We start from the raw sequence: 57,671 nt of genomic DNA, 5'->3' as shown, positions 1-57,671 counted from the left end.
AACGATAGTTTATAGAAGTATCTACACATTAATGTCATGAAACTTTACAAAAAGACGGGCTCTTAAACCAGATTAATCGTTACAAAGTATTAAGTTACATTGACTGCTTACCCATTGTCTATTGTATAATTATCTGAACTGTATAAAAAAATAACTATAAGTAGTGATGCATTATCACTCCAATAAAATAAGAGAAGTACTCAGTGAACAGAATACTAACGTCATCAATCGTAGCGTTTACGATTTTGTCAGGTGTGGCACTTCCAGCCTACGCCTCAGCAATAAAGCAGTCTAAAGGCGATTTTGAAGATAAATTTCGTCAATTAGATGCGGATCTACCCACACCGAATGTTTACCGAAATGCCGCTGGGGAACCTGGACATCAGTATTGGCAACAGCAAGTTGACTATCATATTAAAGCGTCTCTTTTAGAAGATAAAAGACGCTTAGAAGCCACACAAACGGTGACCTATACAAATAATTCTCCCGATACACTAAAATATTTATGGTTACAACTGGACCAGAATTATTACAAGGCAGACTCTATCGCGAGTCGTACTCGTACATTTTCTAGCCCTTCAGAGCTGGCAAAAAGTGTCGATGGAAAACCAACAAAAATAAGCTTAAAAACCCTACGCGGACAACAATTTTTAGCGGATAACGACGTCGGCTACGAAATAGGTAAAGTGACCATCAATGGCAAACCGTTAACAGCGACTATCGTTGGCACCAATATGCGTATCGATTTGCTGAAACCATTGAAGCCAGGTAAGACAACAGAATTTGAGCTCGATTATGCTTTTAACATAACGGATCAAAAAGCGATGGGCGGTCGCTCTGGTTATGAACATTTCCCTAAAGATAAACGTGACGGTGGCAATGATATTTTCCAATTAGCTCAATGGTTTCCACGCCTCCACGCCTATACTGATTACGAAGCTTGGACCAATAAAGCCTTTCTGGGGAGTGGTGAATTTACCTTAGAGTTTGGCGATTATGATGTTGAAATCACGGTACCAGCAGACCATATTGTTGCTGCTACTGGTGAATTAGTAAACGCCAGTTCTGTGCTAAATAAAAAACAGCGTAAGCGTTTTGAAAAAGCAAAAAGTAGTCAAAAACCCGTCTTTATTGTGACTGAAGTAGAAGCTTTAGAAAATGAGGCGAACGCCACCAGTAAAACAAAAACATGGCACTTTGAAGCTGAAAATGTAAGAGATTTCGCCTGGGCTTCATCAAGAAAATTCATGTGGGATGCTAAAGGTTATGAGCAAAAATCATCAGAGCGGCCACTGGTTATGGCGATGTCTTTCTATCCAAAGGAAGGTGGCGATCTCTGGAAAAAATATTCAACAGAATCGGTCATCCATACCATGGAAGTTTATTCAAAGTATTCTTTTGATTACCCATATCCGACAGCCCAATCAATAAATGGACCTGTTGGTGGCATGGAATACCCAATGATAACCTTCAATGGGCCACGTACAGAATTGCAAGATGATGGTAGTCGTACCTATACATTGTCTGAAAAACGTTTCCTAATTGGTGTAGTGATCCATGAAATCGGCCATATATATTTTCCTATGATCGTTAATTCTGATGAACGTCAATGGACTTGGATGGACGAAGGGCTTAACAGTTTTTTAGAATCTTTAGCAGTGAGAGAGTGGGAAACAGACGCCCATTGGGCTAGAGAACCGAGAGATATAATTGAGTACATGAAGTCAACGGTACAAGTGCCGGTGATGACACAATCTGACAGTATTTTAAAGTTTGGACCTAACGCCTATACCAAACCTGCAATCGCCTTGAACATTCTTCGGGAAATCGTACTGGGTCGTGAATTGTTCGATTTTGCTTTTAAAGAGTATGCCACTCGGTGGAAGTATAAACGCCCTACTCCGTCCGATTTTTTTAGAACAATGGAAGAAGCATCCGGTATCGATTTAGATTGGTTTTGGCGAGGCTGGTTTTACACTACAGATCATGTTGATATCTCAATAGACAAAATCTATAAGTTACAAATGAATACCAAAAATCCAGATATTGATTTTGCTCGTGAACGTCAAATGGAACAAGACAAGCCAGTGCCAATGGCGATAATAAAAGATCAGCAACAAGGTATAAAAACTTGGGTTGAGCTAAATCAAGATGTTACTGATTTTTATGATAAAAATGATGAGTATACAGTTACGAATAAAGAACGTAATAAGTATAACAAGTTAGTAAAAGACCTTAAGCCTTGGGAGCTTGCCGTAATAGAAAGAGCAGTGAAGGAAGACAAAAACTATTATGTACTCGAGTTTTCCAATATTGGCGGCCTAGTAATGCCGATCCTTCTGCAGCTCACTTATGAAGATGGTTCGATTGAATCTATTAATATTCCGGCAGAGATCTGGCGTAGAAGTCCTACTTCAGTCAATAAACTCATTGTTACTGACAAAGTACTTAAAGAAGTTGAAATTGACCCGAGCTGGCAAACGGCAGATGTGGACCTAAACAACAACTATTTTCCTCGTCGTATCATTGAGTCTAGGATTGAAGCCTACAAGAAAGAGAAAAGTAAGCAAAAACTTAAGCGCGATATTATGCAGGACATTAAGACAGAGCTTAAAAGTGAAGACGATGACAATACTTTAAAAACAGATAAGGCTGCTTAAGAAATGAAGATCCGTGTATTAATCGCTAGTTTATTTTTCTTTATGATCGGCAATGTGAATGCTCATCAACAAAAAACGGCGGTAACAACGATTAGTTTTAACCATAGGGTTAACACTATTGAAGTCATGCATAAGTTCTATCTACATGATGCCGAACACGCAGTAAGAGATCTTTTTGACCCTAGTGCAGATATCTTAAGCAGCAAAGCCACTCAAAATACTTTTGCAGACTATGTTCAACATCAGTTTGCAATTGAATCTAACGATGGTAAACCGTTACCTTTAACCTTTGTCGGCTTAGAGTTAGACGGCAAATACTTGTGGATCTACCAGGAAACAAACATACCCGAAAAAATATCAGGTATGTCTATTTCAAATGGAGCATTACAGGATCTTTGGCCCTCGCAGGTTAACTTAGTTAATATTGAGGGACAAGGTAAGTTACAGTCACTCCTTTTTGAACACAGTGACCGTTGGTTAACAGTTTCACTACCAGAATAGAAAAGCATAAAGGCTAAGGCACATCAGTGACTTAGCCTTTTTATTATTGAAAATTCATTCGCACTGCACTATTTTATTCCGCCGTTAGATAAAATTCCAAATCACCACCCTATCGTCGATGCTTGTTTATCAGTATCTTCTTTAGCACCTCAAACAATGAGGGTGCCTTTAGCTGCACTATCAATGACAGCAAGACTAGAATATGTTACATAGTGAAATAATTCAGGATATTGATGTCGATGGAAAATACCATATTCTTGATTCGCCACGGCTATATCAACATTCATATTTTCGATAATATTAACTGAAACAAACTGTTAAAATGTCCTTTATTGAGTTCAAAAAAGAGTGGCAGGCCTTAACTTATATAAGCTATGTCTGCACGCCTACAAAAGGACTCGTTATTTAGATTATGGTGCATTGACGCCACTTAGGTTCAAAACATTGAAAAATAATGAGCACGAGTTTAACCAACTATTGTCAGCGATAATTAAAACAACTCACTTCGTTAAAACGGAAGTGATTCAGACGCTCTGGTCTGGTTATGGTGAAATCGCACGTTTTGAAACAGTAGAACCAGATTTAGACAAGTTCAGCAATGGTCCCGATATGACTTTTGTCGTTAAACATATTAATCCCCCTGTTATTCAGCAGCACCCGAGAGGTTGGAGTGGCACCATATCACATCAACGAAAGCTGGCATCTTATGATGTTGAAGCAGAGTTTTATCAACATTGGGCCAATAAAACAAAACCCTTTTGTGCATTACCTCAGTTTATCGGCCAAGCAAGTTTAAGTCAGTCTTGTCTCTCTTCAAAAATGATCGTTATGTCCGATTTAGATCGCGAAGGGTTTCCGACTCGATTAACCACTGTCTCTGCGGAAAACTCAAAAATCTGCTTACGTTGGCTAGCACGTTTTCATGCACTCAATATGCAACATGATCCGCTAGACAATTGGCCCAACAAACTTTGGCCAATAGGGACGTATTGGCACCTAGCAACAAGAGCGAAAGAATTTGATGCTATGGAAAAAGGACCGTTAAAAGATGCTGCAGTTGAGCTTGATAAACGCCTTAATAATTGCAGATATAAAACGTTAGTCCATGGTGATGCAAAGATCGCTAACTTTTGTTTTTCCAATGACTTAGCCCATGTTGCAGCAGTCGATTTTCAATATATTGGTGGCGGTTGTGGTATTAAAGATGTGGTTTATTTTTTAGGTAGTTGCTTAGATGAAACGACTCTTGAACGTCAGTTTGAGCAACTTATCGACGACTACTTTACTGAACTTCACACGGCTCTGTGTTTATTCCAAAGTGCATTTAGTCGCCGAGAAATAGAAAAGGAGTGGCGCCCACTAGTGAATATAGCGTGGGCTGACTTCGAACGTTTTCTGGCAGGTTGGGCACCTTTACATGCAAAACGCACAACGTTTAGCCACCGCCTAACTGTTGCAGCTATTGCTACACTCAATAAATAATCATGAAAATAGTCTTTATCGGTCAACTAAGTGACCGTTTTCAACCCATCTCAATCAAGTCAATATCATGGTCTTGCTCTTCATTACTGAGTAAATGGTCCATTGCTTGATCAAAGCTATCTAATTGCTTCAACGTCATAAACGCTTTTAGCCGATGTATTAGATCGTTACTCAGTTCAATATGTGATTTCTTTTTCCGTTTTTTTATCTGCGACAATTCTTTTCTTACCATGCGCCAGCCATAATCACTAAAGTAATTGTTTAACGCTAGATTTACCGCATCTAAATCTAATGATAAACCACTGTCGTCTGTAGGAAGGCTTGTCGCGATTACTGTCAGCTGTGTTGATAATGGCATATGCTGGGCTTGTAACTCCATCTTACTTTCAAACGGTAGAAACCAATCTAACCTTTTCGCCGTTTCACGCATGGGTAACAATCTTATTATCAGCGGTAACGCGTACACCAGTTCATCTGGTTGCAGTAGTAATAACTTGCGGCCCTTTGTTGGCTTTTTATCATGATATTGCCATTCATGCTTAGTATGATTCATCATGTAGACCTTTTGCTATTAAAGTATGGTTAAACCATTCTGAGCGATAATACGGCATAATAGTCTGCATTAATAGGGGCTTATTCAATATTCTATTGTTGGCATTTACCGCATTAGAGACAAATCTTAATATTAGCGACAGACCATGTACTGATTGTCTTTGTTGCCGTTGTCATAACTTCCGGATTGATGCTTGCCCCTTATCATGATATTTCCATTGATGCTTAGTTATCACATCATATTGACCCCTTCGATTAAAAGTATGGTTAACTCTTTTTGAATGATAATGTGCCAAAATAATCTGCATTAATAGCGCTTTATTCAGCGTTCTATTGCTAACACTTATGACACTGGTGACCAATTTTATTATTAGCGAATGGGTTATCTTTGTTGTAGTAGCCATAACTTTCGGGAATTTTGTTAGCTTTTTATCAGGACATACCATTCACGATTAGTATCATTCATCATATAGTCCCTTTATATTTAATATATGGTTAAACCATTTTGAGCGGTAATGCAGCACAGTTATCCTTATTTGTAGCGGCTGACTCACCATTATATTGCTAATGCCTTTAGCGTAACTCACCGATTTTAACATTTGATATTTTTCACTGTTTAAAATGATGTTTTATCATCCAATCTAGAACACTAAAGGATTAGTCGTAGTTAATTATATCCCTTTAAAAAGTGTCTAACTTTACTCTATTATCGATAAGCCCAAACAAAACAGCTTACTTATCGAGCACACTGTTGGTCTATCACTCTCTACCAGTGATAATGACGATTATCACTGGTAGAGGTAGCGTTAAATCGTTAAAATAGTGGCCCTATAACGTCTTATAAAAACCCACAACCACAGTGCTAATCGAGGAAATATCATCTAATGAGTGGAAAGCGTATTAGCCCTATTTCTAATAAGGCGTTAAAGACTGTTGCAGACGACGGTTTTTACCAGGAGCAAGAGTTACCTCTTTCTATCCTCAATGATTTTGAAAGCGCAGCTAAAGAAACTCGTTATGAAATTTCTCATAATACCAGACGGGTATATCAGTCTAGTTTTGGGATTTTTGTTACCTATTGCGAATCACATGGTTTAAGTTCATTGCCCGCAGATCCAAGAAGTGTTATTTCGTTTATCGGTCATCAAAAAGATATTTATCAAGCTAACAGCGGCCCCCAGCTTTCAACACAAACCATTAATAGTCGATTAGCTGCTATACGATTTTTTCATATTCAATCTGGATCGCCATCGCCGACGGAACACCCTTTGGTCATTAGAGTAATGCGTGGACTTATGCGCAATCAAAATAGAACGGTTGCGGATTATGATCAACAGCCCATCATGTACGATGAGCTTGAATTACTGATACAAACAATTGATGAACGAAATCAAAATCTCACAAAAAAACGAGATAAGGCGATTCTTCAGTTAGGGTTTCAAGGAGGGTTTCGACGTTCTGAACTCGCGAATATTAAAGTGAACCACTTAAGCTTTTTACGCGATAAACTTAAAGTAAGACTACCCTACTCTAAAAGTAATCAGCAAGGACAAAGAGAATGGAAAGTACTACCGAAAGAAGAACCATTCTCTGCATTTGATGCCGTTAAAGAGTGGCTCTCTGCTGCAGAAATTAAAGAAGGTCACTTATTTAGATCGTTAACAAGAGATGGAAATCAAATTAGAGACTACCAGATTACCGATACTCATTTGGGAAAAGGATTTCTACGTGGTGATGATATTTATCAACTGATTAAACGATATTGTAATAAGGCTGGGTTAGATCCTCAGTACTATGGGGCGCACAGTTTACGTAGTGGATGTGTAACGCAACTACATGAAAATAAAAAAGATCACCTGTACATTATGGGTCGTACAGGACATACGGATCCGCGTTCATTGAATCATTATTTGAAGCCGAATGAATAACAGATCCCAATGACTTGTTAATTGAAATATTTTGTGATCTATAAAAATAGTAACTGAAGTAAACCTATAATAATAAAGGGCATCAATTTAGATGCCCTTCCTAATAAAAATATTTTGACGTTACTTACTATTTATAAATAACAGTCGTCGTTTCAAATGGAAGACTTTTTAATACTACTTTATCTTTGGCATAATCGATAAAAGATAATGCATCAGTATTACAAATATCAACACCACCATCATCACAACTAGGAACATCTCCGGTGTAAACGACACTATATGTATTCTTATCGGCATTGAAAGTTAAATGGTCTACTGGGTAAGCTTTATATCCAGTTGCCGTTTTAACCAGATCAACACGATCAGTTGTAGACAGCTGCGCATTCCCTAACGCATTCCAACCATCATTACCGCTAGCATTATAATTATTAACGATCACTACATATTCAGCATCACCGGTTACAGCAGCCCACTTAGGATCAGTTTCGGTGCCAGTATTAACTTCAATTGCAGTTATGCTACCGCTGACGTTCTTATTATCTTCGGTGAATGTATAACGCATTCCGCCAACATATGGAAACTTACCTGCATGACTGCCTTGTGGAAGCGTATCGATAATTGTCGTTGTTAGAAGATTTTTAAGCGTTGTGCCATTAATAGTCAAAACGGATAGATAGTTTGAGAAAGGCAATAACTCTAAGCTGCGTTTCCCTCTCTGAAATCACCAGATGTGATATCAGTTCTCACACCACCAGCACCCACAAGACCAATTTGAACTTTCTTTCCAATAACTGAATTTACACTTTCTTGATTTGCCCAAAACACCATGCCTTGAGCAATCAATGGTGCGACGTCAGATCCATGCTCGTCAGTACCAGCATCACCAGGTCGACGTTCATGATTAATATCTGTTGGAGAATTAGCAATCACATCGCCATAGGCTTTTTCTAAAGCTGGTTTATAAATAGCATCTATATGCACCCGCATGGCATCATTCTCATCGACGTCATCAATAAGATTATTATTATCAATAAAGGTTTCGACCTTTTCATGCTCAGCGCCAGTTAATAGGTCACTAGGTTCACGCTTGCCATCACGATAAAAGGTTTCATTAGTCAGCAGTGTGTTCTGCCCTACACATGACAAAAGATCACCTTCATTGTTAAATTTAATATCAACTTGACCTATTGCTTGCGCATATTGACCGGCTTGAACAATACAGGTTTTTCCAACTTCATCTTTTTGATTTACTAATTGAGCATAGATCCCATTATCGCCCTGACCTAGTTCTGTAAAGTCACCGAGTAACGTATGGGAATGTCCACCGACAATAACATCAATATCAGTTGTGCCTTCCGCTAGTACGATGTCTCGTGCATTACCAATATGAGATAGAACGACAATCTTATTAACCCCTTGGGCTTTAAGACTATTGACTGTTATTTGAGTTAATACTATCTCGCTTTCAAATTTAACATCGCCTGTACCTGTAGCGATAGTGGGCATATCTTCTAAGACCACGCCAATCACTGCTACGATTTGCTCATTTTCTTTAGCATCAGAAACTTCAGTTATTTTACGTTTCAACACTCCATCAAATGCAAACAGTTGATAAGGTTTTAGATTTGTAGAACCACTAAGGTTAGCGTCAAGACCCGTATCTATATTATTTGCCAGTAGAGGGAAGTTAACACTATCGATAAAACTAGCCAGTTTCGCCGTATCTAAATCGAATTCGTGGTTACCTAGTGCCATGGCATCTAGTCCCATTCGTGATAATAGATCTGCGTTTGCCGTACCTTCATTGAGTTTGAAGTAAGCTGTTCCCTGCCATGCATCACCGCCATGTAAAAAAAGCAGTGGTTGCTTTGCGTCAGTAGCATCTTCTTTAATTTCATTTGCAGCTTCAAGTATTCTTGGATAACCACCAAACTCATTGAATACAATTTCTCCGTCTTTACCCATGGTAAAACTAGACTTAACAGGATCGAAATTTGAATGGGTGTCATTAACATGAGCAATAGTTAAGTTAAAGCCATCGGTAGTTTGGTTATTGTCATCATCATTTGAACAGGCTGATAATGCAGCCAGTAGGGCTACAGCTAATACCGTCTTTTGTAGTTTCATTTTTATTTCTTCTTTGTAAAGGACCCGACGACAAAATAACAGAAGATAATAAAATAAACCACCAGCGTTAACAGCTTGTAAATTGAAAAAATACAACAAGATAGTTACAAAATGGAAGGTTGTTTCGATGCCAAAAATTGAGGGGGTAAATAAAAAAGGTATTGTTACACTGAAGATGATTGAACGGGTACTTGCTAAATACAAAATTCGATTAACATTTTGAATATTAATTTCCCACCCGACTAATGGTTACGTAAGCGTGTTACTTACGCTCCTTGGTGGTTGTAATTTTGTAGCGCTAATAAAAGTGAAAATAGTTTGTTTTGATTGATTTAATGATATTTGAAGTTAAAAAAAGCCAGTACGAAGACTGGCTTTATATTAAATCAACTTAGATTAGTAGCGACTTAAGTAGTCTTCTACACTGGCTTGTTCACGTTTTTTCAGACTAACACAGTTTCGTACACTCTCATCAAGCTTGGCTAACGTTCGAGCATACTCTGGAGTTTGTTCCATTTTAGGTGTGAAAAACTGCACCGTAGTGTCAAGTGCAGCAATATCACAACCGCTACCGGTATAATAAGGAATACTCGCCACCGCAAACGGAGGTAGCTTTTCCTTTATGGTCTCGTAATTGGCATAAACCCAATCTCTGAATCTTTGCTTACGCACGTTAGTATAAGTTTGACCTGATAAAATATATCTCAAGTCTGGCGCATTAATTTTATCTGTTAATGTATAAGCTAACACTTCTGTTTGCAGTTTATCAGTAGGTGCATAACCTAGTGCTGACATTAATCGAGTCCGCTTTTGAGGATCTTTGGTGGTCTCAAACTCACTCTTAACCAGTGACAATAATTTAGCGTCACCGTAATAAACTGCAATAGTGAGATAGTTACCAATCAAGTATGGATCAACGTCATTATTTCCAGCAATGTAAGATTTTGCTTCTTTTGTTGCTGTCGCAATAATCGCATTATCTTTTGCTTCAAATGCTAACAAGTTAATCAATGTTGGACGCAGTTTACTGATTGCTGGACTTTCACCGGATTTGGCTGCAACTCCATACTTTTCTATCGCACTATTAGCACGTTTTGCAATAAACTTGGCCCACTGCTGTTGATTACTCTCATCAATAAAAGTACGTTTCTGGGATTGCAAATAACCGAGGGCAGTCGATACTATTTCTGGATGTGGGTCAGCAATGAACTCGCCCAAAATATTAAGCAATTCACCACCTGAAATAAATCCACCGTCGAGTAAGGCATCAGCAGAAGATATAAGTGCTTTACGTTCACGTGCCGTTAAATGAGCTTGGGCATTCTGTAAAAGTGCTGCCATTTCTGTTTCATCTAACAACCAGCGGTAATAACCCATAGCGTCAGAATCTGGATAGATCCACTCTGGGGTATACGCGAGCTCAACCGTTTGTGTGTCACTGCTTAACAAAATGGTTTGTTGTGAAACCTCGGTACCTTTACCGTATTTAATCGATACCGGCACAGTCCAAGATTGCGGGTCAGCTTTAGTGCCTGCGGAAACAAAGCGACTTTGTTTTAGTGTTAACTTATTACCCACCAGCGACACTTTTACCAACGGGTAAGAAGATTGCTCGATGAAAGTACTGAGTACAGACCCAACATCTTTACCTGATGATTTTGACAGCGCGCTCCATAGATCATCCGCTTGAGTATTTTTAAAGGCATTATCTTTAATATATTGGCGGATCCCAGCCTTAAACTCATCTTCACCAATATAGTTTTCAACCATAGCAAGTACGGCTTCTCCTTTACTGTAGGCTAAGCCTAAACCATCCATGATATCGGCTTCGGTCTTGATCGGCTTTCGAATCGGTTTAGTTGAGACTCTTGCATCCATTGCCATCACATAGTTTTTTGAAAGTGACAGGTCAGATTCAAATTCAGGATGGAGCTGATGAGTGATTTTTGATGCCATCCAACTTGCAAATGCTTCATTTAACCAGAGGTCATTCCACCATTGCATCGTCACTAAGTTACCGTACCATTGGTGTGCTAACTCATGAGCAATGATAGATACGGCGCGCTCTTTACTGTTTTGGCTCGCTGTTTTTTCATCGACTAAAAGAATATCTTCTCTATACGTCACTAACCCAGCATTTTCCATCGCACCAAAAGGAAACTCCGGCACCGCAATGGTATCCAATTTTTCATAAGGATAGTCGACACCAAAATAGGTTTCTAACGCTGAAAGTACTTCAGGCATTTTCTTGGCTGCGTAGTGCGCTAGCTCAATTTTGCCTTTAGTGGTAATGACTCTACCGGGCACTTTCATACCTTTAACTGCTATCTCTTCAAATTGACCGACAGCAAAAGCCACTAAGTATGATGGCAATGGTTTAGTTTGTTTAAAGACATGAGTCGTTGCGCCATTTTTATCCGTCACTGACACTTCTGGAGTATTGCTATACACCTTCTCAGTGCTTGGAGCCGTAATCGTTACTTGAAAAGGGATCTTATATGCAGGTTCATCGAAGCTTGGAAATGCACGGCGAGCATCACTCATTTCAAACTGAGTAAATAGATAGGGTTGGCCAGCATCAATGGTCTTATAGAGGCCGACAGACTGCCTGTTATAAGGCGCAGTAAAGTCCATCGATAACGTATATTGGCCAGGCTCAATGATATGTGGGCAATCAAACAACACCACACCCGTCGATTGCATGGTGGCTTTCATTTCACAATCTTTGCTGCCATCTAATACGATATTGCTGGTACTGTATTCCAAGCCATTGAGTTGTAATTGCTTAGTGGCCTCCGTCACTTCAAGCTTTATTGAAGTACTGCCTGAAAAACTATCCTTTGCTGGATCTAAATTCAGCTTAACGCTTTGCGTTATAGGTTTGGCAACTTTGCTCAGTACATACTCATTGGCGAGTACATTAAAGCTAGTTGCACATGTCAGCGTGACTAAAGAAGCCGTAACTATTCGATACATATGATTCCCTGTTATCCAGTATTCCAATAGATCACCATTTAATGTAATGATCTATTGCTACAATTTAATCGATTAAGGACGGCTGTTTACCTAGCGTCCTTTGCCGCTATAAGATAACAAAACTTTAACGGTAACGGCAGTCGATTGAGAACAGAAAGGCCACCTTGTTGTAACAATTCATTGCCGTTCTAATGATGTTGGTGAGCCCTCTCCAAAATAGTAAAGGTCTCCGTCCGTATCAAACCGCTAATAAATTTAAAGCACAGCAATAAATCACCCTCATGTACCGATAGAAATCGCGGTATAAGTAACAATATAATTTGGCAAACGCGGCTTGAATTTGCGCACTAGAAAGGACAAGGGCTAAAGCCGAGTACGCGCAATCCTGTCACCGGGTGATCAAACTCTAAACGTGTGGCATGTAGCATTAATCTCGGCGCCATCTTATAAGAGTCACTTGTACCATATAGATCACAGCCAATAATAGGATGACCTATTTGCTGACTATGGATCCGCAATTGATGGGTGCGACCGGTCTCGGGTGTTAGTTCGACTCTGGTCACGACGGTTGCAGTGGCGGCCGTCTCAGGGGTGTTTTCTGTAGTGACAGCATTGCCTAAAGGACTCACAACCAAATGTTCTCGAGACAAGACTTTATATATTGAAAGGGCTGGTTTGCCCTCTTTCTCACAAATCTTCATTAATGGAAAGTTTGGCTTATCCTTCGCTATCGGCAGTGCTATCTCACCCTCGTCATTTGGCAAGTCACCCAACAATAATGCGGTGTACCGCTTAAGCACATTGCGCTCACTAAATTGCTTACATAAGGCGGCATTAATCGCTTTGTTTTTCGCGACCACCATAATCCCAGAGGTTCCCAAATCGAGTCGGTGCACTAGCGTACAATCTGGATAATCTTTAACTAGACGGTAATGTACAGAATCCCAGTTTGCGGGGTGTTTACCGGACAAGGATAAAAGGCCGGAGGGTTTATTGATCAATAATAAATTTTCATCCTGATAGATAATTGAAATATCTTCAAAACAAGGAGGTGCAATAAAATCATCAGCCGATGGCGGCATATAACATTCCTGGGGCGTTAAAACGGTTACTGATGCAGGAGTTTACCAGACTTAACTCTATTGGGGATTGAGAAGGTGCCGACCGATAAATAATCTTATTGTGGCGCAACTTACTCTGCTTAAGTAATCGCAATATTTATGGCATAGTGTAGCGCAGAGTCGCTATAGTCATATTATTGAATTTATATCCATTTATTAAAATAGAACCCCGAGGATTTTTTCATTTTGGTGAATAAAAAGTCACATTAACGCTTAACATTTCAGTGGTGATGTCTGTATAGTGCGGCGCTTATACTAAAAATAATAGCCACAATGGTAGAATTTTAGAAAGGAGAGTAGGAAAAGTGAGTAAGACAGTGGTGAAAATTGAGATAGAGAGCGCGCTGCTTTACACGCTCTCTGGGATTAGACATATAAATCGATGTTAGAAATCGATTCTAAAACCAACACTCATAATGGTGTCATCAAAATCAGAATATTGTTTCACATCAAACTGACCCAGCTCGGTATGCACTCGCGTCGACTTTGATAAACGGTACTCGGCACCAATGGCCCATTGTGACACTTCTGGTACGTCAGTGGCCGCGGCGCCGTATTGATCGTAAACTCGGCCGGCAATTTTACCGGTACCCGAGTCGTCCTGACCGTACTGCGCTTTTAACGTGAGTTTATCAATTTGATACTTAGCACTTATGATAAAACCATCGCCATCACGTTGCTGCCAATTATCTAAGTTAGGGTTAACGATTTTGGCACTCTGGTAGATAGAGCCGAGTTTTAAGTTACCATACTTATACTGGGCAACCGCGCGGAAACCTTTGATGTCTTCAACACCATCAGTGTAAGCAGCGGCGAGATAAAAATCACCGCTTTTAAACAGTTTGTCACCGTAAGTCACTGCGACTTGGTAGTTACCGTTATCACGATGAACATCGTCTTCTGCGTAATAGTTATCTTCTAGAATATAGCTGGCGCCAAATTGTAATTTGTTCCATTTAACGGTTTTATATTCTAGAGAATCACCCCAACGCTTATCACCGGCAAACAAACGGTCATGCTTTAGTGAATACATGTCCATTGCATCAGCGGTACCTTTAGCCATTTTAAATACTGGATCCATACGACCTGCAGCAAGTTGACCGACTGTAGAATGCTTTAACCCTAAGAATGTAGGACGCGCCGAAAATGGATTATTTTGCTTACCTTCGCTGGCACCATTTACGCCCACTTCGATTTGATAAAATACCGTAAAATCATCATTTAGCGCTGCATTACCCTTAATGCCTAATCGACTCCAGTTGTTTTCTAGAATGGTGCCACTTTTACCGCTATGAGTCGCACTACCACTGTCAGAGTTTGTAATCGAGTAATCGATACGGCCATAAAATTTGTAGGCGTCAGCCATAACAGTGGGTGAAGCTAGGATTGCCGCGGCAAGTAAAGTCAATTGAACTGTTTTCATCATCATATCTCTTAACATTATTATTGGTTTAAAACGAAGATGACTCCCCTGCTCTAAGGCGGTTAGGAGCCTTTTCAGCGCAAGTTTAGATTTTATTGTGTGCTACGATCACGCCGTCTTGACGCATCTGCCGATACAAAATGTCAGCTTGATGTAAATAGATATCCCAAGAATCTGAGCGCTTGGTAAAGCCCGTTGCGGCATAGCTGCCGGTATCACCGGTTGCTGGTAAATCATTGATTGAGAATAGAGAGCCGCCTTGCTGAAGGTGGACATTTAACGCATCGAACATGACGTTAAAGCCAATACGAGCGGGTTCTACATAGTTAATCGATTCATATTTTGACTGGCGGTAAAATTTCTTTAACGATGCATCTTTTATCTGAGTCTTTTCATCAGCGAAGATTTCGTCATAATGGGCTTTAGTAATTTGCTTGCTGTCGCGATTAACCACTAGGCGTAAAACGGCGGTCACACCGGTCCATTTGCCTTTTGCATCAAGTAACTTTTCTGCGTTCTGGTAAAACAGCTCATTTGTGCCCTCACCATTAATCTGCGCATGGATTTTAGCCGTAAGCGGCACCATAGACTGTTGAACGCTGTTAGAGGCACCCGCAACAATATCGATACCGGCATATTTTAATCGATTCGGCTCTTTTAACTTATTGCCTAAAGCAGGATCAAAATCGGGATTAAGCTCGAAGGTTAACTTGTCCTGCTCTACCATGAGCTTTTCCATGGTCAACGCAGACTGTACCCAAGCAGTCCCTTTCTTTTTACCCATAGAGAAGTTGTATTCAGACATGCGCTTAGGCACATTTTGGTAAAGACGAGTGTAGTAATTTGGGCGACCACTCTCATTAAATTCGGCAAAAATCACATTATCAGCATTATTGCTCTCAGTGACGATAGCAACACTGCCCATATGACCTTGACGAAAGCGGGCTTCTTGGAAGTAATAATCCCCTTTCAATAAACCCAATTGAGGCTGAATAGACCATTTAAGGTTAAAATTATCGTCTGCAGATTCTTCTTTAGAACCGACAGCAACATATTCAGGCTGACTACCGTCCGCTCTCGGAAGGCTGTTAATGGCTTTTAAGATCCCGTTAGAAGAGTAAGTCGCTCCGGAAACGGCATCAATGCCTTCATGGCCGTTATTCGCGACAACTTTCGCTAATAAACGCTCTGCATTGAGATAGAGAGATTCCGTTTCTTTTTGGGATTTTGTTTTAATATCAACAATATTACCGTTCTTAACCTCCACGGTTAAGGTAATAAGACTTTTCTTACCTTTAGCAGATACATCATGAACGCCATCGGCGTATTTGCCGTGATCCACGCTGCCAGCACAACCTGCAAGCGTCATAGTGGCGAGTAGTACAGCGCTGCTTACTAATGTTTTATTAAAGATGTTTAAGCTTTTCATTCTGTCAGCCTTTAGAAGTGTTATTTCATTGTGGCCAGAATATAAGTTTTAAAATTCTACACAATTGCGGAAAACCGCAATGTGATGAGTTGATGTTTATTTATTTGATCGGGTTAACATAAATAAAATAATTTTTTCATTTTTACTTACTTGTTATGATACTTATTAAAGCTAACCAACATGCCTAGGCCATTTTGTGAAAATATCACTTCCTATATTAACGCTATTATTTCTTTCTAGTTATAACTATGCGAATGTCATTACACAACCAGTAGCGCCAGACTTTAATATTATTAAAGTCGACACTAAGGGAGAACCTTATCGGTGTGAAGGGAATGCATTAATCACTAATAATGCTGTTAGCAGTAATCTCACCACCCTTAAATATTTTGGCACATCCATTAGTATTGATATATATGATAATAACGATAAAGATATAAACAGTGCATTCTGCAACGCACTACATGTTATTCAGGAATATCATTACCTAGCATCAAACTACAGTACTTACCCCCATGTCACCAATATTAAAAGCATCAATAATCAACCTGATAAAAAACATAAAATTGACCCAAAGTTGACGGAACTGATCCAGGCGAGTATTGATTGGCATGATAAAACCCATGGTTACTTTAACATCGCCCTATCGCCTGTCATCGATATCTGGCGCGGGTATCGGGCCAAATGTAAAGGTGAACGTAAGCTACAAGACCGTTGCAGCATTCCGACGGAGGCCGAGTTAGCGCAGGCTAAGCTATTGATTAATATTAAAGACATAGACTTAGATCTAACCAACAACACCATACAGATGAAAGCGGGCATGAGTATCGACCTTGGTGGGATCGCGAAAGGCTGGATGGCTGAAATGGTTTATAGGCAGTTAAAAGCAGATGGTGTTGAGAACTTCATGATAAATGCCGGAGGTAATATACGGCATTACGGCGTTCACCCCGAGGGCCGAAATTTTACCACTGCGGTCGAGAATCCCATTTGCAAAAAATACAATAATACACTCGAACAGTGCCAGAGCTTTGAAGGCCAATATCATGAAGTGGTGACAGGTAAAGATTTAGCCATCGTCTCAAGTGGAAATTATTTACGTTACTACCGAGTAAAAGGTAAAGAGTATCATCACATTATCAACCCAAAAACACTGTATCCAAAAAGTACTGGAATATCGACAACGATAGTGGTAAATAACAACCAACTTTTCGCGGATGTTATTTCTACTGCTCTATTCCTAATGCCTTTAAAAGAAGCACTTGCCTATGCTAATAAAAATAAAGATGTAGAAGCCGTTTGGTATTTGAATGTACAAGGAGATAAAGTGGAATCTGAGAAGTTTAATAGATACAAAAAATCATTTTAGACTAACGTTAACCAAATAATAATTTACTACCATCTAACTTTAGGCGGTGACGTTTATTAAAATAAAGGCACACCGCTCATTTATTATAAATGAGATTTTTTAGGAATGCTGTAGTGGTTTTCCGCAATATAGAGGAGACTGTGATTTATTTCTCTTCGTGTCGCTGTTTATAAGTACATTTTATGATAATGGCGTCATAATACTCAGGTGTCTCTTTGTTGAACTAAATAATGATAGCCAAGCTTCGCAAACTCATCATCTTAAGTACTATCGTGCTTTCATATTGTAGCTACGCCGATAATACCGAACCGGTTCGTGTCGGTGTATTGACCTTCACGCATCCTGATAAGGTCAAGCAACGTTGGCAGCCAACGATAGATAAGTTAGAACAAGACCTCAATAAGTCCTTTAAACTGATGGCCTTAACGCCCAGTCAACTTGATCGTAGCGTTGCCGAAGGCAAGTTAGATTTCTTAATCACCAATGCCTTAACAGGGGTGAGCTACAAGAAGGATTTTGGCAGTAGTAGCATACTGACACTCATTCCTTTAGGTAACAAAGATCCAAACTACTCCGTTGGCTCGGCATTAATTACTCGTTCGAACCTAGAGGTCACTAGCTTTAACGATTTAAAACAGCTGAATGCAGTCTCAAGTGATAAACAAGCGTTTGGTGGCTTTCAAATTTTTGCCGGAGAGATGGCCCATAACGGCCTCAACCCTTTCAGTGACTTTAAGCAACTTAAGTTTGTTGGGTTCCCACAGAAAAAATTACTTAAATTAGTTGTTAACGGCGAAGCCGATATCGCCATTTTACCGACCTGCGTCCTTGAGAACGCTATCAGTAACGGTGAGATAGATCCCGATAGCTTACATGTTGTTCTACCTAAGCAAACCTCTGGTTTTAACTGCCAACGCTCAAGCGAGCTGTATCCTTACTACTCTTTTTCAAAATTGGGTAAAACAGATCACCGCTTAGCAACCAATGTCATTCGCTCCTTACTATCGATCCATGCCGAAGACTCCGCGGCAATTCAAGGCCGTTATGATTCATGGTCAGCGACCGTCAATGATAGTGAGGTGTTTAAATTATTAAAACAGTTACAGCGATGGCCATTTGTCACCAACTGGACCTCGATATTTAAAAGCGCACTACCCTGGGCATGTTTTGCAGCCATTTTACTTTTGTTGGGTTATATCCACCATTTGCGGGTAAAACGTCTGGTGGTTTTACGCACCCAAGATCTACAAGCTGAAACTCAGCTGCATACTCAAACCCAAAAAGCGCTATTAGAACAGACAAAACAATTCTACAAGGCTCAGCGAGTACTGTTAACCGGAGAGATGGCATCAGGTATCGCCCATGAGTTAACCCAACCCTTAGCGGGGATCCGCTATTTAACACAGGGCTGTATTTATCGTTTATCCGATGAACAAGTCGATTTAAAAGAAGCGATGACAAAGGCGATACAGCAGGTCGATCGAGCGCAATCGACCATTAAACGATTTAGGCATTTCTGCCAACAGCCCAGTGTCATGAACCATTGCAGTCTCAATCAGATCTTGGATGAAACTTTAAGCTTAATGGCTGCAGAGTTTGGCAGGATGCAGATTGTTCCAGAGTTAAATGCAGAGCAAGTCTCTCTCAATGCCGATCCGAGTCTGCTACAGCAAGTTTTTGTTAATATTATCCGCAATGCATTGGACGCAATGGAAGGTGTCAGTTCACCCCAATTGGTTATTTCACTGACTAAAAACGAGCAGTATGCACAAATTGATTTCAAAGATAAGGGCAGCGGGCTCACAGAGAGCGCCTTAGAACGTTTGTTCTTCCCCTTTGAGACATCAAAAGAAAATGGCTTAGGCCTTGGCATGATAATCTGTAAGCGCATCATTGAAGAGCACCATGGCGAGATTAAAGCACACAATAATACTGATAAAGAGACAGATAATAGAGCGTCTGGTTTAACCATAACGATAATCTTACCCACGAAGGAGGCTTCTAGTGAATAACCTGTACCTTGTCGACGACGATCAGGCTGTATTGGATTCATTAACCTGGATGCTAACCGGGCTGGGTTATCAACCAAAAGGTTTTTTATCAGCAGATAGTTTTCTGCAAACAGTCGATCTGCAACAAAGCGCTATCGCGATTTTAGATGTACAAATGCCAGGAATGGATGGCAGCGCGTTATTGAATCATATGACAAAGGCCGGCAGTCCTATTACCGTTATTATGTTAAGCGGTCACGGCAATATTGCTATGGCAGTACAAGCCATTCAAAAAGGCGCGCTCGATTTTTTAGAAAAACCGGTTGACGGTGACAAGCTGGTGTTACTGCTCGAACAAGCGAGCGCACAGACGGAACAAAACATGCTCCGTAAAGCGACACGGCAAGCGTTAGCTAATAAGCTCGCAACACTAACTCCACGAGAACAAGAAGTGATGGAAAAGGTGTTGGAAGGAAAACTGAATAAAGTCATTGCTGCTGAACTTAACGTTGCCCAACGTACTCTAGAGTTACATCGCCAAAAAGTCATGCAAAAAATGCAGGTCAGCAATGTCGCGGAACTGGCATTTTTAATGGGGAAAAATATTGATTAGAGCCTCAAAAATCAAAGTTAACAGTTATCCTTGCGTGAGAGATCACCCCTTAGCTATGCAATGCGACTCCCTGGACTGCGGACAGAATTTGCCCATGTAGCACAAAACTCCCAACCTTTAACTTGGCAGACTAATCCAGCACTGTAGCGACTTTTAGCCAAGATGGACTCATGGTCACTAGGCGCATTGAGAACGGTGAAAAGTAAACCAAAAATCGACAGCATTAAAGTAAAGCAATAAGCTTTTACGTTATGCCCTTTTAAGCCATAGCTCGGCTGGTAATAAGGTGTATTCATACTGAGTAAGGCCTCCTGTCTATTGGGCTTCATTTAAGGTTAACGGATCTCCATTTAATTGCAACTCGCTTACGGATGAATCCTAGTCACTGTTTTCAGAGTTCTGTTCTTAGTTAAGTTTTTAGTTAAATGTCCAGCTCGCTGTTTACCGTTAGCAACAGCTTCGATCTACTTCTAACACTTTGTCAGCAATATAACCTGCTCTAGCTTGGGCCTACAAAACTGAATCGAGTCACCGCAGCAACTATTCGATTTGTTTCCTAGCCGCTAAATATTCTTGTTTCAATTGACTCAATAGTCCGAGTTCATCACGTTTATTGCGGCTACGGCCATGCAAAGAGGACTCTACAAAATAGCTAAACCAAGTTTCCAATACGCTAGCATTTAGGGGTTCACCTGCTGCGGCAATAGCCAATGAAGCCACTTCGGCAGTGCCCAGTTGAAAGTCGCGGCTACCTTTTCTAAGTGCATAAGATGCTGCTGCTTTTGGAGAGAAAGACAACATAGGTAATCCATGTAAATAGGGACTTTTCCTGAACATTTTAATCGCTTCTCGCCAACTACCATCCAGTACGATCAGCAAGGGTGTTTTACCGTCAGCTAATTCCGTTTGATCCACCTGAGCTACGATCTGCTGATTTTCAACCGCGTACTCTGAAGGGAAAACCACATAGGCTTGGTATTTTGAGTCTGCAATTATCGATAACATCTTACGGTTAGGTTCATTTCTGGACCAGATATAGGCATGAGTATCTGGCACAACATCGGCAATGAGACGGCCACTATTACTGGGCTTAAGGACTTCATCGTCATACATGATCAGCATAAAGGCTAGCTGCGTATTAACCAATTTGCGATAGGCACAGGTGCAATACCTTTTGGCTAATAAACAACGTTCACAGCGGACAACATTTTTGCCGCGGGCCGTAAACGGCTTAGATGATATGGCTTTACGGTATTGGTATAAACGATGAACAGCGTGATCTGGCAAATGCATGCTACGGTTGAGCCTCTATAGGAAATAAAAAAGCCTACTTAATCAGCAGGCTCATTGGTCGTCGGTTGCTCACTATCGTTCAATAACTATAGTATACGGCGTAATAAAAAATCAGCGCGTAAGCGTTTAATCCGCGTCATAATTTTACGAACAGGTTCGGGATAATTATGCAGCGTCTCGATTTGACTATAGTGGTACAGTCGCTCTGTATGCTGCAAAATATGAGTTTGTTCCGCTTCGAACTGCTCTTTCCAGCTTTCGTTATCATCTTGCAGTAACAATCCATTCTCTAAATCAAGTGCCCAGGCGCGAGGATTAAGATTACTGCCAGTGATTAAATGACGTTTGCTATCAGCGCTGATCCCTTTAAGATGAAAACTATTACGACCATCTTTCCATAAGTGAATATTTAACTGACCATTATCGATTGCCCACTGCTGACGCTTAGCAAACTTTCGCAGTGACTGTTCGTACATATACGGCAGTGCACCAATAGTCGAGAATGCCTCTTCTGGTGGAATATAAAAATCGTTAGCTGTTTTATCTCCGACAACAATATCGATTTTCTTGCCTTGTCTTAAATGCTTCGCCAAGGCACGCACTAAGATATAAGGCGGATTAAAGTAGGGAGTACAGATAAACAATGCATCTGCTGATTCTTCCACCATCGCCACAATAACTTTGTTTAAAATGTTCTTTTTACGGCCCAGCCCTACAAGTGGCGTGACACGGTTGCCTATTTTTGTTGAATTGAATGTGTATTCAGCTTTAGACAAACGGTGCTTTAAACTGCTCACTTCCGTTTTAGTCGGCAGATGCTCTAACTCTTTTGGTTGAGTCAAAGAGCTCACCGCAACATCATCAACTAAGTAAGTTTGGATCATGTCTCGCATACTGCGGGCAAGCTCAGCGGATTCGATGACATGGTAGCGATCGAATCGATACTTCTCCTCTTGATGGAGATAGATATTGTTAATGCTAGCGCCACTAAAGATCACCGCATCATCAACAATGAAGCCTTTTAGGTGTAACACACCCATAAATTCTCGAGATTTTACCGGCACACCCAAGATCTCAATCGGATGCTCTGCAGCTTCGATGACCTTGCGGTACATCAAATAATTACCGCTGTCGCCTTTGTGACCAATAAGCCCACGCCTTGCTCGATGAAAATCGACTAAGACTTTGATATCGAGTGCTGGATTATTTTGCTTTGCATCCATTAACGCTTGCAGTACTTCTCTGCCCGCTTCATCATCTTCAAGATAAAGGGCTGCGATATAGACAGAATGTGTCGCATTTTCGATCCGCTTAAGCAGCTCTGTTTTCAACGCTTTTGGTGTTAATAACCATTGCAGTGAATCAGACTGTAGCGGTATACCACCTAGCTTACTCAGCAAGGCTCTCTCCTTAATAATGCGTACCATCTTTATAATAGGTGCTAGGTGTTAACTCTCTAAACATAACAATGGTATGTTTAAGTCCAGGATAGGCACGTATAACGGCTTCACGGATCACCTTTTCTGCACGATGGTGTGTTTCGGGATCTTTAGGGAACCATAGCACTTCGACTTGCGCTGTATCGTTGACGCATTGTCCGCGTCTATAACTCTGACTACTAATACAATCGATAATGAATGATTCTGCATTTGCCTGACAAATTTCAGCTAGAACCTCAATCAGCTGGTCACTTAAGTTAGCAACGACGCTTTCTGGCATTCCATACACTTTAATATGTGGCATCAAGATCCTCCTAGATAAGGGCATAGAAATTACCGATTTAACACGCTCTCGGCAAGTCATTTCTACTGTTTAGCCCTCTTGAGTGCATAAAACAGCACTAAGTGTCACTATTCGGTAAATAATTAGACAAACAACGTCTACATATCAATGTTATCTCTGTGCTTTTATTCGCCAAGCTGTCGGTGATTTACACAATGATCACAGCTTAGCTAAGCGTCGTTTGTTATCATCACTATTCATTTATTTCACAGCAGAGATCGCGATGAATTTTAAATCATTATTAACCTTGATAGGTGTTTTGTTAGGCGCATGGGCTATCTTTCATTTTAAAGCGCAGTTAGGGTTACTGATGTTCCCGCTATTTTTTGGATTGGTGTTGTTTGTCACACTCAAACTGTATCATTTAATGAGCCATGATGACGGCGACAAACCTGAGTAATCCGCTTTGTTTCTTATAAAGGACAGTACATTGATACTTCGGCATATCATTTCTGCAGCGCTCTTGATGACCCTCCCAGGCATAGGAGTCACCGCAGAACTCAAGCTTGTATCCCCACCGCGCACCACACTCACAGCATTAACCGTTATCGCGACTAATCCAAGTGGCGTAACCCAGCGTCAAAATGCGGATAAATTATTTATCCCGGCAAGCACGATGAAACTACTCACAGCAGTGTCCGCTACTGCGGCACTCGGTAAGGACTTTCGGTACCACACTGATCTATACGCCGATAACCCTATCCAAGATGGCCAAATTGAAGGCGATGTCTATCTCTCTTTTACCGGTGATCCCACTCTGACAACTGAAGATATTCAAGCGTTGTTGAACCAACTTAAACAACAAGGTTTAAAGCACATTACCGGTAACCTTTATCTTGTCGGTGAACAATACGAGATCCAACATGCTCCGGGCCGAGTATGGGACGATTTAGGGATCTGTTACGCCGCACCGGTATCAAGTTATGTACTCAATAGAAATTGTATACAAGCTCAGTTTAAGCCAAGACTGGCAGACAATGCTGGTATGGTTGAACTGTTAGAAAGTGAACCTGTAGTAATTGAAAGCCGCGCTACATTTGATAAAAGTGGTCAGCGAGCGATTTGCAATTTAACGCTGGCAAGATTTGAGAAAAACCAATATCGCTTAGACGGTTGCTATCCAGGAAATAAAGCCTTGAAGTTATCTGTCGCCATCACAGACCCTGGTCTATACGCAATAGATAAACTGACTCAAATCATTAAACACAATGGCATGAGTGTTAACGGCAGTATTACCTTAACTCAGCAACGCGCAGGTAATGCTCTGTTAGTCGCTCAGCATCAATCAGAGCCCTTATCTAGTTTAATAACAACCATGCTATTAAAGTCTGATAACTTAATCGCAGACAGCCTCTTAAAACGCATGGGGCTGTATCTATTTGGATCCTCTGGAACATTTGCCAACGGTAGCGCTGCAATGACTCAGATATTATCTGAGCAAGGTGTTGACTTAAGCAGTGCCAATATTGTTGATGGTTCAGGCTTATCTCGCTATAACTTACTCAGCGCCAACCAGTTAGCTCAGGTTTTAGCACTCATACAACAAAACGAACACTACAAATACATCATTGATGCACTTCCTGTTGCAGGTATCACAGGCACGCTTAAATATCGTCATGGCTACGCTCAAGCCCCCCTTAAAGGCCAGATAGTGGCCAAAACAGGTTCTATGCTGGGCGTGGTGAATATTGCAGGGTTTATAAAACAAAATGATGCTTTGCCGTCTATTGTTGTGATTTTGCAAAACGGCGTCAGTCCGATACCTGTTAAGGCCAATGTCCCCACTTATGATGTCTCTATCTTAAAACAGCTTGTTAATAACGCTAAGCACTAGATTCACAGTATTAAAAGATAAAAAAGGCGGATTAAGTTAACTTAATCCGCCTTTTGATTGTTAGCGCTTTTTAGTTAAAAAAGTGATTCATCAATATTCATTATTGAAGCGTCGCCTGTCGCAACTTGAGACAAATGATAATCTGCTTTTGCTAACAATTTATCGAAATAGAAACGGCTTAAATGTTGCTTTTGTACCTTGAAGTTATTGTCTTCATGGTCATTTGCTGCATCTGCCATCGCCAGCCAGAAATAACCATAAAGGCTATAGCCAAACGCATCGAGGTAATCAACTGCACACGCATTAATTAATGCTGGCTGGGTAAGCTTATGCTCATTCACTTCACGACCAATCACTAATAGCTTCTCAAATAAGCCCAATACACTGGCTTTATCGGCGCTGGATACATGCTCAAACTGGTTAATGTTGGCAGTCTGTTCTGCAACAAATTCGGTTAACGCTTTAAGATTATCACCAGTGACTTTACGCCCTAAGAAATCAATAGCTTGAATGCCATTGGTACCTTCATAAATCTGTGCAATACGGGTATCACGTACCAGTTGCTCTATACCCGTTTCACGAATATAACCATGACCGCCAAACACTTGTTGCGCCATAATCGCGGCATCTAATCCACGATCGCTCAAAAATGCTTTTGAAACTGGAGTGAGTAAGCCGACATAGCGACTCGCTTTCGCTTTTTCATCTGCGTTATCAGAAAATTTCGCTAAATCTAATTGCTGCCCGGTATAAACAGATAACGCTCGCCCAGCTTCCGTTAACGTACGGACAGTGAGGAGCATGCGTCTGACATCGCCATGCACTAAGATGGGATCGCACGTCGCGCCCGTAGGTGAACCGCCTGCAGCAACACCTTGAACACGCTCTTTTGCATATTCCGACGCCATTTGGTAAGCCGCTTGTGACGTGCCCAGCCCTTGAATACCAATGGCGAGTCGCTCATAATTCATCATAGTGAACATGCACACTAATCCGCGGTTTGGCTTACCAATCAAATAACCTTCAGCATCGTCAAAATTCATCACACAAGTTGCCGAGCCTTTAAGGCCCATTTTGTGTTCAATAGACCCCACGGTAACACCATTGGCATCACCCAGGTTGTTGTCTGCATCAACCTTTATTTTAGGTACTAAGAACAGCGAAATACCATTGGTGTTAGGCAACTTAGCCAATACTAAGTGAATGACATTGTCAGTGAGATCGTGGTCGCCACCAGTAATAAATATTTTGCTGCCAGTGATGTTATAACTACCCTCTTCGTTGGGAACGGCTTTGGTGCGAATATTACGCAGATCAGAACCCGCCTGAGGCTCTGTCATATCCATCGCCCCAGCCCACTCTCCGCTGTACATCATCGGCAAGTACTGCTCTTTGATCGCTTCAGTGCCATGCGCATGAATCGCCAATGCGGCACCAGCGGTTAACGAACCATAAAGGGTAAAAGCATTACACGCGCTATAAGCCATTTCATCAACAAGCACACCGAGCATTTTAGGCATTCCCATGCCACCAAGCTCTGGGTCGCCACATAAACCCACCCAGCCACCTTCTGCATACTGGTTGTATACCGCTTTATAACCATCAGGTGTGATCACCTTATCACCTTCGTGACGAACACCTTGCTCATCGCCGCTGCGGTTAATAGGATGGATAAGTTCACGGCTGATTTTGTCTGCTTCATCTAAAATCGCTGCCGCCGTGTCCATATCGACAGATTCGGCCATTGCAGGCATAGAAGCCCATGTTTTAGGGGCATTAAATACTTTTTCTAGCAGAAAGCGCATCTCAGCTAATGGGGCGTTATATGGGTTCATACTCAACTCTCAAACGATAGATTAAAACAGTTGTTTCAAATCTACCAGATAACACCAAAAAAGAAAGCCTTTTCTTGCTCTATCTTTAAGCTACAACATCACGAATTCATGTGCCTAATCGGCATTCAAATGATCGTCTCAATGCGCAAAAAAATTGATGTTTAAGTTTTAGAAATGAAACTAATACTGATATTAATAGTACAAAAGTAGATTATGAAAGCAGCCAAAAGGATTTAGTTGGCTAGCAGTATCGCTCAATTAGATGAAATGGAAATGGAGCGAGTTTGGGTTGTCGCGGTGTTTGATGACGTTGCTTTTAATGCCGAGGCTGACGGTATGCAGGGTTGAACACTAAGACTGATAATGACCGACAATCCGAAAGACTAACGGCAATAGTCGTTATAAAAAAGCCGTAATCATGTCGTATTACGGCTTCCACACTTAACTGTAAATAACAGTTTCTTAAGTTACCACATCAGGTCGTCTGGAATAACGTAGTCAGCGTAAGGATCATCCGCCTCTACCGCAGTAACATTATCTTCTTGAGTCCATAAGTAACCAATCCAAGCTGGCACTAATAGATTGACTCGCTCAACAAGCTTGTGCGGCGCCAAATAACTCACATCTTCATGTCTGATAATGCCAAGGCGTCCATTTAATAGCTGCGCTTGGAGCTTATCATCAACATAAAGAGAGAAAATCTTTTTCTCGAAGGTGTAGTTGAATTTAATCTCTGCCGATCTAGATGGCGTGATGGCAAGTTTCTTAAATTCGGTCACTAACCCACGCACAAGCCCTTTTTCAGAAGCTTCAGAAAAACGTTTTTCGTTTAACTGCTTATCTATTTCAATTTGCGCTAGCTTCTTAGCGGCAATCTCTTGTTTGAGCTCATCGCTACCATCATCGACTTTTGCTTTTTTGTCACGACGTTTTTGAGTCTTTGTATCTCTTACTTTTTGCTTGCTAACCAAGCCAGCCTTAAGTAGCTGTTCCTGAAAAGGATTTGCCATATCTTGTTTTCTCTACTTTAACGTTGTTTTTGTTTCGCTAATTGACCGATTTCGGCCATTGCCGCGCCAGCACCACCGAGTGACCAGCCACCATCTACCGGCAATACAGCGCCAGTAATGTAAGACGCCATATCAGAGGCTAGAAACAGTGCTGCGTTGGCGATATCTTCACAGCGACCATTGCGTCTTAAAGGAACACCTTTAGCGACATGATTTTGTAACTCTTCTGTTGGTGCTAATCGATTAAAGCCTTCTGTACCTGCGATGGGGCCTGGCACAATTGAGTTTATTCTAATGCCTTTATTGCCCCATTCAATGGCTAACGTTTTAGTCAGCATGTCTACACCCGCTTTTGCAGCACAAACATGGACTTGCATTGCCATAGGGACAAAAGCTTGCGGCGCTGAGATCTGAATGATGGCGCCACCATGTTCTGCCATCAAAGGTAAGGCTTGCTTTAATACTTGAAAACTACCCAGTAAATCAATATCCATCACTGACTTAAAGCCGTTTTCTGATAACTTTTCGGCCGAAGCTGGGAAATTACCCGCCGCGCCACTCACAAGCACGTCAATAACGCTATAAGAAGCGCGAATATAATCAAAACCTAAGGATAATGCGTCTAAATCACGTACATCGAAGCAAGCTCCAATATGGTGACCTTGAGGATTTGTCGCTGTTAATTTGGCGACTGCGGCATCGACCTTGTCTTTGCTGCGGCTAGCCACCGCGACGTTAGCCCCTGCTTTTGCAAAACTAAGCGCTATACCTAAATTAATGCCACTGGTGCCACCGACGACAACAACGTTTTTTCCTTGGTAATCAAACATAGAGTGCACTCCACTTGCGGTATAAATTACGGTTAATTATCTAACTAACTTGTAACTTATATGACTGCACTCTTTTATTAAAGCATTTAATCGATACTGCTACGCTATTGACTGATGAATATCATGCAATGCTTTTAGCGGATCAGCAGCCTTAGTGATTGGCCGACCTATCACTAAATAATCTGAACCGGCTGCCAGTGCTTGTGGTGGCGTCATGACTCGATGTTGGTCGCCTTTGTCGCTACCGACAGGTCTAATGCCTGGAGTGATGAGTTTAAACTCTTGGCCAAACTTTGTTTTCAATAAGCTCGATTCCTGCGCCGAGCAGACTACTCCGTCGAGCCCTGCGCGTTGAGTTAAGGCAGCCAAGCGCAATACATGTTCAGAAACCGGGACGTTAATGCCTAACAATTTAAGCTCTTCGTCACTCATTGAGGTTAATACGGTGACAGCGATTAACAGCGGAGCTTTATCACCATAAGTCTCAAGTGCACGCTTAGCGGCTTCCATCATGGCAAGGCCACCTGAGGCATGCACGTTTGTCATCCACACACCCAGTTCAGCTGCCGCTGTAACGGCTTTTGCTACCGTGTTAGGGATATCGTGAAACTTCAGATCTAGAAAGAGATCGAAGCCGCGGCTATGAATATCATTAACGATTTGTGGGCCGAACAAGGTAAACATCTCTTTGCCAATCTTAAGTCGGCACATATCAGGATCGAGCTTGTCTATTAGCTGCAAAGCATCATTTCTATTATCGTAATCTAAGGCAACCAAAATAGGTTTGTTTGTCATTTTGTCTCCAATCGCTTTGCGTTTATCATTTTACTGATCGTATTTTTAGCGGAGGAGAAAATCACATTACTCTCCGTCTAACCCTCGAACTCTTTTTATACTTCCCCAATTTTTACAAGAGGGACAGTGCCAATACAGTCGATGGGATGGGAAACCACATTCGCTGCAGCGGTATCCAGGTCGAAATTTTATTTGCTGTTCAACAAGTTGCTCAAGCATCGATAGGCTCTTTTTTGCTTGACCATTTTCAGCCTGTTTGACGTGCATTTTCATTAAATGTTGAAAGCTTTTCATCGTTGGGTGTCGAATTAAGCCTTCTAGAATGAGTTTCTCTGCATCCTGTTCATTACCCTGAGATATCATATGCTGGGCTAATGTCACCGAAATACTGGCGCCTGCGCCCTTCTCGATAGCTTCTCTTAGGAGCTCTTGATATCCAATACTGTCATCAGTCAGTAAATAAACCTGCTTAGCAATTGTTAAGCAGTCAGGAAACAGGTCAATGTTGCAGGTAAGCAACTTCTCTATCGATTGCTTACACGCTTTAAAATCTTCTAATTTTAAGTAAAGTTCAGCGAGTGTCAGTAAGGCTCTTCCGCAACTAGCATCAAGTTTAATCGCCGCATGTAAACGCTTAAGTTTAATGGCATCATCATCCGTTTCAGCAGCCAATTCACAATAAAAATGAGCACTGTCATGCTTTAACACTTGTTGGCGTTTACGCTTAAGCTTTTTAATGATGTCGATAGCCTTTTGCCAATCTTTAGTCACTTGGTAAATGGCAATAAGATGAGTCTCAGACTCTTCGCTATGATCGTCTTGGTTTACAAGGTTAATAAAAATTTCTTCAGCGCGATCATAAAAGCCGGCGGCTAAATAATCTTTACCCAACTCCATCATCGCAATATCTCTTTGCTCTGTGGTTAAGCTAGGTCTTGCGATAAGGTTTTGATGAATTCTGATGGAGCGGTCGACTTCGCCGCGTTTTCTAAACAGGGAGCCCAACGAAAGGTGAGTATCTATGGTGTCGTCATCGACATCTAGCATAGATATAAACAGATCAACGGCTTTATCAGACTCATTAGACAGTAAAAAGTTTAAGCCGGTGAAATAATCACGACTCAGCTGTTCTCTCTGATTACTCTGCTTTTGCCTGACACTTCTGCGCCCCATATACCAACCGTAACCGGCGGCGATAGGAAGAAGCAGAAAGAGGATTTCTAACATATTAAGCGTCTACTTCCTTTGCTGCGCTTTCAATAACAGCAGTGCTATTATCCGATGTCTTAGTATCGTTTGGATTAGCTGATGCTGCCAACTGTTTTTTTAAACGCCTAATTGAAAACTTAAGTCCTGCAATATGATACATCGCAAATATCCAGCTCACTAAAAAACCAGATAGAAATACAAACGCAAGCACGACTGGCAACCTAAATTCACCCTGAGCAACAAAGTAACTGATGGTGACGACTTGTTCGTTCCGAGCGCCAAAAATAAGCGCGATGAAGAAAAAGGCGGCAACTAAAACGGCAATGATGAATGACTTCACGTTAAGCTCCAGACACGTGTTGGTAAGCTTTGATTATCTAAGAAAAAGAGCGAACTAGCTAGTGATACCTAAGTTTTAGATATAAAAAAGCCTCCCGAGGGAGGCTTTTAATACTTTGTAAATTACGCGTTGAGCGCGTCAACACGTTCGCGCAGTTCTTTGCCTGGCTTAAAGTGCGGTACGTACTTGCCTTCCAAATCAACTGATGTTCCAGTCTTAGGATTACGGCCAGTGCGTGGTGCACGATAATGAAGCGAGAAACTACCAAAGCCGCGGATCTCTATTCGATCTCCACCTTCCAATGTCTCGGCCATTTGCTCTAACATCTCTTTAATGGCACTTTCCACTTCTTTCGCAGACAGCTGCGACTGCCTAGTGGCAAGTTTTTCGATCAGTTCGGATTTTGTCATCCTATACCCTCTATTTATCAAGCCAAACACAGTCACCTTTTAGGGGTGCATGCACCCCTGAACTTCAAGGCGATTATTTACGAGCTGCTTTGAACGCTTCAGCCATAGCACTGCTCATGACGTCATCTTCTTGCTTGTTCAAGCTAGCCATTGCTTCTTTCTCTTCAGCTTCATCCTTAGCACGGATAGAAAGGCTGATAGTGCGGTTCTTACGATCCACACCCATGAACTTAGACTCGACTTTGTCACCTACAGAGTAAACTGTTGATGCATCTTCGATACGTTCACGAGAGATATCTGAAACACGAAGGTAACCTTCAACAGTCTCAGCTAGTTCAATTGTAACACCTTTTGCGTCAACTGCTGTAACAACACCATGTACAACAACACCTTTCTTCTTATCAGCAAGGTATGCATTGAATGGATCGTCTTCAGTTTGCTTAACGCCTAAGCTGATACGTTCACGTTCTGGGTCAACAGAAAGTACCACTGCGTGGATTTCGTCGCCTTTCTTGAACTCAGCAACTGCGTCTTCGCCAGTACCATTCCAAGAAATATCAGAAAGGTGAACTAGACCGTCGATGCCGCCGTCAAGACCGATGAAGATACCGAAGTCAGTGATTGACTTGATCTTACCAGAAACCTTGTCGCCTTTATTGAAGCGCTCTGCGAAGTCATCCCATGGGTTAACTTTACATTGCTTAAGACCTAGAGAAATACGACGACGCTCTTCATCGATGTCAAGAACTAGAACTTCAACTTCATCACCTAGGTTAACAACCTTTGATGGGTGGATGTTCTTGTTAGTCCAATCCATTTCAGAAACGTGAACAAGACCTTCAACGCCTTCTTCAATTTCAACGAAACAACCGTAGTCTGTTAGGTTAGTTACGCGACCAGTCAAACGTGTGTTTTCTGGGTAGCGTTTGCTGATTTCTAACCATGGATCTTCGCCAAGTTGCTTAAGACCTAGTGATACACGTGTGCGCTCACGGTCGTACTTAAGAACTTTAACGTTGATTTCGTCACCAACATTAACGATTTCTGATGGATGCTTAACACGCTTCCAAGCCATATCAGTGATATGTAGAAGACCATCAACACCACCAAGATCAACGAATGCACCGTAGTCAGTAAGGTTCTTAACGATACCTTTAACTGATTGACCTTCTTGAAGGTTCTCAAGAAGAGCATCACGCTCTGCGCTGCTTTCAGATTCGATAACTGCACGACGAGAAACAACAACGTTGTTGCGCTTCTGGTCAAGCTTGATAACTTTGAATTCTAATTCTTTGTTTTCTAGGTGAGCTGTATCGCGAACAGGGCGAACGTCAACTAGAGAACCTGGTAGGAATGCACGGATACCGTTTAATTCAACAGTGAAACCGCCTTTAACCTTACCATTGATGACACCGATTACAGTTTCAGCATCTTCGTACGCTTTTTCTAGAACGATCCAAGCTTCGTGACGCTTAGCTTTTTCGCGAGACAATTGAGTCTCACCGAAGCCATCTTCAACAGAGTCGAGAGCAACGTGCACGGTATCGCCAACAGAAATTTCAAGTTCGCCATTGGCGTTCTTGAATTCTTCAGCTGGGATTGGGCTTTCAGACTTAAGACCTGCGTCAACAAGTACAGTACCGTTTTCGATGCGTACAACGACACCAGTTACGATAGAACCTGGACGGAACTCCAAAGTTTCAAGGGATTGTTCAAATAGATCAGCAAAAGATTCAGTCATGTTTAGGTTACTTTCTTTAATAAACCACAGTCCATCCTAGACGCGGAGTCAGTATAATAATTTGCCTCATCCTTGGGGCAAATAGTTAAATACCTGCTTACGCAGGTACTCGAAAACTTTTATGAATATGCGTTAGCGCCATGTCTAACACATCTTCTATAGAAATATCGGTCGTATCGATAATAAGTGCGTCCTCGGCAGGAACCAAAGGTGCGACGCTACGATTCATATCGCGGTCGTCTCGCTCTTTTATCTCAGACAAAAGTTGATCAATTTTAACATCGAAGCCATTGTCCTGCAACTGATTATAGCGTCTTTGCGCTCTTTCCTCTGCCGTAGCAGTTAAAAAAAGTTTCGCAGGCGTTGCTGGGAATACAACGGTTCCCATATCACGACCATCTGCAATCAATCCCGGTGTTTCAGCAAATGCGCGTTGGCGACGCAACAATGCTTCTCTAACACGTGGAAATGCAGCCACTTTTGATGCCGCATTCGAGCACTCTTGACTACGTATCGTGATGGATACATCTTCGCCTTCGAGGACCACTTTGATGCCTCTACTTCCATTACCAGTAATGAACTGCACATCTAAATGTGCTGCAAGTAGCGTTAATGATTCTTCATTATCAAGTTCTACGTTGTGATGAATAGCAGCCAATGCTAATACGCGGTAAATTGCACCACTATCTAATAGCTTGTAGCCTAACCTTTCGGCAAGCAATTGACTAATAGTACCTTTTCCCGCACCGCTAGGGCCGTCAACAGTGACAACAGGAGCCCGTTTTAACATAAAATCCTCCACAAGAAATTCAATCTTCCTTGATATAACCGAAAATGAGCGCGCGTATTATAAACCATCTAACACTAGAAAGCGGCATCTAATTCAAATATTCAAGGATCCCATTAAGCAATGGTTCAGACTACTGAAATGAGTCTGAACCAACTAATCAAAGGTATTAGTACTGAGGCTACTTAGCGAGGGCCTTAAACTGATTAAAATAATCAGGGAAGGTTTTAGAGGTACATTCTGGTTCGTTAATGGTGATACCACAATCGGCAAATGCCAACATAGAAAAGCACATCGCCATTCTGTGGTCATTATAAGTGTCAATATTAGCAGTCTGTAGCTTTGCTGGCGGAGTCACACTAATATAATCATGCCCTTCATCGACAATAGCACCAACTTTGCGCAGCTCTGTCGCCATTGCAGCAAGGCGATCCGTTTCTTTAATGCGCCAGTTATAGATATTACGGATATGGGTCGTTCCCTCTGCAAACAAAGCCGCGGTTGCTATTGTCATCGCTGCATCAGGGATATGGTTCATATCGAGATCAACCGCCTTCAGTTTAGAGCCTCGGGCAATAATGTAATCATCCCCCCATTCTATATCAGCGCCCATTTGTGCGAGGACATCGGCAAACTTAACGTCGCCTTGAATGCTGAGCTTACCCACGCCAGTGACTTTAACTTCGCCGCCTTTAATCGCGCCAGCGGCGAGAAAGTAAGATGCAGAAGATGCATCGCCTTCGACTAAAATTTTGCCCGGTGAGATATAACGCTGACCGGTTTTAATTTCAAAAGAGGCATAATCATTGTTGGTGACTTTAACACCAAATTGTTCCATCAATGCTAGGGTGATATCAATGTAAGGCTTTGATACTAACTCGCCTTTAATTTGAATATTAACGTCGCCTTTCGCGAGAGGAGCGACCATTAATAGTGCCGTCAGAAACTGACTAGATAAATCTCCCGCTATTTCTACGTCCCCCCCCCTAAGCCCAGTGGCATTGATGGTTAACGGTGGAAAGCCTTCATTTTTCAAATAGGCAACATCAGCCCCTAGCTGACGCAGTGAATCAACAAGGTCACCAATAGGTCGCTCTTCCATTCTCGGTTCACCCGTCAAAGTAAACTCACCGTTACCCAGCGTCAAAGCGGCGCATAAAGGCCGCATTGCAGTACCTGCATTGCCAAGAAACAGAGTTTGGGCTTTCTCACTGTTGAGTGTGCCCGCAATACCGTCAAGTTCACAAACAGTATTGTTGTTTGATAAACGATAGTTCACACCGAGCTGTTTAAGCGATGCGAGCATATATCGAATATCATCAGAGTCGAGTAAGTTTGTTAATGTCGTGGTCCCTTCAGCTAGCGTTGCTAGCAATAAAGCGCGATTAGAAATGCTTTTAGATCCAGGGATATTGATAGTCCCGTTGACTTGTTCGATCGGCTCTAAACGTAATTGATTCATTGATAACTTCTTTATATGACTGCAGGAGTCAAACTCACCTGCGGGTTAACAGTAGATGTTCATGCTAAAAGCTTTTTATGTCACCACGACAAAATGACAGCTGGTTTAGCGATTGTTTGAACTTCGTAGTTACAAATTTACTGATTGCTGCGAAGTATTCAACACTTTTCTGCTAAAAAATGCCCTTTAGCTGCTAAATGTTACTCAAGAGGGTAAAACTGAACATTAATAGCGGTAAATAAGCTCGCTTGAGGCTGAACTTAGAACGGTGGAATGTTTTTTTGCCACTTTAAATACACATGAAATTAATCACAAGTGCTATTAACTCCCCCCTAATTTACGTTACCCTAGGTTTAACAAAAAATAATAATTAAATTGGGCCAATTAGGCTAATCAACATGAGGTAGATGGAGCTATGTTCAACAAACTGACCGCTATGCCAGCAGACCCTATTTTGGGTTTACTTACAAAATACCGAGAAGACAACCATGTGCAGAAAGTCGATTTAGGCGTTGGTGTGTACAAAGATGAAACTGGTCACACACCTATTTTGTCTTGTGTAAAAAAGGCTGAAAAGTACAGATTAGACACCGAGTCAACTAAAGTTTACATCGGCCCTACCGGTTCTGCTGATTTTAATCGCCTAATGTCAGAGCTTGCTTTTGGCACCGAAAACCCTGCCATTATGGCCAATAGAGTTCGCACAGTATCCACCCCCGGTGGCACAGGCGCCTTAAGAGTCGCGGCAGACTTTATCAAGCGTTGCAATCCTAACGCTGTACTGTGGGTTAGCGATCCGACCTGGGCAAATCATACTGGTTTATTTGAAGCGGCAGGCATCACGGTCAAGACCTACCCATATTACGATTATAAGACTAAATCACTCAAGTTCGATGAAATGAAAGCCGCGCTATCTCAAGTCGGTAGCAATGATGTGGTGTTATTGCATGCATGCTGCCATAACCCAAGTGGTATGGATCTTAATCAACAGCAATGGGATGAAATTATCGCGTTGACGGTTGAGCAAGGCTTCACACCATTAATCGACATGGCTTACCAAGGCTTTGGTGACGGTGTTGATGAAGATGCTTATGGCGTTAGAAAAATGGCCGCCAGTGTTAGCAACATGATTTTGTGTAGCTCTTGCTCTAAAAACTTTGGTCTTTACCGTGAGCGTATTGGCGCGTGTTCAATCATAGGCAAAAACGCAGCGGCAAGTGATATCGCATTTTCAGTTTTGCTTTATGTCGTGCGCTGCATTTATTCAATGCCCCCAGCCCATGGTGCCGCAATTGTTGAAACAATTTTAGGTTCTGAAGAGTTGAAGCAAGAGTGGCTTGATGAGTTAACGGTCATGCGCGATAGAATAAATGGCAATCGCACCATGCTGGTTAACAAACTAAAAGAGATAGGCGTTACTCGTAACTTTGACTTTATTACCCACCAAAAAGGGATGTTCTCTTTTCTTGGTATTACGCCTGCACAAGTGGCACAACTTCAAAGCGAATACAGTGTTTATATGGTAGATTCAAGCCGTATTAGCATCGCCGGTATTGGCACTGGAAATGTGGATTACTTAGCAAAGTCGATTGCAAAAATTCTTTAACGGCCAGCCCGCTAAATAAAAAAGCCGCTAAGCAGCGGCTTTTTTATACTCAATCTATAAGCTTAAGCATTCTTCTCAGCAAATTCTCGCATAAAGCCAACAAGTGCGATAACGCCCTCTAAAGGCATCGCATTATACAAACTTGCCCGCATACCACCGACACTACGGTGACCTTTTAGGGCGACCAAACCAGCCCCTTTGGCGGCTTCAAGAAACACACTATCAAGTTCAGTATTTACCAACTGAAATGTGACATTCATGCGCGAGCGGTTTTCTATTGCAACACCACTGGTATAAAAATCAAGTTCATCAATACACTGATAAAGCAGCTTTGCTTTTTCTATATTAATTTGCTCAATCGCCGCAACACCTCCCATTGATTTTAGCCAGCTAAAGACCTCTGCAGCCAAATACCAAGCAAATGTTGGTGGGGTGTTATACATAGAGCCATGTTTGACTGCCAGCGTATAATCCATGATTGAAGATTGCGGTAAGCTAGGCAGCGCCAGCATATCGTCTCGCACAATAACGATACTGAGACCTGATGGCCCGATATTTTTCTGGGCGCCAGCATAGATGAGGCTAAACTGGCTAACGTCAATTTTGCGCGATAAGATATTTGAAGACATATCGGCAATCACAGGCCATGGACTGTTTAATGGTTCAAAAATTTCAATACCATCGACGGTTTCATTCGGGCAGTAATGTAAATAGCGATAATCTTTATCGATTTGAGATAAATCAGGTAAGGCGATAACATTTTTCCCGGTAGATTTTTCGACAATGTTAATCGTGTCGATGTTCCTATCGCCGGCAAGTTTTTTTGCCTCATCAACCGCTGCAGAAGACCAACTGCCGTCAACTAGATATAAAGCGCGCCCATCTTCACCAAGAAAGTTATTAACGACTGCTGAGAACTGACCTCGTCCACCACCATGCATAAAAAGAACATGATAATTTGCCGGGATATCCATTAACGCTCGAAGATCTGTTTCTGCTTGCTCCGTTAATGCAATGAACTCTTTACTGCGATGGCTTATTTCCATCACCGAAGTGCCCATGTCGTTCCAATCTAATAATTCTCGTTGTGCTTTTTGCATAACAGCTTGAGGCAACATAGCAGGTCCGGCACAGAAATTATAAATAGCGCTCACAGCATTGTCCTTATATCATTTTCAGCTAACACATTAATAGGTTATTCAATAATCTACAGTATATCGTAACTAACAGCTGATTAGTGGTTAGAAACAAATTAGTCATCAAGTAAAAATAGTCCATTATTTTACGCTAAAACAAAATCAGTAAGCACTAGTAAAGTCCTGCTTTTTGAACAACAATAGTCAATCTTATATATGAGTGTGGAGGTGAACATTATTGCTTATTCATCGAACAGCTTCACACTGTTTGCACGATAAAACTTCGCTGAGTTCCCTTAATGAGCACTTGAGTTCACATGTTGAGTCGACTAATAAAAATTAGAATGATAACAACACTTTAGTTGTTATAAACTGTTACTCAGGGCTCGTGGAAGTCTCACTTTTAATTGAAATAATAAAAATAAATGGTCAACTGGATATTTACATGTTTTTAAAATCAGCCTTTTTCTTTGGCACTATCTCATTATCTTTAAGTGCCTTGCTAAACACTCAACAAGTACAAGCCTCACAATTTGATACGGTATCAGATAAGTTCAAACAGAGTTTTCATAGTCAATTAAAAAAGAGAAAAGTGCCCGGTGGTGCATTTGTTATTGTCGAAGGAGACAAGATATTAAAGCTCAGCTACTACGGAAAACGCAGTAAAGGAGGCTCACTAAACGTTAATGCGAATACCGTGTTTAGATTAGCATCAGTATCAAAAACCTTTGCAGGCTCTCTCGCGAGTATGTTGGTTCAAGAAAATAAATTGGATTGGAAACAATCGATAAACGCTTACCTTCCCTCATTTTCATTAGCGGACCCTAATGGTAGTAAGCAAATTAATTTGGGACATATTATTGGCCAAAGTACAGGGTTAATGCCTAACAGCTACGATAACTTAGTGAATGCTGATGTGAACATAGAAAAAATTATCAGTAAGTTCTCTGAGTTAACACCTATGTGTAAACCAGGAGTGTGTTACAGCTATCAAAATGTGGCTTTTTCATTCATAGAGTCCGCGATTGAACAAAAAAGCGGACAAACTTATGAGAGTTACATCAATGAACGAATATTTAGACCATTAAACATGAACAACGCCTCAGTAGGTTTTGAAGCTTTCAAACAAGAAAGTAATAGAGCTGAGCCACATGTAAAAACAAAGTCAGGTTTTAAAAAAGTAAAAGTTAAAGCTAACTATTACAAACTGGCTCCTGCTGTGGGTGTAAACGCAAGTATTACGGATATGTCCAAATGGCTGATAGCTAACTTAGGGGAAAGACCCGCGGTGTTATCTCCAGCGGTCATTGCAGATGTAACGACACCAGGGGTTAAAACCACCAAAGAACTCCGCCGCCGAGATTGGAAGGTTTATCTTGATGATGCACATTATGGTAAAGGTTGGCGAGTTTATGAGTTTGACGGGCGCCCACTCATTTATCATGCGGGTTGGGTTGCAGGTTACGTCGCTGAAATTTCCTATTCACCAGAGCTCAATATCGGCATGGTGATGCTATTGAATGGTGAATCGAGAGTCATCGCAAAATTAAGCGCTACCTTTTGGCACGACGTATTTAAACAGCAAAAGTAATGCGAGCCGTAATGACTGCGATTAATCATCTTGATTGTATTAGAAATGTATAAACAGCAGAACTAAAAAAGGATGCCAATTGGCATCCTTTTTATTGACTTAAACAACCGCGTTATGCGTCGTCTTCAGGTTTCTCATCTGTCGCTGGTGCTTCAGTATCTGGCACTTCAGTAATAGTTGTGGCTTCAGTATCAAGCGCTTCAGTGATGATAGGATTACCCTCTTCATCAAGCTCAACGTCTTCATCTTGTATTTCATCAATACGCTGTAGACCAACAACTTTCTCGTCATCAGCAGTACGGATAATCGTTACACCTTGTGTATTACGACCAATACTTGATACGCCAGTAGCCGGAGTACGGACTAAGGTACCTTTGTCACTAATCAACATGATTTCGTCATTGTCGCCAACTTGCACGGCACCAACTACAGCACCATTACGGTCGCTGACTTTAATTGAAACCACACCTTTAGTGCCACGACTCTTAGCCGGATACTCAGATAACGAAGTTCGTTTACCGTAACCGTTCTCTGTCACCGTTAGAATCGCACCATCTTCTTTAGGTACAATCAATGATACAACAGACTGGCCAGCTTCAAGTTTAATACCGCGAACACCGGTAGCAGTACGCCCCATAGCACGTAGCGCGATAATCTCTTCGCCGGTTTCCGGATCGATTTTAACTTCACCCGTTTCTGCATTACGGGCTTTCTCGTTAAAGCGAACCACTTTACCTTCATTAGAGAACAGCATGATGTCGTCGTTACCATCGGTAATATCTACACCAATTAACTGATCGCCATCTTTAAGGTTTACCGCAATAATGCCGTTAGCACGTGGATTGCTGTATGCCGTTAACGCTGTTTTCTTCACCGTACCGTGTGATGTCGCCATGATAATATACTTATCATCTGCGTATTCACGTACAGGCAAGATTGCAGTGATGCGCTCACCTTCTGATAACGGTAGCAGGTTCACAATGGGACGACCACGAGCAGTTCTGCTTGCTAGTGGTAATTGATAAACCTTAAGCCAGTACATCTTACCAAAATCTGAGAAGCACAAAATCGTGTCATGGGTATTAGCAACCAAAAGCTTTTCAACGAAATCTTCGTCCTTCACTTTAGTCGCTGCTTTACCTTTACCACCACGACGCTGCGCTTGATAATCACTTAACACTTGGTATTTCGCATAACCAAGATGAGAAAGCGTAACAACAACATCTTCTTCGTTAATAAGATCTTCAAGACTCATATCAACTTCGTTAGCATTGATAACCGTACGGCGTTTATCACCAAAGTTCTCTAATACTTCATGAAGCTCTTCAGTGATGATCTCCATCAGACGTTGTGGGCTGCTTAGAATAAGAAGTAGTGCTGCAATAACTTCAAGTAGCTCTTCATATTCAGCAATGATCTTGTCATGTTCGAGGCCCGTTAGACGGTGCAGACGAAGCTCAAGGATGGCTTGTGCTTGTTGCTCAGTCAGATAATACTTGTCATCACGGATACCATATTCTGGTTCTAACCATTCAGGACGAGCAGCATCATCACCGGCCTTTTCGAGCATGCCTTTAACATGACCGAGCTCCCATCCCTGTGCAATTAGCTTAACTTTGGCTTCTGCAGGAGTAGGTGACGCTTTAATTAGCGCAATAATAGGGTCAATGTTTGCAAGTGCAACGGCGAGAGCTTCCAAAAGGTGAGCTCTTTCACGTGCTTTACGAAGTTCAAATACAGTACGACGAGTAACCACTTCACGGCGGTGAAGAATAAAGCACTCTAGCATTTCCTTAAGGTTAAACAGTTTTGGCTGACCATTTGTCAACGCAACCATATTGATACCAAAAGAGCACTGCATTTGTGTTTGAGCATATAGGTTGTTAAGTACAACCTCGCCTACTTCACCACGCTTGATCTCAATGACAATACGCATGCCGTCTTTATCAGACTCATCACGTAGGCCACTAATGCCTTCAATCTTTTTATCTTTAACAAGCTCCGCAATCTTTTCGATTAAGCGCGCTTTGTTAACTTGATAAGGAATTTCATGAACAATAATTCGCTCACGTCCATTATCTTCCGTTTCAACCTCTGCAAGTGCGCGCATAATGGCGCGACCACGGCCCGTGTTATAAGCATCAATAATGCCTTTACGACCGTTAATGATTGCTGCAGTTGGGAAATCTGGACCAGGAATGTACTCCATCAACTGTTCAATTGATAAAGCCGGATCTTCAATCAGCGCTAAACAACCTGCAATCACTTCACTCATATTATGAGGTGGAATGTTAGTTGCCATACCGACCGCAATACCTGATGAACCGTTAACAAGTAACGTAGGAATGCGCGTAGGTAATACAGCAGGAATAAACTCAGTACCATCGTAGTTAGGGACAAAGTCAACGGTCTCTTTTTCAAGATCCGCTAATAATTGATGCGCAACTTTATCCATGCGGATTTCGGTATAACGCATTGCTGCTGCAGCATCACCATCGACAGAACCAAAGTTACCTTGGCCATCGATAAGTGGATATCTCATTGAGAATGGCTGTGCCAGACGAACAATAGTGTCATATACCGCAGTATCACCATGTGGATGATATTTACCGATAACGTCACCAACGACACGAGCAGACTTTTTATAAGGCTTGTTCCAGTCGTTTTTCAATTCGCTCATGGCGAACAATACGCGACGATGAACAGGCTTTAAGCCATCACGAACATCGGGCAGTGCCCGTCCTACAATTACGCTCATGGCGTAATCTAGGTATGAATTTTTTAATTCGTCTTCAATATTAATTGGTGTTATAGATGAAGCCAGATCAGTCATAAACCGCTCGATCCCTTGAAATTTAGCACGCAATCCTTACAGATAAGAATAGTCATGCTTGAAAACGTGATTTGGCATTCTAACACAGTTATTTGACGGCGCTAGACCCAATACAGCATTCATTTACTATATGAAGTAATAGGCAATACTATTGATTAAAATCAAGGCATAAGTGTATTTTTTGGTCACTTTTAATGATTCCTAAGAAACCACGCGATATCCGCTTTGTTTATTGGCACTAATCATTATAATGAGCACAAAAGACGAATTAATCGATCTGAGGTAATTAATAGTGCAAAACAATCATAATGTCGATCCTGAAGAGATTGCTAAATTTGAAAAAATGGCCGCCACTTGGTGGGATCTAAACGGTGAATTCAAGCCTCTGCACAATTTAAATCCACTTCGCCTCAATTATATAGATCAAACCGCTGGTGGCATTTTTGGCAAGAACGTACTTGATGTTGGTTGCGGTGGCGGTATTTTGTCTGAAAGCATGGCTCGTATCGGCGCAAACGTGACCGGTTTAGATATGGGTGATGAGCCACTCGACGTCGCTCGTTTACATGCATTAGAAATGGGTGTTTCGGTTAACTATATAAAGAACACCGCAGAAAATCATCGCGATGAGCACAGACAACAATATGATGTCATTACGTGTATGGAGATGCTCGAGCATGTACCCGATCCAAGCTCAGTGATCCAAGCCTGCGCAGATATGGTAAAACCGGGTGGCTTTGTTTTCTTCTCTACAATTAATAGAAATATGAGAGCTTATGTCGAAACAATACTCGGCGCAGAATATTTGCTGAAAATATTGCCTGTTGGTACTCATGACCACAAAAAGTTCATTAAGCCTTCTGAACTCATAGCACTTGCGGATAACGCCGAGCTTATCTGTAATGATGCCGTAGGGATAACCTACAACCCCATTACGGATGTGTTTAAGTATACTAAAAGCTTAGAAGTCAATTATATGATTACCACAGTAAAGAATGACTGACAGTAACCCTTCTACAAAGCACCGTGCCATTAAAGCGGTGCTTTTTGATCTTGATGGCACACTTGCAGACACCGCTCCGGATATGGTTGATGCGCTAAATATCAGCCTGAGCCAATTTGGTTACTCGACAGTCACCTTAAGTCAACAGCGTAATCACGCATCTCATGGCAGCTTAGCCATGGTTCGCGCTGCCCTTCCTAATGCCAACGATGATATTCAACGACAAATACAATTGGCGCTGCTAGAGAATTATGAAAAGGTTAACGGTAACAACTGTGACTTATTCTCTGGGCTGTGGCCTTTTCTCAGCTTGTTAAAGCTTAATAATATTCCCTACGGCGTGGTCACCAATAAGCCTGCTCGTTTTACTCGGCCACTGCTGATTAAATTAGGCCTCGACAAACAGATGCCCGCCATTGTGAGTGGCGATTCAACACTTTATTCAAAGCCTCATACCGCCCCTATGCTACTGGCGGCTCAGCAAATAGGTGTTAGTTGCCAACATATTCTTTATCTGGGCGATGCAGAAAGAGATATGGTTGCTGCTCGAGCAGCCAATATGCAAGCTGGCTTAGCAGCATGGGGTTATATAGCGCCCAACGATGATATTAATGCCTGGCCAACAGACATTTGCTTTGCTAACCCAGATGAGTTGATAAAATGGTTCACCCTTCAGCTTAATGACTGAGTTACATTATCAGTATATTGATAAGTGAAGATCGCTCAAGGATCCTGCGATCTTCAAATCCATTTTTGGCTGTATAAATATTCATCTTCCGCTAGGAACCCAAATCAAAACAAGCTTTAAGGGTTAGCTGTTACTAACTGTCAAATTTATCCTCAAGATATCCACAACTTGTTCCCAGAATTCACACTTGCAAAAAACCCCGAACCTCACTATCTTGTACCTAAGAAATTTAAAAACACCATATATTGTGTGTAAGTGGCGATCAGAGACACTATTTAGCAGTTTGTGTCAATAAATTGGAAGCCACTGTTTTACGGTTTCGTTTGGATTGTTTACAGGGAAATGTACGGTGCACCTATGCAGGTCACTTTCATCAATATAAGAACCAAGGTTTATCTTTAATGAATAGTAATATGACAGTCACAAAACGCAGTGGCGAACGTGAGACAATCGATCTCGAAAAAATCCATCGTGTTATTGAATGGGCGGCAAAGGGACTGACTAATGTTTCGGTGTCTGAAGTTGAACTACGTTCTCACCTACAGTTTTTCGAAGGGATCCCAACCGAAGCGATCCACGAGACTATCATTAAAGCCGCTGCAGACTTAATTTCCCCTGAGTCACCTGACTATCAGTTTTTATCTGCAAGACTGGCCATTTTCCATCTTCGTAAAAAAGCGTTTGGTCAGTTTGAACCACCAAAACTTTACGAACATGTCGTTCACTTAGTAGAACTGGGTAAGTACGATGCCCACATACTGCAGGACTATAGCCGCGAAGAGATCGAAATATTAGGTAGCTACATTGATCATTGGCGTGACATGAACTTCTCTTATGCAGCCGTTAAGCAGCTAGAAGGTAAGTATTTAGTTCAAAACCGTGTCACTCATGAGATTTATGAAAGTGCACAGTTTCTTTATATTTTGGTTGCAGCGTGTTTGTTTGCTAAATATCCAAAAGAAACACGTCTTAAGTACGTAAAAGATTTTTACGATGCTACATCGACGTTTAAGATTTCACTACCCACACCGATTATGGCGGGTGTACGTACACCAACACGTCAATTCAGCTCTTGTGTGCTAATTGAATGTGGTGACAGCTTAGATTCAATTAATGCCACTGCATCTTCAATCGTTAAATACGTCTCTCAGCGAGCGGGGATTGGTGTGAATGCCGGTCGTATTCGCGCGCTAGGTAGCCCTATTCGTGGTGGTGAAGCATTCCACACCGGTTGTTTACCGTTTTATAAGTATTTCCAAACAGCGGTCAAATCGTGTTCACAAGGCGGCGTACGCGGCGGTGCAGCCACCCTCTTCTACCCAATGTGGCATCTAGAAGTTGAATCATTACTGGTACTTAAGAATAACCGTGGTGTGGATGACAACCGTATTCGTCACTTAGATTACGGCGTACAAATAAACAAGCTTATGTACCAGCGTCTTATCCAAGGTGGCATGATCAGTTTGTTCAGCCCATCAGATGTGCCAGGCATGTATGATGCGTTCTTTGAAGACCAAGATGAGTTCGAGCGTCTCTACCTTAAATATGAAGCTGATGACAGTATCCGTAAGCAACAGATTAAAGCGGTAGAGCTGTTTTCATTGATGATGCAAGAGCGTGCCTCAACAGGCAGGATCTACATTCAGAATGTGGATCACTGCAACACGCACAGTCCATTTGATTCAAAAGTAGCACCAATCCGCCAATCTAACTTATGTTTAGAAATAGCGCTGCCGACTAAGCCATTGAACAACATCAATGATCCTGACGGTGAAATTGCCCTTTGTACGCTTTCAGCGTTGAACTTAGGCGCGATTAAAAAGCTTGAAGAGCTAGAGCCATTGGCAGATCTTGCCGTACGTGCGCTCGATAACTTGTTAGATTATCAAGATTATCCGATTATCTCTGCTGAAAAAGCATCGATGAATCGTCGTACTTTAGGGATAGGAGTGATCAACTTCGCTAACTATCTTGCGAAAGAAGGTGTGCGCTATTCAGATGGTTCAGCAAATGGTCTTACTCATAAGACATTTGAAGCAATTCAGTACTATCTATTGAAAGCGTCAATGAACTTGGCTAAAGAGCAAGGGGCTTGCCCAGCGTTCCACGAAACCACGTATTCGAAAGGGATCTTACCTATCGATACTTATAAGCGTGACTTGGACAAAATCTGTGACGAGCCATTGCATATGGATTGGGAAACGTTACGTGAAGAGATTAAGACTCACGGTTTGCGTAACTCAACATTATCGGCATTGATGCCTTCAGAGACCTCTTCGCAGATCTCTAACGCCACTAACGGCATTGAGCCACCGCGCGGTCTCATCAGCGTTAAAGCCAGTAAAGATGGTCAATTAAAGCAAGTTGTTCCTGACTTTGAAAAATATCAGCATAGTTATGAACTATTGTGGCAGATGCCTAATAACGATGGTTACATACAGTTAGTTGGTTTGATGCAGAAGTTTGTTGATCAATCTATTTCAGCTAACACCAACTATGACCCATCTCGTTTTGAGGGTGGAAGAGTGCCAATGAAGGTACTGCTGAAAGACTTATTGACTGCTTATAAATACGGTGTGAAGACACTTTACTATCACAATACTCGTGATGGTGCTTCAGATAATCATGATGACATTACTTCCATTGAAGTAGAAGATGACAGCTGCGAAGGCGGCGCATGTAAAATCTAGTCTCAAGCAGTTATTCATGAGTATTAAACGTTAATTAAAGGGGGCAAAGCCCCCATTATCGGAAGATAGAAAAATGGCCTATTCTACATTTTGTCAAACACCTAACAATGCACTGCTTGAACCTATGTTCCTTGGGCAGTCAGTTAACGTTGCGCGTTATGACCAACAGAAATATGAAGTATTTGAAAAACTGATTGAAAAACAACTTTCATTCTTTTGGCGCCCTGAAGAAGTTGACGTCAGCAAAGATAAAATTGATTACGCCGCACTGCCTGAACATGAAAAACATATTTTCATTTCAAACTTAAAATACCAGACTCTACTTGATTCAATTCAAGGTCGTTCACCCAACGTCGCATTTTTACCGTTAGTATCTCTGCCTGAATTAGAGACATGGATTGAGACATGGTCGTTTTCAGAAACGATTCATTCGCGCTCATACACTCATATCATCCGTAATATCGTTAATGACCCATCGGTTGTTTTTGACGATATCGTTGAGAATAAAGAGATCCTTAAGCGCGCAACTGACATTGCAGCTTATTACGACGAGCTCATCATACTTAGCCAAGCATTCCACTTGCACGGTGAAGGTAGCCATCACATTAATGGCGAAATCGTTGAAGTCACTAAGCGAGAAATAAAGAAAGCACTCTACTTATGTATGGTGTCTGTTAACGTGCTTGAAGCCATTCGTTTCTATGTTAGTTTTGCTTGCTCGTTTGCATTTGCAGAGCGCAACGTTATGGAAGGCAATGCAAAAATCATTCGCCTAATCGCCCGCGATGAAGCATTGCATTTGAACAGCACGCAACACATTTTAAAAATCATGCATGCTGGTAAAGATGATCCTGAAATGGCAGAGATTGCTAAAGAATGCAAACAAACTGCCATCGACATCTTTGTCAAAGCTGCTGAGCAAGAAAAAGAGTGGGCTAAATACCTATTCAAAGACGGTTCAATGATCGGCCTAAATGAACACATCCTTTGTCAGTACGTCGAGTACATCACTAACGAACGTATGAAGTCAGTTAACTTTGAATCACCGTACGCGGAGATAACGAACCCACTTCCATGGATGAAGAACTGGCTCGAGAGTGACGCGGTTCAGGTGGCACCTCAAGAAGTTGAAGTTTCATCATATTTAGTTGGCCAAATCGATGCTTCTATTGATGAAGATGAGTTTTTAGACTTTGACCTTTAAGCACCTCAGCTTAAAAAAAGCCCCCATCGTTAGCCTGCAAGGCCAACCGGTGCTGTTGTTTAATCAACAGCACCTGACCTTGCTTGAAGCATTAGAGCAGAAGAAAGTGAAGACTTTTTCTGAATGCCGAAATGGATTTTGTGGGCAATGCAAAACTAAAGTGATTAGTGGTTCCGTTAGCTATATAACTGAACCGCTAGTGACATTAGAAGCAGACGAATGTCTGCCATGTTGTTGTATTCCAACGACCGATATAAATTTGGAACTTTCAGGGGAAGGTGCCGAAGTCGTTGTTAGGGCCCCCAAACACAAGCAACCTGAAACTCACGAATCTATAGATTAACGGCAACAGTTTAGATTGCAGAGAGTCATGACAGCAGTTTTATGACATTAATCTCTGTAGTTCATTTATTTCAGTGCATAACGCACTACCCTACCTAGACATAAGTCCACCATTAAACACTCCGCGAGTACACAACCCTGAACACTCGAGCCTCATCAATGCTCGGCATATCAAACTATAGACTCCTCCAAGCTCTCTATAACCTAAACAAGCCCCCGCTAATACCGGCTTCCTCACCTTATCCATATGCTCTCGCGCTCTCGTGCATACCGATTAGCGATTAGCGATTAGCGATTAGCGATTAGCGATTAGGAGGTTACACTGCAATAACCACTATCTGCCTCATTATTCGGGAAAATATTAACGCTCTTTTTAACTTATTTATCTAAACACAAAGCATCAATAACAAAAAAGCCTGTTTAGTTCAATACGCGAACTAAACAGGCTTTTAATGGAATATAGAACAGAAGCCTAAAGCGCGATAGCTAGCTCAGCACCTTGGCGTATAGCACGCTTGGCATCAAGTTCAGCGGCAACATCAGCTCCGCCAATCAGATGAACCGGAATTCCCGTTGATTTCATCTCTTCAAGCAGTGCAGTATTTGAAACCTGACCCGCGCAGAGTACAACGTTATCGACTGCTAACACCTCAGCCTTGTCATTCACGGTGATATGCAGCCCTTCATCATCAAACTTTTCATAAGATACGCCGGTTTTCATCACCACTTTATGCTGCTTCAAAACTGAGCGGTGGATCCAGCCCGTTGTTTTGCCCAACCCTTTACCCATTTTTGTGGTTTTACGTTGCAGTAACATCACTTCACGATGCTTTTCATCGAGAACAGGCTCAGTTAGGCCACCTGCAGTTTGGTATTCTTTATCGATGCCCCACTGCTTTAGCCATTTATTTGGGTTTAACGTAGACGACTCTTCTTCGCATAAATAGTGCGCCATATCAAAACCAATACCGCCAGCACCAATCAAAGCAACCTTCTGCCCGATTTCAACTTCGCCGTTGAGTACTTGTTGGTAATCAACCACTTTTTCACTATCAAAACCAGGTAAATCAAGCGGACGCGGTTTAACCCCCGATGACATCACTATTTCGTCAAACTTTTCATCTCTAATGACACTGGCATCGAGTCGAGTATTTAGACGCAGTTCAATCTTATGCAGTTTGATCTGGTTTAGAAAATATCGAATGGTCTCGTCGAACTCCTCTTTTCCAGGGATCTTTCTGGCTAAGTTAAATTGTCCACCGACTTCAGATTTTGCCTCAAACAAAACCACTTCATGACCTCGAGTCGCCGCATATACTGAGAACGCCATCCCGGCAGGGCCTGCGCCCATTACCGCAATACGCTTTTTAATATTCGCTGGGGTGAAGTTAAGCTCGGTTTCATAGCAAGCACGCGGGTTAACTAAACAGGTTGCTCGTTTAAGCGCAAAGCTATGATCGAGACACGCTTGGTTACAGCCAATGCAAGTATTGATAAGTTCAGGAGTGCTCGCTTCGGCTTTATTGACAAATTCAGGATCGGCTAAGAAAGGCCTAGCCATCGACACCATGTCTGCTTGGCCCGACGCAATAATAGATTCTGCTATCTCGGGTGTATTAATGCGATTAGTGGCGATAAGCGGAATAGACATCTCTTTCATCAGCTTTTCCGTCACCCATGCAAACGCGCCGCGAGGCACACTGGTGGCAATGGTCGGAATACGCGCTTCATGCCAGCCTATGCCGGTGTTTATAATCGTTACACCCGCGCTTTCTAACCGTTTCGCAAGTTGTACTACTTCTTCCCAAGTGGAGCCATTATCCACGAGATCAAGCATAGACAATCTAAAAATGATAATAAAATCAGTGCCCACTTTGGCGCGGATCTGATTTACGATCTCAACGGGGAATTGCGCTCTATTTTCAAATGCTCCGCCCCACTTATCGGTACGTTTGTTGGTGCGAGAGCTAACAAACTGGTTGATTAAATAGCCTTCACTGCCCATCACCTCTACGCCGTCATAACCTGCTTTTTTCGCCAGTGCGGCACTGGTTGCATAGTCTTTAATCGTTGCGGCGACTTGTCTTGTAGACATTTCAGATGGTGTGAAAGGGGTAATCGGAGATTTTATTTTACTCGGTGCTTGCGAGAATGGGTGATAACCATAACGCCCTGCGTGCAGTAGCTGCATGCATATCTTACCGCCGGCGTCATGCACAGCTTTAGTGACGATAGTGTGTTTCTTTACCTGCCATGGAAAACTCAACTGACAAGCATTAGGCGCCAACCGCCCACGGAGATTAGGTGAAATACCGCCAGTGACGATAAGACCTACTCCACCTTCTGCACGCTCTTTATAAAACACTGCCAGTTTCTCAAAACCGCCCTTTTCTTCTTCCAAACCGGTATGCATTGAGCCCATCAGCACACGGTTCTTTAACTGGGTAAAGCCCAGATCTAAGGGTTCTAATAAATGCGGAAACGACATTCAAACGTCCTTTTTAAACAAGTGATTTAATTCAGCATACATTGTGTAAACCATAAGCTCAATAAGTGAGTGATTAGATTCCTTTACAATTGAATTTTCCTTTCGAGACTGTTTTCAGTTAGCATTGTCATAATTCGGATTCAAAGGAGTGGCTGATGCCCGCTAAACCCTCAATATTTAAAAAGATATTCCTGCTTAGCTGGAATGTAATCAACGGCACAAGAAAACTATTTTTAAACCTTTTCTTTTTCGGTATTGTCATCGCACTCATCGTAGTATTAAGCGGTGAAGAGAGCATAGAAGTAGAAGATGGTTCAGCACTGGTGTTGAACCTTTCTGGAGCAATCGTTGATCAAAAACGCCATGTAGACCCTTTTGAAGCGGCAATGAAAAGTGGTAATGGTAAAGATGCTGGTGGCGAGATCCTATTAGCAGATGTCATTGATGTTGTTAACAATGCCGCGTCCGACAATCGGATAAGTCAGTTAGTACTCGACTTAGGTCACCTTAGTGGCACAGGCATGAGTAAGCTACAATCGATTGGTGATGCCTTAAACAACTTTAAAGAGTCTGGTAAACCCATTGTTGCTCACGCCAATTGGTACGGACAAAATCAGTACTTCCTCGCCAGCTTTGCAGATAGCATCACCTTAAACCCACAGGGCAGCGTTGAAATTGAAGGCTTAGGTCGTTATCGCCAATATTTTAAGTCTGCCTTAGACAAGCTTAAAATTAAAGCTCATGTCTTCCGCGTCGGTACATTCAAGTCTGCAGTAGAACCCTTTATTCGTGATGACATGTCAGACGCGGCTAAAGAGGCTAACTTAACCTTATTAAACGATTTATGGGAAAGCTACAGTACTACGGTTGGGCAAAACCGAGATATCACTGCAAGCAGTCTATCTTTGAGCGCAGAGGACTATTTGGCCCAGTTAGAGAAAGCTGAAGGTCAGTCTAGCCAAATGGCGCTCAATATGAATTGGGTTGATGATCTTAAAACGGCGGAAGGCTTTCGATTGAGCATGGTTGATGCCGTCGGTGAATCTGCCGATGGTGAGTCATTCAAGCAGATCGATTTCTATGATTACCTTTCAGTAACGGCAAGTCATCCACTGCTTTTATCAGACGCTAAAGTCGGGATCATCGTTGCCAAAGGCACTATCATGAATGGCTCGCAACCTGCTGGGCAGATTGGCGGAGAAAGCACCGCTAAGTTGCTTCGTAAAGCACGTTTTGATGATTCCATTAAAGCCGTGGTACTTCGTGTTGATAGCCCTGGTGGCAGTGCATTCGCATCAGAGCAGATCCGCCAAGAAGTATTAGCCCTTAAAACAGCCAACAAACCCGTTGTTGTCAGTATGGGCAGCTATGCAGCGTCCGGTGGATACTGGATATCAGCCAGTGCAGATTATATCTACGCCACCCCAACAACGTTGACAGGCTCTATCGGCATTTTCGGAATGGTTACCACCTTTGAAGACTCACTTGCGAGCATAGGTGTCCATACCGATGGTGTTGCAACTTCTGACTGGGCAGGCTTTTCTGTCACCAAAGGTCTCTCTCCAGGGATCAGTGCTATTATTCAGCGCCATATTGAACGCGGATATAACGACTTCATTTCATTAGTCGCTAAAGAGCGTGATATGAGTCTTGAGCAAGTCGATAGTATTGCACAGGGCCGCGTTTGGACTGGCCGTAAGGCACTTGAGCTTGGTTTGGTAGATGAACTAGGTGATCTACAAGACGCAGTATCGCGAGCGGCGGATATGGCATCAATCGAACATTTTGATACCGAAGTCATTGAGCAAGAGCTATCACCGCAAGATCTGTTTGTACAAGAGATGTTTGCTAGCGCGTCAGTATACATGCCACAAAGTTTGGCAAAAACCACGCTAATTGAACAACTTTTAGGTCAGTTTTCAACAGTTGCTCAGACATTGCAGACGTTTGATGATCCAAATGGTGTCTACCTTTACTGTGATACTTGCAGTGACTAAGTCATCAAGCTGTATCACTCACTAAAGTTTTATTAAATAAAGCCCAGTTTTACTGGGCTTTATTATATCCACACCTTTATAATCATCCCATTGTGTTCAAAAACAAAATCAAAACCAACATGACTAAACGCTGTATATATGTAGCCTACACAGGCGGTACTATCGGTATGCAAAAAACGGAACAAGGCTTTGCCCCTGTTGCAGGATTTTTGACTGGATGTATCAAAGCAATGCCTGAGTTTTACCATGAAGAAATGCCAGACTTTGTCATCAGCGAATACTCTCCCCTAATCGACTCATCAGATATGGCACCGACTGATTGGCAGATGATCGCTAATGATATCAAAGCCAATTATGACCTATACGATGGCTTCGTGATTTTGCATGGTACCGATACCATGGCATATACCGCATCGGCTTTATCGTTCATGCTACAAGGGCTTTCTAAACCCGTTATTGTTACCGGCTCACAGATCCCACTGGCACAATTACGCTCCGATGGACAAACTAACTTACTTAATGCGCTCTATATCGCAGCAAATTACCCTGTCGATGAAGTGTGCTTATTCTTCAATAACAAACTGTTTAGAGGTAACCGTACGACTAAAGCGCATGCTGATGGCTTTAATGCGTTTGCTTCGCCGAATTTCCCATTATTGTTAGAAGCTGGAATTAAGATCCGCTGGCATGCCGGTAAACTCGCAAAGGAGAATCCGAGCCAAACACTTAACGTGATTAATATCAGTCCACAACCGATAGGTGTCGTGACTCTTTACCCTGGTATTAGTACAGAAATCTTCGCCAATATATTACAGCAGCCCGTAAAAGCGCTAATATTGCTGACTTTTGGTGTCGGCAATGCACCACAAACACCCGCGTTACTTAAAACGTTACGTGATGCACACGAGCGTGGGATTGTACTGGTGAATTTAACCCAGTGTTTGCAAGGTAAAGTGAATATGGGCGGTTATGCGACGGGTAATGCGCTTGCATCAGCAGGTGTGATCAGTGGCTACGACATGACGACAGAAGCTGCACTGGCTAAGCTACATTATTTATTATCAACGGATCTCACCCCTGATGCCATCCGAAAAGCCATGCAAGTATCCATTGTAGGTGAGTTAACCCAAGATTAGACATTCAGCTTCTAGAAATAGATAAAGCCCTGCGCTAATAAATTAGCACAGGGCTTTTATGGTTAGGGGCTGTTGATCTTTCGAGCTTAGTTTTTGTTCGAATTCAATGGTTTTAGTACAAGGCTTGAGCGATGATGCTTAGCTGGCTAAGCGAAAAGCTCGTAACACAGTAATAAAAGCATTGAAACGAACCCGAAGGGCCGCGCTTCTTGGCTATTTTTACGGTGTTGTAGACTATTTGTGGAGAATGATTAAACGACATAGCCTCCGCCTTGTCAAAATAGCCAATAAACTGCGGCAAAAACAACCGTGAAAGATCAACAGCCCCTAATCTACAGCTCTTTTTCTTGAAACTCAGCGATAGTCTCGCCTTTGAACTGCTTCTTTAATTCCGACTTAGAGAGCTCGTTTACGTTACCTTCACTGTTAATGGTGAAGTGTTCCGTTTGTGTAAGCTTTCTAGCCTGATAAAGCATAACGACCTGTTGAGTCGATGCACGCTGCTCTTGTGTTAGCACGGTACCATCTTCCCACTTACCCAGTTCTACTGCACTCAGTAAGCGCTGGTAAACTTCAGCCGGCATATCATTAATGACTTTATTAATATCGGTCATACTCTTTTCCGTTTATGTAGCACGATTTGCATTCGAGTAACCAAGTAGCCAACAAAACCCAGCGTGAAAGCAGACACTGCAATAATAGAACGGGTCCCCTCTGCAGGTTCTCCCCCCCAAAACCAAGTGACTACACCGCCAATAAATAACGTTAATGCCAAAAAGCTCTGATTCATTAACTGATTAGAGCGCTTTATATGACTAATAACTTGCAGGCTTTCATTGTTGGCAGAAATGCTAGCTTTACAATGCGAGCACTCTTTGGCCATGCTTGAAATGCGCTCACCACAGCTAGGACACTTAACTAATGCCATTTACTCCCCTCAATACTCATTAAATAAACGTACCACTTACTTTAATTTGTCAACCACAGCGTTCATCGCAATCAACGATGCTTCACCAAGGTAAATACAGCGTTCAGGCGACCAACCTGCCATAAGATCAGGCATATTGTCGTTGTCTTTGAATGGCATTTCTAACGTGTTAGAAAGACAACCAAACGTATGTGCCACCCAGTTAGAACCGACGGTTAAGTTGGCTTGACCTGGCGCGTCTTTATCATATCCAAATTCAGTTTGAAAATCAGGGCTCGCCATTTGTAATGCATCTACAAATGCTTGCTGACGTACTGCATCTTCTTTGGTATAGGCTGGGACACCTTCACAGCCAGCAAGGAATACAAACGGTAAGCCTTCATCGCCATGCACATCATAGAAAAGGTCGACACCCGTTTCTTTCATTTTATTAACCACATAAAATACTTCAGGGCTTTTCTCTAAAGAGGGAGACTGCCACTCACGGTTAAGATTTGTTCCTACTGCATTGGTGCGCAAATGCCCTCGAACACTTCCATCTGGGTTCATGTTTGGCACAATATAGAAGTTGGCTTTGTCTAAAAGTGATTTAGCCGTAGGGCAATCGCTATCAAGCAGGTTGTTAATTAATCCTTCAACCAACCATTCAGCCATCGTTTCACCAGGATGCTGACGCGCAGTGATCCAGATATTGGCTTTCTCTTCGTCACCGTCACCGACTTTGATGAGCGTCATGTCACGTTCATCCAATGTCAGGCCTAAATGCTCTAAGCTGACTTGTGGATGTACCTGTACGGCCGCTAATAAGTCTTGATGACGCTCATAGCTGTACGGTGCAAAATAGGCAATTTGAATCGCATCGCAATCAAGATCCACCGCAATCGTTAACTTACCATCTTGGTAAGTCGTAGGCAGTCTAAACCAGTTCTGTCTATCATAAGTGGCGACCGCTTGGTAATCATCCCAACCTTTAACGTAAGAAGCTTTGTCCGCATTAACAATATTAAGCGTGTACTGAGTACCAACAACACCATCGAGTTTGAAATTAAACCATTGAAAAAACTCTCCACCTTCATCAGGACGAATGGCCAACTGCACATCGTCTTTATTGTCAGCATTGATTACTTCTATGTTTCCGCCATCAAAATTCGCGCTAATACGCATAACACTTCCTTTCTACTGTTTTAGGCTGTGATCCAGCTCGATTTCAATCTTTGCGCTATAGAATAAACCAAAATGTGATAAGGAGCAGCCTAAACAGTGTAAAAACCCCTAAAAATCGACGCTGTGTAAGCTTTCCGTTGCAGTGTTCTCTCAATACAGGGCTTTACCCACAACCTTAAATTCCATACAATCGCTGCAATTCCTAGAGATAGAGGGGTTTGATCCCCCTTGATAGACATTGCATTCGTAAAAGAACGGAGAAACAAATGACCCAAGCTAGACATTGTAACTTACTTATTCTGGGTTCAGGCCCTGCTGGCTATACCGCAGCAGTATATGCCGCTCGTGCTAACCTAAAGCCTGTCATGATCACAGGTATGCAGCAAGGTGGGCAACTTACGACAACGACAGAAGTTGAAAACTGGCCAGGTGATGCGGATGATCTTACCGGTCCAGCACTCATGGAACGTATGCAAAAGCATGCAGAAAAGTTTGATACTGAAATTATTTTTGATCACATCAATGAAGTTAACTTAAACGTCCGCCCTTTCCAGTTAAAAGGTGATGACGGCGAGTTCACTTGTGATGCACTCATCATCTCTACTGGTGCATCAGCGATGTACTTAGGTCTTGAGTCTGAAGAAGCCTTTAAAGGCCGTGGCGTATCAGCTTGTGCAACATGTGACGGTTTCTTCTATCGTAACCAGAAAGTAGCCGTTATTGGTGGTGGTAACACCGCAGTTGAAGAAGCACTGTACCTCAGTAACATTGCATCCGAAGTACATCTTATTCACCGTCGTGATAGTTTCCGCAGTGAAAAAATCTTAACTAAGCGCCTGATGGACAAAGTGGCGAGCGGCAATATCATCTTACACCTAGACAACACTCTCGATGAAGTTGTTGGTAATGCGATGGGCGTTACCGGTCTTAAAATGAAGAGCACTAAAGATGGTGTCATTAAAGATTTAGAAGTGGCTGGCGTATTCGTCGCCATTGGCCACAGCCCAAATACTGGCATGTTTGAAGGCCAGCTAGAGATGAGCAATGGTTATATCAAAGTAGAAAGTGGCCTTAATGGCAACGCTACCCAAACAAGTATAGAGGGCGTATTTGCTGCTGGCGATGTAATGGATCAACATTACCGCCAAGCGATTACATCAGCGGGTACAGGCTGTATGGCCGCACTTGACGCTGAGCGTTACTTAGACGCCAAGAAGTAATTGGTTGTTTCGATAAAAAGCAGGCTTTAAGCCTTAATGCCGATCAGTTAGTCAATATTTGATCGGTTGACCGATCTTCTCAGCATGCGAAAATCCGAATGTATTCCTTACATTCGGATTTTTTATGGACGTATCTCAAGCACTC

The 57,671-nt window shown here is 42.0% G+C and carries 46 protein-coding genes; 19 read left to right on the top strand and 27 right to left on the bottom strand.

Annotation, left to right across the window (positions count from 1 at the left end; all coding sequences use genetic code 11):
* Window positions 1-212: 212 nt before the first annotated feature.
* The 3 genes from L2729_RS18760 to L2729_RS18750 all read left to right on the top strand — a co-directional run bounded on the left by L2729_RS18760 (window position 213) and on the right by L2729_RS18750 (window position 4,643).
* The gene (locus tag L2729_RS18760) at window positions 213-2,660 is read left to right on the top strand and encodes a M1 family metallopeptidase (RefSeq protein ID WP_248989637.1); all 2,448 of its coding nucleotides are present in this window, start codon (window positions 213-215) and stop codon (window positions 2,658-2,660) included.
* Window positions 2,661-2,663: 3 nt separating this feature from the next.
* Entirely contained in the window at window positions 2,664-3,161 is a 498-nt protein-coding gene (locus L2729_RS18755; RefSeq protein WP_248989629.1) for a DUF6702 family protein, read from the top strand.
* A 444-nt stretch (window positions 3,162-3,605) separates the two neighbouring features.
* On the top strand, window positions 3,606-4,643 hold the full coding sequence (locus L2729_RS18750) for an ecdysteroid 22-kinase family protein (RefSeq protein WP_248989628.1): 1,038 nt from the start codon (window positions 3,606-3,608) through the stop codon (window positions 4,641-4,643).
* 40 nt (window positions 4,644-4,683) lie between these two features.
* On the opposite strand, the gene L2729_RS18745 is transcribed toward L2729_RS18750, so the two are convergent.
* The gene (locus L2729_RS18745; RefSeq protein WP_248989627.1) at window positions 4,684-5,196 is read right to left on the bottom strand and encodes a hypothetical protein; all 513 of its coding nucleotides are present in this window, start codon (window positions 5,194-5,196) and stop codon (window positions 4,684-4,686) included.
* 883 nt (window positions 5,197-6,079) lie between these two features.
* Here L2729_RS18745 and L2729_RS18740 point away from each other — a divergent pair.
* Complete coding sequence (locus tag L2729_RS18740; protein ID WP_248989626.1) at window positions 6,080-7,123, top strand: site-specific integrase; 1,044 nt, start codon at window positions 6,080-6,082, stop codon at window positions 7,121-7,123.
* Between the two features lie 127 nt (window positions 7,124-7,250).
* Here L2729_RS18740 and L2729_RS18735 read toward each other — a convergent pair whose 3' ends face one another.
* From L2729_RS18735 to L2729_RS18710, 6 genes are all read right to left on the bottom strand, one after another.
* The gene (locus tag L2729_RS18735; RefSeq protein WP_248989625.1) at window positions 7,251-7,814 is read right to left on the bottom strand and encodes a 5'-nucleotidase C-terminal domain-containing protein; all 564 of its coding nucleotides are present in this window, start codon (window positions 7,812-7,814) and stop codon (window positions 7,251-7,253) included.
* 5 nt (window positions 7,815-7,819) lie between these two features.
* Window positions 7,820-9,454, bottom strand: coding sequence for a bifunctional metallophosphatase/5'-nucleotidase (locus tag L2729_RS18730; RefSeq protein WP_248989624.1), 1,635 nt, complete (start codon window positions 9,452-9,454; stop codon window positions 7,820-7,822).
* Window positions 9,455-9,646: 192 nt separating this feature from the next.
* On the bottom strand, window positions 9,647-12,226 hold the full coding sequence (locus tag L2729_RS18725; protein WP_283104278.1) for a M1 family metallopeptidase: 2,580 nt from the start codon (window positions 12,224-12,226) through the stop codon (window positions 9,647-9,649).
* A gap of 347 nt (window positions 12,227-12,573) precedes the next feature.
* Window positions 12,574-13,308 (bottom strand): RluA family pseudouridine synthase, encoded by a 735-nt coding sequence (locus L2729_RS18720; RefSeq protein ID WP_248989623.1) that lies wholly within the window; start codon window positions 13,306-13,308, stop codon window positions 12,574-12,576.
* Window positions 13,309-13,732: 424 nt separating this feature from the next.
* Window positions 13,733-14,773 carry a porin gene (locus L2729_RS18715; protein ID WP_248989622.1) on the bottom strand — a complete coding sequence of 347 codons (1,041 nt, stop codon included), beginning with the start codon at window positions 14,771-14,773 and terminating at the stop codon, window positions 13,733-13,735.
* An 82-nt stretch (window positions 14,774-14,855) separates the two neighbouring features.
* Window positions 14,856-16,199, bottom strand: a complete 1,344-nt coding sequence (locus tag L2729_RS18710; RefSeq protein WP_248989621.1) for an FMN-binding protein — start codon at window positions 16,197-16,199, stop codon at window positions 14,856-14,858.
* 196 nt (window positions 16,200-16,395) lie between these two features.
* On the opposite strand from L2729_RS18710, the gene L2729_RS18705 reads away from it, so the two are divergent.
* From L2729_RS18705 to L2729_RS18695, 3 genes are all read left to right on the top strand, one after another.
* On the top strand, window positions 16,396-17,568 hold the full coding sequence (locus L2729_RS18705) for an FAD:protein FMN transferase (protein ID WP_248989620.1): 1,173 nt from the start codon (window positions 16,396-16,398) through the stop codon (window positions 17,566-17,568).
* A gap of 230 nt (window positions 17,569-17,798) precedes the next feature.
* Window positions 17,799-19,580, top strand: coding sequence for a sensor histidine kinase (locus L2729_RS18700; RefSeq protein ID WP_248989619.1), 1,782 nt, complete (start codon window positions 17,799-17,801; stop codon window positions 19,578-19,580).
* A complete protein-coding gene (locus tag L2729_RS18695; RefSeq protein ID WP_248989618.1) occupies window positions 19,573-20,172 on the top strand; it encodes a response regulator transcription factor in 600 nt (199 codons plus the stop codon). Before L2729_RS18700 ends, L2729_RS18695 begins: the two co-directional genes overlap by 8 nt.
* A gap of 53 nt (window positions 20,173-20,225) precedes the next feature.
* Here L2729_RS18695 and L2729_RS18690 read toward each other — a convergent pair whose 3' ends face one another.
* From L2729_RS18690 to L2729_RS18675, 4 genes are all read right to left on the bottom strand, one after another.
* Entirely contained in the window at window positions 20,226-20,468 is a 243-nt protein-coding gene (locus L2729_RS18690) for a hypothetical protein (RefSeq protein WP_248989617.1), read from the bottom strand.
* A gap of 244 nt (window positions 20,469-20,712) precedes the next feature.
* Window positions 20,713-21,465, bottom strand: coding sequence for a tRNA-uridine aminocarboxypropyltransferase (locus L2729_RS18685; RefSeq protein ID WP_248989616.1), 753 nt, complete (start codon window positions 21,463-21,465; stop codon window positions 20,713-20,715).
* Between the two features lie 86 nt (window positions 21,466-21,551).
* Window positions 21,552-22,865 (bottom strand): CDP-diacylglycerol--serine O-phosphatidyltransferase, encoded by a 1,314-nt coding sequence (pssA, locus tag L2729_RS18680; RefSeq protein ID WP_248989615.1) that lies wholly within the window; start codon window positions 22,863-22,865, stop codon window positions 21,552-21,554.
* 10 nt (window positions 22,866-22,875) lie between these two features.
* The gene (locus L2729_RS18675; protein ID WP_248989614.1) at window positions 22,876-23,208 is read right to left on the bottom strand and encodes a DUF1904 family protein; all 333 of its coding nucleotides are present in this window, start codon (window positions 23,206-23,208) and stop codon (window positions 22,876-22,878) included.
* A 262-nt stretch (window positions 23,209-23,470) separates the two neighbouring features.
* Between L2729_RS18675 and L2729_RS18670 the strand changes: the two genes are divergently transcribed.
* Together L2729_RS18670 and dacB are read left to right on the top strand one after the other, a co-directional pair.
* Window positions 23,471-23,647, top strand: coding sequence for a hypothetical protein (locus L2729_RS18670; RefSeq protein ID WP_248989613.1), 177 nt, complete (start codon window positions 23,471-23,473; stop codon window positions 23,645-23,647).
* A gap of 30 nt (window positions 23,648-23,677) precedes the next feature.
* The gene (gene dacB / locus L2729_RS18665; protein ID WP_248989612.1) at window positions 23,678-25,081 is read left to right on the top strand and encodes a D-alanyl-D-alanine carboxypeptidase/D-alanyl-D-alanine endopeptidase; all 1,404 of its coding nucleotides are present in this window, start codon (window positions 23,678-23,680) and stop codon (window positions 25,079-25,081) included.
* A 74-nt stretch (window positions 25,082-25,155) separates the two neighbouring features.
* Here the strand turns inward: dacB and L2729_RS18660 are convergent, their stop codons facing one another.
* The 10 genes from L2729_RS18660 to aroA form a co-directional block, all read right to left on the bottom strand.
* Window positions 25,156-26,916 (bottom strand): acyl-CoA dehydrogenase C-terminal domain-containing protein, encoded by a 1,761-nt coding sequence (locus L2729_RS18660; protein ID WP_248989611.1) that lies wholly within the window; start codon window positions 26,914-26,916, stop codon window positions 25,156-25,158.
* Window positions 26,917-27,383: 467 nt separating this feature from the next.
* Complete coding sequence (locus L2729_RS18655) at window positions 27,384-27,926, bottom strand: DUF2058 domain-containing protein (protein WP_248989610.1); 543 nt, start codon at window positions 27,924-27,926, stop codon at window positions 27,384-27,386.
* A gap of 17 nt (window positions 27,927-27,943) precedes the next feature.
* The gene (locus L2729_RS18650; RefSeq protein ID WP_248989609.1) at window positions 27,944-28,756 is read right to left on the bottom strand and encodes an SDR family oxidoreductase; all 813 of its coding nucleotides are present in this window, start codon (window positions 28,754-28,756) and stop codon (window positions 27,944-27,946) included.
* Window positions 28,757-28,855: 99 nt separating this feature from the next.
* A complete protein-coding gene (gene pyrF / locus L2729_RS18645) occupies window positions 28,856-29,551 on the bottom strand; it encodes an orotidine-5'-phosphate decarboxylase (RefSeq protein ID WP_248989608.1) in 696 nt (231 codons plus the stop codon).
* A 66-nt stretch (window positions 29,552-29,617) separates the two neighbouring features.
* Entirely contained in the window at window positions 29,618-30,778 is a 1,161-nt protein-coding gene (gene lapB, locus L2729_RS18640; protein WP_248989607.1) for a lipopolysaccharide assembly protein LapB, read from the bottom strand.
* Between the two features lies 1 nt (window position 30,779).
* Window positions 30,780-31,100, bottom strand: a complete 321-nt coding sequence (locus tag L2729_RS18635) for a LapA family protein (RefSeq protein ID WP_101090228.1) — start codon at window positions 31,098-31,100, stop codon at window positions 30,780-30,782.
* 122 nt (window positions 31,101-31,222) lie between these two features.
* A complete protein-coding gene (ihfB, locus tag L2729_RS18630) occupies window positions 31,223-31,510 on the bottom strand; it encodes an integration host factor subunit beta (RefSeq protein ID WP_101090229.1) in 288 nt (95 codons plus the stop codon).
* Between the two features lie 73 nt (window positions 31,511-31,583).
* A complete protein-coding gene (gene rpsA / locus L2729_RS18625; protein ID WP_101090230.1) occupies window positions 31,584-33,251 on the bottom strand; it encodes a 30S ribosomal protein S1 in 1,668 nt (555 codons plus the stop codon).
* Between the two features lie 97 nt (window positions 33,252-33,348).
* Window positions 33,349-34,041, bottom strand: coding sequence for a (d)CMP kinase (gene cmk, locus L2729_RS18620; protein ID WP_248989606.1), 693 nt, complete (start codon window positions 34,039-34,041; stop codon window positions 33,349-33,351).
* A gap of 178 nt (window positions 34,042-34,219) precedes the next feature.
* Window positions 34,220-35,500 (bottom strand): 3-phosphoshikimate 1-carboxyvinyltransferase, encoded by a 1,281-nt coding sequence (gene aroA, locus L2729_RS18615; RefSeq protein ID WP_248989605.1) that lies wholly within the window; start codon window positions 35,498-35,500, stop codon window positions 34,220-34,222.
* A 415-nt stretch (window positions 35,501-35,915) separates the two neighbouring features.
* On the opposite strand from aroA, the gene L2729_RS18610 reads away from it, so the two are divergent.
* Complete coding sequence (locus L2729_RS18610) at window positions 35,916-37,106, top strand: amino acid aminotransferase (RefSeq protein ID WP_248989604.1); 1,191 nt, start codon at window positions 35,916-35,918, stop codon at window positions 37,104-37,106.
* A gap of 62 nt (window positions 37,107-37,168) precedes the next feature.
* Here L2729_RS18610 and serC read toward each other — a convergent pair whose 3' ends face one another.
* Complete coding sequence (serC, locus tag L2729_RS18605) at window positions 37,169-38,260, bottom strand: 3-phosphoserine/phosphohydroxythreonine transaminase (protein WP_248989603.1); 1,092 nt, start codon at window positions 38,258-38,260, stop codon at window positions 37,169-37,171.
* Window positions 38,261-38,687: 427 nt separating this feature from the next.
* Here serC and L2729_RS18600 point away from each other — a divergent pair, with 427 nt between their 5' ends.
* Window positions 38,688-39,833 (top strand): serine hydrolase domain-containing protein, encoded by a 1,146-nt coding sequence (locus L2729_RS18600; protein WP_248989602.1) that lies wholly within the window; start codon window positions 38,688-38,690, stop codon window positions 39,831-39,833.
* Window positions 39,834-39,945: 112 nt separating this feature from the next.
* Here L2729_RS18600 and gyrA read toward each other — a convergent pair whose 3' ends face one another.
* Window positions 39,946-42,666 carry a DNA gyrase subunit A gene (gene gyrA, locus L2729_RS18595; protein ID WP_248989601.1) on the bottom strand — a complete coding sequence of 907 codons (2,721 nt, stop codon included), beginning with the start codon at window positions 42,664-42,666 and terminating at the stop codon, window positions 39,946-39,948.
* A gap of 292 nt (window positions 42,667-42,958) precedes the next feature.
* On the opposite strand from gyrA, the gene ubiG reads away from it, so the two are divergent.
* From ubiG to yfaE, 5 genes are all read left to right on the top strand, one after another.
* On the top strand, window positions 42,959-43,669 hold the full coding sequence (gene ubiG / locus L2729_RS18590) for a bifunctional 2-polyprenyl-6-hydroxyphenol methylase/3-demethylubiquinol 3-O-methyltransferase UbiG (protein ID WP_248989600.1): 711 nt from the start codon (window positions 42,959-42,961) through the stop codon (window positions 43,667-43,669).
* A complete protein-coding gene (locus L2729_RS18585) occupies window positions 43,662-44,357 on the top strand; it encodes an HAD family hydrolase (RefSeq protein ID WP_248989599.1) in 696 nt (231 codons plus the stop codon). The genes ubiG and L2729_RS18585 overlap by 8 nt, the downstream gene beginning before the upstream one ends.
* 401 nt (window positions 44,358-44,758) lie before the next feature.
* Window positions 44,759-47,047 carry a class 1a ribonucleoside-diphosphate reductase subunit alpha gene (nrdA, locus tag L2729_RS18580; RefSeq protein WP_248989598.1) on the top strand — a complete coding sequence of 763 codons (2,289 nt, stop codon included), beginning with the start codon at window positions 44,759-44,761 and terminating at the stop codon, window positions 47,045-47,047.
* A 73-nt stretch (window positions 47,048-47,120) separates the two neighbouring features.
* Window positions 47,121-48,251 carry a class Ia ribonucleoside-diphosphate reductase subunit beta gene (gene nrdB, locus L2729_RS18575; protein ID WP_248989597.1) on the top strand — a complete coding sequence of 377 codons (1,131 nt, stop codon included), beginning with the start codon at window positions 47,121-47,123 and terminating at the stop codon, window positions 48,249-48,251.
* Window positions 48,241-48,594 (top strand): class I ribonucleotide reductase maintenance protein YfaE, encoded by a 354-nt coding sequence (yfaE, locus tag L2729_RS18570; RefSeq protein WP_248989596.1) that lies wholly within the window; start codon window positions 48,241-48,243, stop codon window positions 48,592-48,594. Before nrdB ends, yfaE begins: the two co-directional genes overlap by 11 nt.
* 471 nt (window positions 48,595-49,065) lie before the next feature.
* Here the strand turns inward: yfaE and L2729_RS18565 are convergent, their stop codons facing one another.
* Window positions 49,066-51,081 (bottom strand): oxidoreductase, encoded by a 2,016-nt coding sequence (locus L2729_RS18565; RefSeq protein WP_248989595.1) that lies wholly within the window; start codon window positions 51,079-51,081, stop codon window positions 49,066-49,068.
* 155 nt (window positions 51,082-51,236) lie between these two features.
* Between L2729_RS18565 and sppA the strand changes: the two genes are divergently transcribed.
* Entirely contained in the window at window positions 51,237-53,078 is a 1,842-nt protein-coding gene (gene sppA / locus L2729_RS18560; RefSeq protein WP_248989594.1) for a signal peptide peptidase SppA, read from the top strand.
* Between the two features lie 119 nt (window positions 53,079-53,197).
* Entirely contained in the window at window positions 53,198-54,214 is a 1,017-nt protein-coding gene (gene ansA, locus L2729_RS18555; protein WP_248989593.1) for an asparaginase, read from the top strand.
* 332 nt (window positions 54,215-54,546) lie between these two features.
* Here ansA and L2729_RS18550 read toward each other — a convergent pair whose 3' ends face one another.
* From L2729_RS18550 to L2729_RS18540, 3 genes are read right to left on the bottom strand one after another with little or no spacing between them, the layout of a single operon-like run.
* A complete protein-coding gene (locus L2729_RS18550) occupies window positions 54,547-54,828 on the bottom strand; it encodes a YeaC family protein (RefSeq protein WP_248989592.1) in 282 nt (93 codons plus the stop codon).
* Window positions 54,825-55,142: a zinc ribbon domain-containing protein gene (locus tag L2729_RS18545; RefSeq protein WP_101090246.1), complete on the bottom strand. Its 318-nt coding sequence runs from the start codon at window positions 55,140-55,142 to the stop codon at window positions 54,825-54,827. Before L2729_RS18545 ends, L2729_RS18550 begins: the two co-directional genes overlap by 4 nt.
* Window positions 55,143-55,178: 36 nt before the next feature.
* Window positions 55,179-56,306 carry a M14 family metallopeptidase gene (locus L2729_RS18540; protein WP_248989591.1) on the bottom strand — a complete coding sequence of 376 codons (1,128 nt, stop codon included), beginning with the start codon at window positions 56,304-56,306 and terminating at the stop codon, window positions 55,179-55,181.
* A gap of 266 nt (window positions 56,307-56,572) precedes the next feature.
* Here L2729_RS18540 and trxB point away from each other — a divergent pair, with 266 nt between their 5' ends.
* On the top strand, window positions 56,573-57,526 hold the full coding sequence (trxB, locus tag L2729_RS18535; protein ID WP_101090248.1) for a thioredoxin-disulfide reductase: 954 nt from the start codon (window positions 56,573-56,575) through the stop codon (window positions 57,524-57,526).
* Window positions 57,527-57,671 lie beyond the last annotated feature (145 nt).

Origin of the sequence: Shewanella gelidimarina, assembly GCF_023283945.1 — a bacterium.
GTDB lineage: Bacteria > Pseudomonadota > Gammaproteobacteria > Enterobacterales > Shewanellaceae > Shewanella > Shewanella gelidimarina.
The sequence above is the reverse complement of the archived record's forward strand: the minus strand, read 5'-3'. Positions and strand labels throughout refer to the sequence as shown.

What these genes read in the sequence shown, in the direction of transcription:
- L2729_RS18755 (WP_248989629.1), top strand. Translation starts at nt 2,664, where the DNA reads ATGAAGATCCGTGTATTAATCGCTAGTTTATTTTTCTTTATGATCGGC.
- L2729_RS18745 (WP_248989627.1), bottom strand. Translation starts at nt 5,196, where the DNA reads ATGAATCATACTAAGCATGAATGGCAATATCATGATAAAAAGCCAACA.
- L2729_RS18740 (WP_248989626.1), top strand. Translation starts at nt 6,080, where the DNA reads ATGAGTGGAAAGCGTATTAGCCCTATTTCTAATAAGGCGTTAAAGACT.
- L2729_RS18725 (WP_283104278.1), bottom strand. Translation starts at nt 12,226, where the DNA reads ATGTATCGAATAGTTACGGCTTCTTTAGTCACGCTGACATGTGCAACT.
- L2729_RS18720 (WP_248989623.1), bottom strand. Translation starts at nt 13,308, where the DNA reads ATGCCGCCATCGGCTGATGATTTTATTGCACCTCCTTGTTTTGAAGAT.
- L2729_RS18715 (WP_248989622.1), bottom strand. Translation starts at nt 14,773, where the DNA reads ATGATGAAAACAGTTCAATTGACTTTACTTGCCGCGGCAATCCTAGCT.
- L2729_RS18710 (WP_248989621.1), bottom strand. Translation starts at nt 16,199, where the DNA reads ATGAAAAGCTTAAACATCTTTAATAAAACATTAGTAAGCAGCGCTGTA.
- L2729_RS18700 (WP_248989619.1), top strand. Translation starts at nt 17,799, where the DNA reads ATGATAGCCAAGCTTCGCAAACTCATCATCTTAAGTACTATCGTGCTT.
- L2729_RS18690 (WP_248989617.1), bottom strand. Translation starts at nt 20,468, where the DNA reads ATGAATACACCTTATTACCAGCCGAGCTATGGCTTAAAAGGGCATAAC.
- L2729_RS18685 (WP_248989616.1), bottom strand. Translation starts at nt 21,465, where the DNA reads ATGCATTTGCCAGATCACGCTGTTCATCGTTTATACCAATACCGTAAA.
- L2729_RS18675 (WP_248989614.1), bottom strand. Translation starts at nt 23,208, where the DNA reads ATGCCACATATTAAAGTGTATGGAATGCCAGAAAGCGTCGTTGCTAAC.
- L2729_RS18670 (WP_248989613.1), top strand. Translation starts at nt 23,471, where the DNA reads ATGAATTTTAAATCATTATTAACCTTGATAGGTGTTTTGTTAGGCGCA.
- L2729_RS18660 (WP_248989611.1), bottom strand. Translation starts at nt 26,916, where the DNA reads ATGAACCCATATAACGCCCCATTAGCTGAGATGCGCTTTCTGCTAGAA.
- L2729_RS18655 (WP_248989610.1), bottom strand. Translation starts at nt 27,926, where the DNA reads ATGGCAAATCCTTTTCAGGAACAGCTACTTAAGGCTGGCTTGGTTAGC.
- L2729_RS18650 (WP_248989609.1), bottom strand. Translation starts at nt 28,756, where the DNA reads ATGTTTGATTACCAAGGAAAAAACGTTGTTGTCGTCGGTGGCACCAGT.
- pyrF (WP_248989608.1), bottom strand. Translation starts at nt 29,551, where the DNA reads ATGACAAACAAACCTATTTTGGTTGCCTTAGATTACGATAATAGAAAT.
- lapB (WP_248989607.1), bottom strand. Translation starts at nt 30,778, where the DNA reads ATGTTAGAAATCCTCTTTCTGCTTCTTCCTATCGCCGCCGGTTACGGT.
- ihfB (WP_101090229.1), bottom strand. Translation starts at nt 31,510, where the DNA reads ATGACAAAATCCGAACTGATCGAAAAACTTGCCACTAGGCAGTCGCAG.
- rpsA (WP_101090230.1), bottom strand. Translation starts at nt 33,251, where the DNA reads ATGACTGAATCTTTTGCTGATCTATTTGAACAATCCCTTGAAACTTTG.
- cmk (WP_248989606.1), bottom strand. Translation starts at nt 34,041, where the DNA reads ATGTTAAAACGGGCTCCTGTTGTCACTGTTGACGGCCCTAGCGGTGCG.
- aroA (WP_248989605.1), bottom strand. Translation starts at nt 35,500, where the DNA reads ATGAATCAATTACGTTTAGAGCCGATCGAACAAGTCAACGGGACTATC.
- L2729_RS18610 (WP_248989604.1), top strand. Translation starts at nt 35,916, where the DNA reads ATGTTCAACAAACTGACCGCTATGCCAGCAGACCCTATTTTGGGTTTA.
- L2729_RS18600 (WP_248989602.1), top strand. Translation starts at nt 38,688, where the DNA reads ATGTTTTTAAAATCAGCCTTTTTCTTTGGCACTATCTCATTATCTTTA.
- gyrA (WP_248989601.1), bottom strand. Translation starts at nt 42,666, where the DNA reads ATGACTGATCTGGCTTCATCTATAACACCAATTAATATTGAAGACGAA.
- L2729_RS18585 (WP_248989599.1), top strand. Translation starts at nt 43,662, where the DNA reads ATGACTGACAGTAACCCTTCTACAAAGCACCGTGCCATTAAAGCGGTG.
- nrdA (WP_248989598.1), top strand. Translation starts at nt 44,759, where the DNA reads ATGAATAGTAATATGACAGTCACAAAACGCAGTGGCGAACGTGAGACA.
- nrdB (WP_248989597.1), top strand. Translation starts at nt 47,121, where the DNA reads ATGGCCTATTCTACATTTTGTCAAACACCTAACAATGCACTGCTTGAA.
- L2729_RS18565 (WP_248989595.1), bottom strand. Translation starts at nt 51,081, where the DNA reads ATGTCGTTTCCGCATTTATTAGAACCCTTAGATCTGGGCTTTACCCAG.
- sppA (WP_248989594.1), top strand. Translation starts at nt 51,237, where the DNA reads ATGCCCGCTAAACCCTCAATATTTAAAAAGATATTCCTGCTTAGCTGG.
- ansA (WP_248989593.1), top strand. Translation starts at nt 53,198, where the DNA reads ATGACTAAACGCTGTATATATGTAGCCTACACAGGCGGTACTATCGGT.
- L2729_RS18550 (WP_248989592.1), bottom strand. Translation starts at nt 54,828, where the DNA reads ATGACCGATATTAATAAAGTCATTAATGATATGCCGGCTGAAGTTTAC.
- L2729_RS18545 (WP_101090246.1), bottom strand. Translation starts at nt 55,142, where the DNA reads ATGGCATTAGTTAAGTGTCCTAGCTGTGGTGAGCGCATTTCAAGCATG.
- L2729_RS18540 (WP_248989591.1), bottom strand. Translation starts at nt 56,306, where the DNA reads ATGCGTATTAGCGCGAATTTTGATGGCGGAAACATAGAAGTAATCAAT.
- trxB (WP_101090248.1), top strand. Translation starts at nt 56,573, where the DNA reads ATGACCCAAGCTAGACATTGTAACTTACTTATTCTGGGTTCAGGCCCT.